This is a genomic window from Bacillus cereus group sp. Bc031 (genome assembly GCF_027716265.1).
GTDB classification, from domain to species: domain Bacteria; phylum Bacillota; class Bacilli; order Bacillales; family Bacillaceae_G; genus Bacillus_A; species Bacillus_A paranthracis.
On the sequence record NZ_JAQFUL010000003.1, the window covers coordinates 1 to 57,671 of the forward strand.

The following is a 57,671-nucleotide window of genomic DNA, read 5'->3' on the forward strand; positions in this document are numbered from 1 at the left end:
AGCTAGCTTTTTAGAAAGAATAACGTTTTTTGTCACTTGGGGGTAGTGAAAATTCTTAAGTTGATGGGCATGTGTTGCCTCCCCTAATTGCACTTCCTGTACCCTCACTTGTAAAAAAGTAGAATTGAAAGAATAATCTCCAAGTTTCTACAATTTTCATTATACATATAATATAACAATTGTGAATATAGTTTTTTGTTTTTTTGTTAAAATTTTTAATAAAATGTTTATTTTTTTATTTTTTTGTAAAGGGATACGTTAACATTGCTACCATCATCTTGCAATCAGACCTTTAATTGCGTATAATTTTCAAAAAATTAGTTCTAGTACATATTATAGCTTTTATAGTATAATAATTCTAGTAATATTTTGACGGAGGGGAACATTTTGAATAAATTTTTTTTTCATACTTGTATACTAATTTTCATAGCGATAATTGCTTCTAGTATTGGCGCATTCCTTGTTTCATCGCAGTTTTTGTTGAATTTTGTCAACATCTCGTTCTATATCGCACTATTTTTTATTCTTATAGGCGGTTTTTTATTCATATTTCAAAATGGATTTTTTAATGTAACAATTTACGCCTTCCAAAGAGTATTTTGTACGAACAAAAAAATCGACTCTTTAATTGAAGAAGTAGAGGAACCTGTCGATAAGAAAGAACGTATTTATAAAACATATTCATTCAAATGGACGTATCCAATTTGCATTACCGGTATCGTTCTTGGGTTGTTCTCGACCTTCATTAGCTTTACTATTTTGATGTAGTTTGCAAACACTATCCCATATGATATAATAATCTGCAAAACATTTTGTTATAAAACTTTAGTTCTTTCATAAAAGAGCTCAAGTAACAATAAATAAATTTATATGTATGCGATGATAAAGAAGAGTACATATTGAGGCAATTTCAGAGAGCTTGTGGCTGGTGTGAACAAGTAATTGTACAGTATGGAATGGGCTTTTGAGCTCCAAACCGAACCGAAAGTAGTAGGCTTTGGCGTTATATCCAAACGTTATTATGGATTAGAGAGATTTCACAGTAGTGAAATAATTAGGGTGGTACCGCGGTCCATTCGTCCCTATAGTTTTTTGGGATGAATGGGCTTTTTTGTTTGCCTTCTCTTCCCTATCACGCATTCAAATTTAGGAGGAATTACTTATGTCAGTTATCTTTTCTGGTATTCAGCCGAGTGGAACGATTACACTTGGAAACTATTTAGGGGCTATGAAGCAATTTACAGAGCTTCAAAACGAACACGACTGTTATTTCTGTATTGTAAATCAACATGCGATTACAGTGCCTCAAGATCCCGTCGGGCTTCGTAAAAACATCCGCAGTCTTGCTGCACTTTATGTAGCATGCGGTATCGATCCTGAAAAAGCTACGTTATTTGTACAATCAGAAGTACCGGCACACGCTCAACTAGGATGGATTATGCAATCAGTTGCTTACGTTGGAGAATTAGAGCGTATGACGCAATATAAAGATAAAGCGTCAGGTAGAGATTCAGTACCAGCTGGATTACTAACGTATCCACCATTAATGGCTGCTGATATTTTACTTTACAACACTGAAATCGTGCCTGTTGGTGATGACCAAAAGCAACATATGGAATTAACACGTGACCTAGCAGAGCGTTTCAACAAACGCTTCCGTGAAGTATTCACAATTCCTGAAATTCGCATTCCAAAAGTAGGAGCTCGCGTTATGTCACTAACAGAGCCTACGAAAAAAATGAGTAAATCTGATCCGAATCCAAAATCAATGATCAGCATGCTTGATGAACCAAAAACAATTGAAAAGAAAATTAAAAGTGCTGTAACTGATTCTGAAGGTATCGTGAAATTTGATAAAGAAAACAAACCTGGCATCTCTAACTTATTAACAATCTACTCTTCATTCTCTGGAAAAACAGTTGAAGAAATTGAAGCAATGTACGAAGGAAAAGGATATGGCGACTTCAAAGGCGACTTAGCGCAAGTAGTCGTAGAGGCAATTCGTCCAATCCAAGACAAATATAACGAACTAATCAACTCACCAGAACTAGACGAAATTCTAGACAAAGGTGCCGAAAAAGCAAACCGCGTCGCATTCAAACAACTACGCAAAGTAGAAAACGCAATGGGACTAAGCAGAAAACGTAGGTAACATATAAAGCGGAGGCGACTGCTTAGCCCTGACGGCTAAGGTTCTTTCCCACAGAAGGTGCTTTTTACCTTCTTGTGGGGAAGGTTCTTAGACGCGAAGGGTTAGGAGCCGGAGCTAGATTACATATAAAGCGGAGGCGGCTCGTTCAGCTCTGACTGGCTAAGGTTCTTTCGCATAAAAGGCGCTTTTTGCCTTCTTATGCGGAAGGTTCTTAGACACGAAGAGCTTGCCGCTGGAGCTGGATTTCATATAAAGCAGAAGCGGCTCGCTTAGAATGTGAGGGGGATGGAGCTCCTGACGTAGAGGCGTTTTTTGCCTCGCAGGAAGGCGCGAAGCCACCGAACATTCTTGCCGCTGGAGCTAGACTACAACAAATAAAAAAAAACGCCAATCGGCGGTTTTTTAATTTACCTTTTGCTCGTTTTCCATTTCCCATAACTTTTCAAAAAATGGCTGTCCTTTTACGAGACGCTCGCATAATTGTTCGTGCTTCTCAGACCAACCTGCTTTCGCTTCATCATACAGCTTAGCCCAAATATCTTCAAATTCCATATGTTGAACCATTCCGTATGCTGATGGATCCCACTCTGTGAACCAATAGCGAATTTCTGCTGTGTTTTTCGTTGTATGTAATTGATCTAACGCCATAAATAATAATTGTTTAAGCTGTCTTTCTTTACGAGTTAAGCCATTCATAATGAAAGGTGATGGTGATAAAATATGATGTTCTTTTTCCATTTCTTCTACTTGGAACTCATACTTTTCTGCTTGTACGTTTTCTACCATCTCATATACCATCTGCTCTTGGCGCGGTATAAGTCTGCTCTTTCGAATTGGCACATTGTAACCAATTGTATCGATTGCAATAATTCCTTTTCCATCTGTAACTACAAAGCAATACTCTTGCTGCAAACGTTCATGATTTTTACGAATATAAGCCTTATGATGTACGTCTTCCAACATTTTTTGCGGAAGCTCTAACAATTCGTTCTCGATGTAATGATATAATGTGGAATCTACTTTTAATAATGGCACTTGATCTAATAGCTCAATCGTATCATCTTTCCGCCATTCGTAAAAATGACAAACGTTATACCCATTTTCTTCACCTTCAAACCAATTTACCCATACATCATGTAGATATAACATTCACTACCCCTCACTTCACTACTGTTTGTATCCATCATTATGTTCAATTTTTCTTTACTTTATTCCACCTAAGGAAATATATTCTAATTATTATTTTTTCTTCTATTAATACTAAAAAAACAGGAAAGAGAGCTCCTGTTTTTTTATATATGAAATGTTTTTGCTTTATTCAATATTTCTTTTGCATCTATAGGTAATAAAGAAAGTGTATCTTCTCCTTCCAAAGTTACACAATCTTTGACAATATGAAATCCAAGCGCATAGCCAAGCATCTTCGGATAAGAGTGAAATCCATTTAATAAGATGTCGTGCTCCCTTGTTCCTCGCTTTATACTTATTCTTTCATATACAACGTTTTTCCAATAATATATAGCCTCTTCTTTTGAAAGATACGTCGTCCACGGTGCATTGTTTTTTTCTGAATATCTTTCCGTTACCGCTTGCTCAGCTAACCCTTCCATAATCATCGTATCAAGTAATGTATATTCCGTTTCTTTCGTCTCAATTTGATGCAACCTGCATATATGATGATATTCATGCGCCAATAGCACTTTTAATTCTTCCACCGAATTCCGTCCACATACGAATAAGAAAATAACGTGACGCATAGATAATCCAGCCCTGCCGTTATACTCTTCTTGTACAGTTCGATTATAGGAATCTGATAATAGAATAAAGACAGGGACATCTGGACCTTTTAACCAATTTTTCAGTTTCTCATACTCTGCACGTAACTCTTTCCAAACTTCCTTTTTCTCTAACTCTTTAATTTCTCGTTCTCCTCGCATAACAGGGCGATACATACCTTTAGAAATTAAAAAGCGATACAACCTTTCTTTTGGCAGCGGGATATACTTCGTAAACTTCTCACACAGCTTTTCTGGCCGTCCATAATATAGATGTAACCACTCAGCAGTTTCAACAACCCCCATCTTTATCCCTCCTTTTTCTTATGTATATGCAAAAAGAGAAAAAGACGTAAAAATAAATAAGGAGTTTTTTCGCAATATATCGCGAAAAAACTCCTTATCTCATCTATTATTTATACGCTTTAAATACTAATACTGCGTTATGACCACCGAATCCTAATGAATTACTTAACACCGCGTTTACTTCTTGATGTCTCGCATTATTCGGTACGTAATCTAAGTCACATTCTGGATCTGGTGTCTCATAGTTAATTGTTGGAGGAATTACTCCGTCTGTAATTGATTTAATAGAGAAGATCGCTTCAACAGCACCAGCTGCTCCTAATAAGTGACCTGTCATTGATTTCGTTGAGCTGATTGCTACTTTATACGCATGCTCTCCGAACGTTTCTTTAATTGCCATCGTTTCATACTTTTCATTCGCATCCGTACTTGTACCATGCGCATTAATGTAATCAATATCTTCTGGCTGTAGACCTGCATCCGCTAAAGCTTGACGCATTGCGCGCACGCCGCCTTCACCGCCAGGAGCTGGCATTGTAATATGGAATGCATCACCAGTTGCACCGTAACCAGCGATTTCCGCATAAATGTGAGCACCACGAGCTAATGCGTGCTCTAATTCTTCAAGAATTAAAATACCTGAACCTTCACCCATTACGAAACCACTACGGTTTTTATCGAATGGACGGCAAGCTGTTGCTGGATCTTCATTGAATGTTAATGCTTTCGCTGAGCTAAATCCTGCGAATGCCATACTTGTTAACGGCGCCTCTGCCCCGCCCGTAATCATTGCATCAGCATCACCACGCTGAATTGCTTTAAACGCATCACCAATTGAGTTTGCACCAGATGCACAAGCCGTTACAGAACAAGTGTTAATTCCTTTTGCTCCTGTTGCGATTGATACTTGGCCTGCTGCCATATCTGGAATCATCATCGGTACGAAGAATGGGCTCACGCGGCGCGGGCCTTTCTCAGTAAAAATCTTAAATTGTTCTTCGTATGTTTCCATACCACCAATACCAGAACCAATCCATACACCAATTCGAGGTCCATTTTCTTCTGTAATCTCAAGCTTTGCATCTGCAACTGCCATTTTCGCTGCTGCTACTGCATATTGTGTAAAGCGATCCATACGACGCGCTTCTTTTTTATCAATATATTTCTCGACTTCAAAATCGTTAATTTCTGCTGCTACTTTTGCTGGAAATAGTTCCGGATCAATTCTTGTAAGTCGTCCGATTCCAGATACACCTTTTTTAATGTTTTCCCACGCTGTTTCAACATCTGTACCGACCGGTGTAACAGCTCCTAATCCTGTAATTACGACCCTCTTTTTTTCCATACAAAATACACTCCTTTTTTTCTCTCAGTCCTTATTTACCCCAACGAAGAGCGACTGCTCCCCATGTTAATCCGCCACCAAAACCAACAAGTATAATTAAATCACCATCTTGAATACGTCCGTTTTGCAATTCCTCTACCATTGCAATCGGAATGGAAGAAGCTGATGTATTACCGAACTTCTCAATTGTCATACTCATTTTTTCTTGTGGTAAATTTAATCTCTCTCTTGCAGATTCCATAATACGAATATTCGCTTGATGCGGTACTAAGAAATCCACATCTTCTTTCGTAAGACCAGCTTTATCTAGAACGCGAAGACAAGAATCCCCAAGTTGACGAACAGCAAATTTAAAGACTTCTCTGCCATTCATCATAACATACTCATCTTGATAAAGATGCTTACCGCCACTTCCGTCCGCTCCTAATTCGAAAGATAGAACGCCTTTACCTTCTGAAACAGCTCCCATTACGATCGCACCGGCTCCGTCTCCAAATAGTACTGCTGTATTTCGATCGTTCCAATCTACAATTTTAGATAGTTTATCACTACCAACTACTAGTATATTTTTATAAGTTCCCGTTTGAATAAATTGCTGCGCTGTAATCATTCCGTACATAAAACCAGCACATGCTGCACTTAAATCCATTGCAGCTGCATGTTTTGCGCCAATCGCTTCTTGAATAACACAAGCTACTGCTGGAAAAGCACGATCTGGCGTTACTGTTGCTACTAAAATAAGATCGATATCCTCTCCGCTAATCCCTGCATCTTCAAGTGCTTTTTTAGAAGCCTCTACGGCCATATATGAAGTATCTATTGTATCATCGGCAATGCGTCTTTCCGCAATACCTGTTCTCGTACGAATCCATTCATCGGATGTATCCATTATTTTCTCTAAATCGTGATTTGTGACTACTTTTTCCGGCACATATCTTCCGATCCCTAAAATGCCCACGTTCACATCGCAGCCCTCCGTTTTATATCAATTATTATGACTTGGTACTAATTTTAAAACATAAATGTATTTTTGTCTAGAATATATTTCTGCTAAAACATAAAGCGAACGCATTATTCACCTTATTGTTTATGAAAAGAAACGGAAACATACCTTTACCTGTTCTTTCGAAATATAAAAAGGCCCTGACCGCTTCTATCCACGGTTCGGGCCTCTCTTCCATCTCAAAAGATGCTTTTTATTCTTTTTATGCTTTTTATTCTTGATCTGCTTTCCCAAGCTCATATGCTTCGTTCATAACTTTCATCAATAACTCTAATACTGGTTGAGCTTTCTCCATATCAAGCGCAATTCCATTATCATCTAAAATGGCCTTTGCTTCTGGTAAATGCTTCATTGCGATTTGTAAAAATTGCATGCTTTTCTCATTCATATTATGTTCTTCCTCTCCATTAAAACTTTCACATACATAGTGTAACACGCTCTCTATCCTTCGTATAACTCTTTATATTTTTTCATATGTGCCAATTGTTTATTTAAACCGTATTCTAACGGAGTATTTCTTTTTATCGAAATAACCTCTACTGTTCCATCTCTTTCTTCCAGATTCTCTTTTTTCACTTTATCCTCTGTACGTAAAAGGTTCATACCTTTTTTCCATAATGATTTTTTACCACTAAGTAAATTATATATACCGAGATATTCCTCGTTCATGCCATTTTCCCATAAGTATTCACATACATCTTCAACGTACAGTAGATCACTGGCGTTTTCCTCACTTGTATAATGGTACTCTTTCTCACCCAGTTCTGATAACATGAGCTGATGATACATCATAAAAGATGGTTGCCATGGCCCATATAATGTAGGAACTCGAAATACACTATATTGTACCTCTCCTTTTTTCAATCCTTCTTCCACTTTCGCAAATAGACGTTTATTTTCGGACTCATCTACGTTTCCTACTTCAATAGAAGAAATTAGATTTAACTTCACTTTATGTTCTTCACACAGTCTTATCATTCGCTTTAAATACTGTAATATAACTCTTTCATTTCGAAAGCCACTTTGTTGGTTAGGCTCATACAGACAAAAGTAAACGGCATCAAATTTCTCTTCCTCTACGGATCTCCATCCGTCTTCATCTCTTATCGAATAATACGTAAATAACGCATTTCGCCCAATTAACAATAACTTCTCTTCATTAATTTTTGTCATACTATCGAATTCATCAAAATCAAGACCATATACTTCTACTTCTTCTGCAATCATTTTATTCACAAGGTGATAACCTACAAACGTAAGTGCACCTATAATTAGCACGCGTTCCATACCACCCACCCTTTCTCCTTGAAACAAATAGCTCCTCATTTATGTATATGGGAGCTTCACAATTCTTCTTCATATTTTTTAAAGAAATCAGTCGTTTGCCTAACCATTTTATATTTCACATCTTGCAGATGGAATAAGACAGAAGTATCGCATTGGTTCAATTGCCTCATTTTCTCGTATTTACGTAGCAACTGTTTTCTTCCTCTTTTTTCTTGTGTTGATACAAAAATTTTAACAGGTACACAAGACGGAAGAAGCGTAAATGATTTCTTATTTATTTTCGATTCTAATTCTTCTTCTTTAGCATCATACGCTAAACTTAATTCCTTCAAGAGTCTCTTGTAAAAAAATTTATGCTCTTTCTCAAACTCCACATATTCTGGTAAATCTAAACACGGATTTAACATAATGACAGAACGTATACATTCAGGGTATTTGTTCATCATTTCAAGTGCTACAAGTGCCCCCATACCATCTGCCATAATGTGCATTTTCGCATTCAATGTCTCTTTTCTCAGAACAACGTCATATAGGCGTTTTGCTAGACGAACAGATTGATCGTTTCCCCAATGTCTTCCGTATAAATTAGAAGAAAAGACCGTATAGCCTTCCTCAATAAGGCCATGTAAAAAATAAGATCTACCCGCATGCTGTGTCCATAAACTTGTACCATTCTCAATAAAGTAGTTGTAATCACCTAGAAGCATGACAGAAAATCCATTTGGCTTCTCCGGTAAATAAATGACACATGGTTCTTTTTCTAAGTAAAAAAAACGTTCCGTAATACTCATTTTTCCCCCGCCTTATTTTCTAAACGTATAAAAGTACTCTTTTATAATGTATGAACGGAATGCAAATTTGCGTTGAAAAATCTACAAATATTTTTCTATATTCATTTTTCAATTGTGTTACAATAAGGACAGATTGAACGAATAGAGGTGTAAAATATGCGTTTCATTTGGGCATTAATTTGGTCGTTCTTGCTTGTACATATGATGAGCTACGTAATCGGCTCTATAACTGGCGGTACATACGATTTTAACCAAGCGTCTATTTTCTCAGTTGTTCTTGCGGTATTCGTACTAGCAATTGCAGCTGCAATTCCAAACGAGCCAGTAGAACAACACTAAAAAAAGAGTCCGGATTTTATCCGAACTCTTTTTTGTTTTACTTCACATGAACGACTAATTCGTTATTTTCTACATCAACAACTACATGACTATTGTCAGTAATCGTTCCTGCAATTAATTCTCTCGCTAATTTCGTCTCAACTTGACGCTGTACATATCGTTTTAATGGACGAGCTCCGTACATCGGATCGAAGCCAGCTTCGACAACAAACTCTTTCGCTGCGTCTGTTAATTGTACCGTAATATGACGGTCAGCTAAACGGCCTTGTAATTCTTTTACAATTTTATCAACAATACCTTTAATTTCATTCGTTGTAAGAGGTTTGAATAAAATAATTTCGTCGACACGATTTAAAAACTCTGGTCGGAAATGTCCTCTTAATTGCCCCATGACAAGTTCTCTTGATTCCTCTTTAATTGAGCCATCTTCTTCTAATCCATCTAATAAATGAGCAGATCCAATATTTGACGTCATAATAATAACTGTGTTTTTAAAGTCTACTGTACGTCCTTGCGAATCTGTAACGCGTCCGTCATCTAACATTTGTAATAAAATATTGAATACTTCTGGATGTGCTTTTTCGATTTCATCTAACAAAATAACAGAATACGGTTTACGTCTTACTGCTTCTGTTAATTGACCGCCCTCTTCATATCCAACATATCCAGGAGGTGCACCAATTAAGCGTGACACAGCGTGTTTCTCCATGTACTCAGACATATCAATACGAATCATTTGCTCTTCACTATCAAATAAAGACTGCGCTAACGTTTTTGCAAGTTCTGTTTTACCAACACCAGTCGGTCCTAAGAAGATGAAGGAACCAATTGGACGGTTCGGGTCTTTAATACCAGCACGAGCACGAAGAACTGCGTCTGATACTAGGCTTACCGCTTCTTCTTGTCCGATAACACGCTCTGATAAAATTTGCTCTAATCGTAATAATTTCTCACGTTCACCTTCAACGAGTTTTGCGACAGGAATACCAGTCCAGCGTGAAACAATATCAGCAATCTCTTCTTCACTTACTTCCTCACGTAATAAACGATTTTCTTGTTTATTATTCGCGCCCATTTCTTCTGCTTCTTTTAACTCTTTTTCAATTGCAGGAATTTTTCCGTGGCGAAGTTCCGCTGCTCTATTTAAGTCGTAATTACCTTCTGCTTCTTCTAATTCACGGCGCAGACGCTCTAAATGTTCACGTAAGTCACGAACTTTGTGAATATCTTCTTTTTCTTTCTCCCATTTGGCTCTCATGCCACTTGCCACTTCTTTTAAATCCGATAATTCACGTTGCAATGTTTTTAGACGTTCTTGGCTACCAAAGTCTTTCTCTTTTCCAAGAGCTGCTTCTTCAATTTCCAGCTGCATAATGCGACGCGTTACTTCATCTAATTCTGTTGGCATAGAATCAATTTCTGTACGAATTGTTGCGCACGCTTCGTCAACAAGATCAATTGCTTTATCCGGTAAGAAACGATCCGAAATATATCGATCTGATAAAACTGATGCTGCTACAATTGCGCGGTCATGAATATTTACACCATGATAAATTTCAAAGCGCTCTTTTAAACCACGTAAAATGGAAATTGTATCTTCAACAGTTGGTTCTTCTGCTAATACTTGTTGGAAACGTCTTTCTAGCGCTGGATCTTTCTCAATATATTTACGATATTCATCTAACGTCGTCGCCCCGATACAATGCAGTTCACCACGCGCAAGCATCGGTTTTAACATATTTCCTGCATCCATTGCACCTTCTGTTTTACCAGCGCCGACGATTGTGTGAAGTTCATCAATGAATAATAAAATGCGTCCTTCACTCTTTTTAATTTCATTTAATACAGCTTGGAGACGCTCTTCAAATTCACCGCGGAATTTCGCTCCAGCTACAAGCGCACTCATATCTAATGCAAAGATTGTTCTATCTTTTAAGCCTTCTGGTACATCTTTTTTCACAATACGCTGTGCTAACCCTTCAACGATTGCTGTTTTACCAACACCTGGTTCACCAATTAAAACTGGGTTGTTTTTCGTTTTACGTGAAAGAATGCGGATTACGCGGCGAATTTCACTATCGCGGCCGATAACAGGGTCAATTTTCCCCGCTCTTACTTCCGCTACTAAATCACGACCATATTTTTCTAACGCTTCATAAGTTGCTTCTGGATTTTGACTAGTCACTCTTTGATTCCCCCGAACTGTCATTAAAGACTGTAATAAGTTATCTTTCGTAATATGAAATCTTGTAAATAATTGGTTTATATCGCCTTTTTCTTCAGTAAAAGCAAGTAATACATGTTCCACTGAAATGTAATCATCTTGCAATTTCTCTGCTTCTTTTCCTGCTCTTACAAGTAGTTGTTGCAGAGCACCTGTTATATATAATTTACCTGCTTCTGCACCGCTCCCCGTTACGGAAGGCTTTTTCTTAATTAAATTTTCGGCGCCTTGTTTTAATGCTTCTATATCGACGTTCATTTTTTGAAAAATACGTACTGCTAACCCATCTTGCTCTTCTAATAATGTAAACAAGAGATGAACAGTATCTACTTCTTGATGGTGATGAGATACCGCTAAAGATTGGGCACTCATAATCGCCTCTTGTGTTTTTGTTGTCATTTGATTTAAGTCCATCTTTACAGTCCTCCAAATGTTTGACTTTCTTTGACCTTTGATTTGATTATACGCCAACTGACTTTTTTATACAATAATTTTGCTTATGTATTTTCAAACTTATTATTTGAAAAAGAAAAAAGGAGCATGCATGATACAACTGAAAAATATACAGTAAATGAAATTAAAATGTGTAACGACAAAAAAGCCGCAATAATGATTGCGGCTTCTGTTACGGTTTTCTTTTATATGTCCACTGGCGGTTATGATTTGTGTTATCTGGAAACTTTTCACCAGCAGTTAGTTTCACCATTTGCGGGTCTTTTACCATACTTCCCGTTTCACCAATTTCTACGTAAATGCCATCATTCGGCGCTTTTTGTCCAGAACGAAACCTGCGATTTTGTCCCATTTCCATTCTCCTTCCATGACGTCTTTGCCTCATTAGTATATCCATTTTAAAAGAAAGCTTTTCTGTCATGTTTAGGAAACAGGTACTACATTTCGTTCTTGTACATATACATGAATGACACAAGCTTAAAGCAGGGATTTCTTTCCTATTTGTAGAAAAAAAAGAAACCAACCTACTATAGGCCAGTTTCAAAGGAGAGTCAAACATATACGAGAAGATTACATGTTCATTATAAGCCTCACCATACGATCAATGTAACCCTTTTCACAATTTGTCCATAATGAAAGAAACATTGTTTGAACTTTCTAAAAAGATGTTGACTTTTCTTAATTTCCAACGAGAAATAGTAGACACCGCAGCACTTTGCGACGTAAGATGGATATATAGTGAACTTTCCATCTTTGGTGGTCTCACCCAGTCTAACCTCTTATTTCTGCAGATTAAAAAACGGAAATACAGATAAAAACAAAAAAATATTATAAGAGGTGAAATTATGAACAAACAACATTTAATCGCACTAGACTTAGACGGCACTTTATTAACAGACAACAAAATAATTTCCACTCGAACGAAACATACAATTGCAAAAGCAAAGGAACAAGGACATATTGTTGTTATCTCAACAGGACGTCCATTCCGCGCTAGTTATGATTACTATAAAGAACTTGGTCTAAATACACCAATCGTAAACTTTAATGGCGCTTACGTACATCACCCTCTTGATTCAAAGTGGGGCACACATCACTCTCCTCTTGAGCTAGCAACAGCGCAAGAAATTGTCCGGGCTTGCTTTGATTTTGGCGTAAAAAACATATACGCTGAAGTAATGGACGATGTGTATGTACGTGAAATTGATGAAGATAAAAAACATATTTTCGAATTCGGTTCTCCAAACATTTTTACAGGAGACTTATTAAATATTTTAAATGATCATCCAACTTGCTTATTAATTGACGCACATGACGAGCATTCCAGTGCAATTCGTCAACATTTAACTGATATGCACGCTGAGGTAATCGACCATAGAAAGTGGGGCGCACCTTGGCCGATTATTGAAATTGTAAAAAGCGGATTAAATAAAGCTGTTGGACTACAAAAAATTTCTAGTCATTATAACATTCCACAAGAGCGAATCATCGCTTTCGGTGATGAAGATAACGACTTTGAAATGATTGAATTTGCTGGTCACGGCATCGCAATGGGAAATGCCATCCCTGAATTAAAATCACTCGCAAACCATACGACGCTAACGAACGAAGAAGATGGTATTGCACTATATTTAGAAGAGGTTCTTGGGTTGTAATCTAAAAATTCCCTGCTTATAGTTTCTCGCCAAACGCTCATACTATCATTAGACGCACAAGTCAGCGCGTCGATTGTTTTCAGCTAAATAAAGGGGGTTTTTCGAATGGGTAAAAAGAACAAATCAAAACGTTTTATCCAACAAGGAGCCGATGCTGTTATGAAGCATGATGCAAGATTCCCGTACCGAGGTACATTAGCTGAGGCAGAAAAAGCGAGAAGTAACTCTTCTTTTGGAGGGGTCTAAATGGGGAACTTACTATTTCAACAAGCTAGAGATGCTGTTGCAAATGCTGTATCTTGTTCAAGCGGCGTCGAGCAACAAGATCTCGTATATAGAGCAAAAAATGCTTTGCAATCCGCTTACGCAAATTCTTCAACTGCTGAAAAAGTTCAGCTACGTGAAATGCAAGAGCAGTTGCAAAACATTACGAATGCACATTAAAAAAGAGGACCAGCTTTGGTCCTCTTTAATCTTTTCGAAACAATCCGAACACCCCAACTGTTTGCAGTACGTTTGTAAATGCACCTGGGTCCACTTGTTTAATAACCCTCTCCAATTCGTACAGTTCGTAACGGGTAATAACAATCATTAACATTTCCTTATTTTCATTCGTATAAGCACCAGTTGCTGGTATAGTTGTAATCCCCCTCACTAAGCGTGAGTGAATCGCCTTTCGTACATCCGCCCCATTCTTCGTAACGATTAATGCCGTAATCTTCACATGACGCGTATGAATTGCATCGATGATTCGCGTTGACACATACAAAGTCACTAAAGTATATAATGCTTTTTCCCATCCATACACATAGCCGGCAGCGATAATGATCAGTGCATTAAAGAAGAAAAAATACGTACCGACAGGCTTGTCTTTAATCTTTGATAAAATCATGGCGATTATATCTAAACCACCTGTAGAAGCCCCCCACTTCAACGCAATCCCTACCCCGATTGCTGAAATAAGCCCACCAAAAATCGCATTTAATATGATGTCGTTTGAAACTGCTCTAACTGGAATAATTTCTAAAAACATAGTCATAAAGATAACGCAAAGAAAACTAAAGAAAGTAAAGGCCTTTCCAACCTTTTTCCATGCTAAAATAACGACTGGAATGTTAAACAAGCTAAATAATACCCCGGTTGATATGTGAATAGATAAAAAATCACCTAATATTTGTGATAGCAATTGAGACAATCCAGCAAAGCCACTTGCATACACTTTCGCTGGCGTTAAAAATAAATTCATTCCAATCGCATTTAACAAACCTGCGACGATTACAACGATTAACTTCTTTATAAGTTCGGTATAATTCAACTTCAAATCCATTTCCAATCCACCTTCATTATTCATGAATACACTGCTATACATAGTCTTTACGAAAAAGGAAATGATAAACGTACAACGTTTAGAAATGGAGTTGATACATATGCCACATACGAGTGATAACGACAAAAAAGCACGCGATAATAATGCAAAACGCGCGCAAAAAAATGAGCAAGAACAAAAGAATATAGAGCAAGGTAAGCGTGCTTATTCCAAAAAGACCGATCACCTTTGATTCCATCGTACATCAACAATATTGTTGATGTACTTTTTTTACATTTCACAGGAAAAAACATTAAAAATTCACTTCATGTTCACTTCTATATTCTACAATAGCGATAACATATTCGGATGAGGTGTTAGCATGAGAGGAAAACACATTTTCATTATTACTGCACTACTAAGTATATTAATGCTATCTGCTTGTGGACAAAAAAACGACTCAGATACAGTCGCTACAGCAACAGACTCAACCATTACGAAGAGCGACTTCGAAAAACAGTTGAAAGATCGTTACGGAAAAGACATGCTGTACGAAATGATGGCGCAAGACGTTATCACGAAAAAATATAAAGTATCTGACGATGATGTAGATAAAGAATTACAAAAAGCAAAAAATCAATACGGAGACCAATTTAAAAACGTATTGAAAAACAATGGTTTAAAAGATGAAGCTGATTTCAAAAATCAAATTAAGTTCAAACTTGCTATGAATAAAGCGATTAAGAAAAGTATTACAGAGAAAGACGTGAAAGACCACTATAAACCAGAAATTAAAGCAAGCCATATTTTAGTAAGTGACGAAAATGAAGCGAAAGAAATAAAGAAAAAATTAGATGCTGGTGCTTCATTTGAAGAACTAGCAAAACAAGAATCGCAAGACCTACTATCAAAAGAAAAAGGCGGAGACCTCGGATATTTCAATTCAGGTAGAATGGCACCTGAATTTGAAACTGCTGCCTATAGACTAAAGGTCGGACAAATTAGCAATCCCGTTACATCACCAAACGGTTATCATATTATTAAATTAACTGATAAAAAAGAATTAAAACCCTATGATGAAGTGAAAGACTCTATTCGCAAAAACTTAGAAGAAGAACGTATCTCTGACCCTATATTCGGTAAAAAACTATTGCAAGACGAATTGAAAAAAGCAAATATTAAAATAAATGATAGTGAGTTGAAAGATACGTTTACTCTTGTACATGAGCAAGGGAATTAAAAAAGCACCACCTTATAGGTAAAATATAAGGTGGTGCTTTTTATTTCCTTTATTTCTTAAAGTACGTCCAACCTTCTTCTTGGTAAACCTTTTCTTCTTTCATCAACTTACCAAGTGCACGCTTAAATGCAGCTTTACTCATATTGAAACGTTCTTTAATGTCTTCTGGATAACTCTTATCCCAAAACGGTATTGCTCCGCCTCGTTCTTCCATATATGCATAAATCACTGCAGCATCATCTTCCATTCCTTCTTCTTTACGAGGAAGAAGTGAAATGTTAATTGTACCGTCATCTTTTACATCAATAATTCGTCCCGTTACACGTTGACCGATGCGAACTTGTTCTTTTCTTTCTGTATGATGTAAAAATGCACGGAAATGCTCATCTGTTAATACGAACGAACCAACTTGAAGTGAACGATACACACGTCCGTTTACGTTTTTATTACGCATAGATGGTGTCGCATCTACAACGATTTCTTGCATATCACTATCTCTTGCCGGAAGAGCAATTAAACGATCACGATTCGTTAATTTTAACGTACAATATAATTCATCTCCAACTTCAGGCCATACTGGCATATAAATTGGGAATTCATCAGCTGGAATTAGTATATCTTTTGATACACCAATATCAACAAACACACCTAAACTAGGAATAACTTCTACAACCTTTACCCAGTTCCAATCATATGTTGTAATAATTGGCTCCTTCATTGTTGCCGAAATACGATTTTGGTGGTCAAGGTATAAGAATACATCAATCGTATCGCCTTCTTCAATTTCTCCAGCTACTTCATTTTTATGTAGGAAAATTTCTTCTTCTTCATTTCCAACCATATATCCAATTTCCGTTTCGCGTAAAACAGTTACCTGTTTAATCGATCCTATTTGTAAATACATATTTTTTTAATTCCCTTCTATATATATAAAATGAACTTTTTAACTTTTTATATTTTTATCATTCCAAACAAAAGTTAATTATAACACGATTTTCTCTTTATTTGTCCAACTGCCCAAAATTCACTATAATAAAATGAGGTTACATCATTATAAGTATGAAAACACTTAAGTCTAAGCTCGTTTTCAGCTATACTTTAGTATGTACAGTACATAAAAAGAGTAGAAATTTATTTGGAGGTGCTAACTATGGCAAAAGATAGTTCTTTTGACATCGTTTCGAAAGTAGAATTACCTGAAGTAACAAACGCAATTAACACTGCATTAAAAGAAATCCAAAACCGATATGACTTTAAAGGAAGTAAAAGTGATATTAAACTTGAAAAAGAAGTACTTGTTTTAACTTCTGACGACGAGTTCAAATTAGAGCAAGTAAAAGACGTTCTTATTTCTAAACTCGTAAAACGTAACGTTCCAATTAAGAACTTAGATTACGGAAAAGTTGAAGCGGCAGCTGGTAACACTGTTCGCCAACGTGCAACACTTCAACAAGGTATCGATAAAGATAACGCGAAAAAAATTAACAACATCATTAAAGAAATGAAATTAAAAGTAAAAACACAAGTACAAGATGATCAAGTACGTGTTACAGCGAAAAGCCGTGATGACTTACAAGCAGTTATCGCAGCAGTTCGTAGCGCTGATTTACCAATTGACGTACAATTTATTAACTACCGCTAAAAAGAAAAACATCCTCTATGTAGAGGATGTTTTTCTTTTTAGCGGGTAGAAACAATATGACGAGGCCAAGAAGGTATTTGCAGTGAAAATTGCTGAGCGAACAGTGTTTATTCATGCGAATATCTTACAGGTGACCGCGTCGTTAGACTAGGTACTAGGTCTCATTGTAGAATTTTTTTATACATGGAATTGAGCATGTCCTTTTAAAAATAAGGAAAAGACACCTTAGAACATTTCCCTTCAACTTAAAGCACTTTCTTTATCAATTGAATCCCAAACCAAAATCCCTCTCCTACTCAAGCGTAACAATTTATGAGTATAAGAATATTTTCCACCCTTCAATGTAATGTAAAATTAATAAGGAATCTTATTCCATGAAAAAAGTTAATTATAAAAGAGTTAGAAGTGGTTATTTGAAGAAGTTAATATTATGTTTTTTATTGGCTATACTCTCTCTAAATATTACAGGATGTTCTAATAATATAACTACACTAAAGGATAAATCTAATTGCATTCACAAAGCTTGGTACAAAAAAACTACGTTATGTACTAATTTAAAGAAACACTAAATAGTTGATGATAAAGCTCATAAAAAAACACTTTAAGTTGCATTCCTCTTACTTGAACCATCTTAATTTTAATATGGAAGGAAGAGAAGTATAAAGTGTTAATAAGAATGCAAATTTCAAAATAGAAAGTACGTTAAGTAAACTTTCATTAAAAAATTCATATTAAGTAATAATATTTTAGAATCAAGTTTATAAAAAATATTAAGAGGTTTATAAGTGTAAAACCTACAGGAACTTTTCCTGTGGGTTTTATTGTACTATAAGTAGTTATTTAGCAATTATGTTTTTTGAAATATTCTTCTTTAATTATTTGTAATTTTTTTCGTTTTTTGTTAATTCAAATATAAATAAAGCTGTTTTCATGTTATCAGCAACTTCTTCTTTATTAGATTGTTCAAGCTTTAGTAAATTCGAACCTTTTTCATAGTATAGTTCACCCAATAAGTATAAAGTATTTAGATTAATAGCTAATTTGATACCCTTATCAATGTATTTTTTTGCTTCTTCGTATTGATATGTGTAATTTAAACATTTTGCTAAATTATAAATGATTTTTAATTTAATTTCTTTATCTCTAGGAAAATCTAACTTATCAAAATTACTTAAACATCTTTTTAATATATTAATGCTCTCTTTATATTCTTTATTTTCTGCATGAAATATAGCCATTGTCTGCATAATATCTATTTCTCTCTCTGTTAAAAAATCAATATTCGTTACAGTTATTTTTAATGCATTATTCAAAAGAGTTAAAGCTGTTTTTATTGAGTTATTCACACGATATATAGCAATTGCTTCATGCCATATTAGAAATTGTTTATCTTCTTTCATTCGAAAATTATTTAAGTTTTTTTCTTTTGTTACTATTTCATAAAGCTCTTTATATTGATGTTGTCTTATGCAGTCTTTCATTACACATTTTACATTTTCTATATATTTTAATTTTTTGTTTTGGGTTAGTGCAAATATATTATTTGGATCAATACCAAGCCTTTCTGATAATTGATATAACAATATGCTAGATGGATAAATCACACCTTTTTCAATCTTGCTAATTTGACTTTGTGAACATATTCCATGACATAATTCGGATTGTGATATATTTTTTTCATTCTAAGTTCTTTAATGGTAATACCCAAATCGTAAAATTCCATTTTTCCTCCTCAAATATAGCCCTCAATGAGTAACAAAATACTTTTCACCCTTTAATGTAATGTAAAATTAGTATATTTTCAATTATTGTTTCTTCTATCGATTTTTTTACTTCTTTGCTCGGTTGCATTTCGAGGTGAGAGTCTTACTTCAAAGAAAAACAGACTAGGGAGAAAGTTTTCTCCTTAGCCTGTCCCACCGAACAAATTCCCCATCGTCACTATTATCCCCAAAATACAGAATTACGAATACGATAAGAAGACTTAAACATCTCACCTCATCACGCACTTTTAATTGAACACAAAAGAGAATATCCCCTTATTTCCGCTTCTTTTTAACCACAATTAAAAAAGTAATAAACAATACGTTCACACCGACGATTAAAGAAATAAATAGCCAATTCACACCTGTTTCCCCGTTAACTTTATACACATTTGATTCTTCACGCTTTAAAACGAGATAAAATTTTCCGTTTTCTTCTCTTATAATTTCATCTTCTAACAATCCCCTTAGCTCTTGTTTTTCACCAATCGCACTTGCAGGTAAAGCAACTTTTTGTGTTTCTTTCGTATTATTAATCGCTACTACTGTCACTTCATCTTTATACTTTCTCTTTAGTACACTCATTCCATCTTTATCGTATAGAAGCTCAAACGTACCGCGGCGTAAAGATGGCCTCGCTTGTCTAAGCTCACCGAGTTTCGTTATATGTTGCATAAACTTTTCATCTGATTTGAAGTCCATTAATCGTCTATTATCTGGCGTACCTCCTCCATCCAATGCAATTTCAGTTCCGTAATAAAAATTCGGAATACCTGGTGTTGTTAATAAATATGTAAGAGCTAGTTTCAAACGAGATGGTGGATAATTCATATTCTCTTTTGCAATACGAGCAAATCTTTTTGTATCTTGATTATCTAAAAATGTAGCGGCTGCTCCGTCTTTTTTACTTACATCATATAAAGGTTTCACCGATACGTCCGCTTTGGAAAACGCATCTACTATTTTTTCGTTGTATTCACTATCTTCTTTTGTCATAACTCGAAAATCTTTCTTTATCACTTGCATATCTTTTTGCACATCATCCCAAAAAGCAGGCGATTTTTTTTCACTATGTATTACATAACTTGCATCTAAATCAACTTCTTTGATCCACCATTTCATCGAGTCGATTACTTGTTGTTCGTTTTCTCCAAGCGGAAATTGAAATACAACTTTCATTCCTTTTGCATGAGCTTCTTGCACAAGTTCTTTCACATCATTTTCTGTTCCGAAATGTTCATTTACCTTCTGAAAATTGCGCACGTCTAACCCATCGTATTTTACACTTTCAAAAAGCGGCGAAAGCATAACAGTAGTAAATCCCATTTTTTTTATGTAATCCATTCTTTTTATAATACCTCTTATATCTCCGCCCTGATATCCTTCTAAATTGCCAACTTCTAACTGTTTGTCATTTTTCGGTTCCCCATTATTAAAACGATCAATCATAATGGAATATATAACTTCGTCTCGCCACTCTCTTTTTTCGTCTGCAAATGTATGTATTGGTACAAACAAAACGACAGCTAAACAAAAACAAATGAATAGTTTCCTAGTATGTATTTTCCCCACACGCATCCCCCATGTATTTTAATTGTAAGAATATTATACCAATTATCCAAACGAATCGCATACGTTGATTTCATTCTTATCAAATTAATACATGTTAGGTTTTCTAACATTACACATAAAATTTTCTTAATTTTTAGTTGATTTTTCTTTTTATTTCGAATATGATATGAAACATAACAAATTGATGTTATTTTTTCTAACATTATAGGAGGAGAGAGAATGAATACAGGAGATACAGTTTTTATGTTTGTAGCGACAGTAATGGTCATGTTAATGACACCAGGATTAGCACTTTTTTATGGAGGTATGGTTCGCAGTAAAAACGTACTCAGTACAACAATGCATAGTTATAGCGCAATGGCTATCGTTTCGATTCAATGGATTGTAATTGGTTATTCTTTATCATTCGGACCAGATTGGCACGGACTTATCGGCACATTCGATTGGTTCGGTTTAAACGGAGTTAGCTACGCACCAAATCCAGACTACTCATCTACTATTCCTCACAATTTATTTATGATGTTTCAACTCATGTTTGCTATTCTAACCCCCGCTCTAATTTCAGGAGCATTTGCCGAAAGAATGCGATTTTCAGCTTTCCTTATTTTCATCCTTCTATGGACAACAATCGTTTACAATCCTGTCGCTCATTGGGTATGGGGCGTTGGTGGATGGCTAAGAGAACTTGGCGCATTAGACTTCGCTGGCGGTAATGTCGTTCATATTACATCTGGCGTGGCTGGCCTCGTATTAGCTATTTTCCTTGGAAAACGCAAAAACATAAACGGTTCGTCTCCTCATCATTTACCATTTACGATGTTAGGCGCTGGGCTGCTATGGTTCGGCTGGTTCGGTTTTAACGTCGGAAGCGCATTATCTTTAAACGACGTAGCTTTAACTGCATTTATTAATACAAATATAGCCGCCGCTGCCTCTGCATTAACTTGGATGCTTTCAGAATGGTTCTTCCAATCAAAACCGACTGCGATGGGAGCTGCTTGCGGCGTTGTTTCCGGTCTAGTCGCTATTACACCAGCTTGCGGGTTCGTTACACCTTTCTCAGCTCTTCTTATCGGAGCAATTGGCGGCGTATTATGCTTCGGAGCGGTCTTTTTCTTAAAAACAAAATTCGGATACGACGATACACTCGATGCATTTGGATGTCACGGCATCGGCGGAACTTGGGGCGGCATTGCGACAGGGCTATTTGCAACTACCACCATAAACAGTGATGGCGCTAACGGATTATTTTACGGGAACGCCGCGCTGCTGTTGAAACAACTTGTAGCAATCGGCGCAACATATGCATTCACAATTATAATGACGTACGCCATTATTAAAGCAATTAACTTCTTCCTCCCTGTCCGGGTAGATGAGCACGAGGAACATATGGGACTTGATATTTCAATGCATGGAGAGAAAGCTTATGAATATACTGAGCGAGTGAACTAAAAAAGAGATGCAATCTATTGATAGTAGATTGCATCTCTTTTTTGCATTTATCGGCATTGCATACCCCAGCTAGTATTCCTGTAAATATATCAGCGATTCTTCGGATATATCGACGATTTTTCAAATATATCAGCGATTATTTCAATATATCGACGTTTCGACACGATATATCGATTTACCAACAAATTCCGACATAACGAAACTGAAGAATACCCGCGTGTAACTTTACATAAACAAAAAAGACGACCGTTTCATAACAGTCGTCTTTTCCAATTTATTTCGGAGCATTTCCTACATATTGCGTAATATCAACGTTTAATGCTTGCGCTAAACGCATACCGTACTGTTGATCTGCACGGAAGAAGTTACAAATAGCTAATAATTTCGTACGTTCATTTACGTCTTTTAAGTCATTTGTTAAGTTTGCAATTAAGTTGTCTTGCTCTTCTTTAGAGAATGAACGGTAACGTTCACCCGCTTGTTTGAAATCATTTGGTTTGTCAATTTTCTCACGAGATACATAGCCTTCTACTTTCATAGTTGAATCGCGGTAAGCTGGGTCTTCAACTGGATTTTCAGCATGACGGCTCGGTTCATAGTTAATTGTAGATGGGTTTTGATTGATTTGCATCGCACCATCACGTTGTTGATTATGAACAGCTGCGTATGGGCAGTTTACAGGAATTTGTAAGTAGTTTGCACCAAGGCGGTAACGCTGTGTATCTGGATAAGAGAATAAACGACCTTGTAATAATTTATCTTCAGATGGTTCAATACCATTTACAGTTGCACTTGGAGAGAACGCTACTTGTTCTACTTCCGCGAAGAAGTTTTTCGGGTTACGATTTAACGTCATTGTCCCTACTTCCATTAATGGGAAACGATCTTCTGGCCATACTTTCGTTGGGTCCAGTGGATCAAAGTCTAAAGAATCCATTTCATCTAGTTGCATCACTTGTACGTGTAAATCCCATTTCGGGTAATTTCCTTTTTCGATTGCATCGAATAAGTCACGAGTTGCATGGTTGAAGTCTTTTCCTTGTACTTCTTGCACTTCTTTTGCACTTAAGTTACGTACACCTTGCTGTGGCTTCCAATGATATTTAATGTAGACGATTTTACCTTCCGCATTAATCCATTTGAATGAATGTACACCGAAACCTTCCATTTCACGATAGCTTGCTGGTGTACCGTAATCAGAAAATACCCATGTCATCATATGTGTAGATTCTGGACTTAACGTCATGAAATCCCAGTAACGATCTGGTGTTTGAATATTTGTATCAGGTGCTGGTTTTAAAGAATGCACCATATCAGGGAATTTAATTGCATCACGAATGAAGAAGACTGGTAAATGGTTACCTACAATATCGTAATTTCCTTCTTCTGTATAAAATTTAACAGCGAAACCGCGTGGATCACGTGCTGTTTCAGGAGAACCTTGACCATGAATAACCGTTGAAAAACGAACAAATACAGGCGTTTCAGTTCCTTCATTTTGTAAAAATGCTGCTTTCGTATATTGCTTCATGCTATTTTTCGTAACGAATACACCATGAGCACCTGCACCACGTGCGTGCACAACACGCTCTGGAATACGTTCACGATCAAAGTGAGCCAATTTTTCTACTAAATGATAGTCTTCTAATAATACCGGTCCACGGCGACCAGCTGTACGAGAATTTTGGTTATCTCCGACCGGAGCACCTTGGTTTGTTGTTAAGCGATTATTTGGATTCATCTAGGGGGATCCTCCTCTTTATTTCATAGTAATTATTATTTATTTAAAATTATTATAAATTAATTATTATTCAAAATTAGTTCTTTGTCAACTATTTCTTTCATTTTTCTGGAAACAATTGTAGCTAAACAATCAATAAATGTAGATTGTGAATTCGGCATATTTGGTCTAAAATACGCAGCATTTAATTCATCCGTCACAACTTTACACTCGTAATCGTTGTCATATAAAACTTCTAAATGCTCTGCCACAAAACCAACTGGGCAATATATGAAAGATTTATATCTATGCTCTTCAAATAAATCTCTCGTTAAATCTTGCACATCCGGTCCAATCCATGGATCAGGTGTATTTCCGGCACTTTGCCAACCTATTGTATAATTTTGAATGTTTGCAGCTGCTGCGATTAAATCCGCCGTATGCTGCAATTGCTTCACATAAGGATCACCCGCTGCAATAATTTTCTCTGGTAAACTATGCGCAGAAAAAATTACAACTGCTTTCTCTTTATCTTCAATCTTTGTAAATGTTTCTTTTATTTGATCTGCCCAATACGAAATAAATTTCGGTTCATCATACCATTGTTCAATTGGTTCAATAACAGGACCACCTATTTCCTCCGAGAGACGAATTGCACGCTCGTTATATGCCTTAATGCTAAAGGTAGAATAATGCGGCGCTAATACGATACTAATTGCTTGCTCAATTCCATCGCGCTTCATCTCTTCTACTGCATCTTCTATAAACGGAGCAGTATGTTTTAAGCCTAAGTAACAATTAAATTCATACTCTGTAAACATATTATTCATTGAGTCTGTTAATTTATGCGCTTGCTCTTTCGTAATTTTTGCAAGCGGTGAAATTCCACCAATCGCTTTATAGCGTCCAATTAAATCTTGGAGTGCTTCTTCTGATGGCTTACGCCCATGACGAATATGTGTATAATATGCCTCTACTTCATCTAATGAATCCGGCGTTCCATACGCCATTACGAGTAAACCTATTTTTTTCTTTTTCATCTATATAACACCTCAATTTTATAAATGAGAATCTTTTTCAAAAACATTTGTTTCCAATTATAACAACTAATAATAAGTACGTAAAGATAATTATTCTAAATAAGTATTTTTTCTAATATAATTTTGAATTTTATATGACAATTTATTTAATAAAAAGCGACTTACTTATAAAGTAAGTCGCTTTTCTCCTATTCTTTAATATTTACTCCATATTCTTTAAACCAAACGTGAATTTGTGCTAAATGAGCTAAAAGTTGTGGCCCAGTCATTAATTGACCATACCATGGCGTTTGGAATGCACTGCCGCCTGACTCAATTAATCCGCTCAGCTGTTCTTTATCAAATAGTTCGTGTAAAATCGATCCTTTATCTGTTAATAAATCTTGTAGCCATACTGTTACTGCTTTCGTATAGTGCGGATTATGTGTTTTCGGATACGGGCTCTTCTTTCTATATAAGATGTCATTTGGAAGTAATCCTTCTAACGCTTTACGTAATAGACCTTTTTCGCGATTTTTATACATTTTCATTTCCCAAGGAATATTCCAAGCATATTCGACAAGTCGGTGATCCGCAAATGGAACGCGTACTTCTAAGCTTGCACCCATACTCATACGGTCTTTTCTGTCTAATAATGTTGTCATAAACCATACCATATTTAAATAAAATAATTGTCGTCTCTTTGCTTCAATTGGGCTTTCTCCCTCTAAAATAGGAACTTCTTGAATGGACTCTTCATAGCGCTGTTGTACATATTGTTGTAAGTTTAATTTATTTCTCCATTCTTTCTTTAGCAGTTGTTCACGCGCTTCTGTAGAGCGCATCCACGGAAATGCACTCGATTGTAAATCATCCTCTCTATAAAACCACGGATAACCACCAAATATTTCATCTGCACATTCCCCAGATAGACCGACGACAAAATCTTGTTTAATCTCACGACAAAACCATAATAATGACGAATCAATATCTGCCATACCAGGTAAATCGCGAACGAGTACTGCTTCTGTTAAATACTGCGCTAATTGTTCATTTGAAATGACGCAGCGATGATGGATTGTTTGAAACGTTTCCGTCATCAAATGAATAAATGGTGCATCTGAATTTGGCTGAAACGCATTTGCTTTAAAGTATTTGTCATTATCTTCGTAATCAATCGAATATGTGTGTAATTGCCCTTTTCCTGATCTTTCGTATTCTTTCGCAGCAATTGCTGTTATAGCGCTTGAATCTACACCGCCTGATAAAAAAGTACATAATGGTACATCAGAAACGAGCTGCCTTGTAATCGCATCTTGTAATAAAAAGCGTGTTTTTTCTACTGTTTCTTCAAAGGAATCTTCATGCTTTTTACTTTCTACATTCCAATATCTCCATATGCATAAACCGTTCTTTGAAAATGTCATCGCATGACCTGGACGTAATTCTTTTATACCAGCATAAATGCCGTGGCCAGGCGTTCTAGATGGTCCAAGGCCAAATATTTCAGATAATCCTTCTAACGTCACTTCCGCCTTCACATCTGGATGCGCCAATATCGCTTTTAACTCTGAGCCAAATAGTAATCGCCCACTGTCATATTTATAAAATAGTGGTTTTACCCCTAATCGATCGCGCGCAATAAACACTTGTTCTTTCTGTTCATCCCATACAGCAAACGCATATATACCGTTTAAATGATCGACACATTCTTCTTTCCATTCGATATAAGAAGCTAACAATACTTCCGTATCAGAGTGACCTTTGAACGTATATCCTCTTCTTAATAGTTCCTTTCGAATGTCTTCCGTGTTATACAGTTCGCCGTTATAGCAAATTGCATAATTTGCTTCATCTTTTAAACAAGTCATCGGCTGTTTACCACCTTCAGGATCAACAACGATTAACCGTTTATGCCCAAATGCGACATTGCCTTTAATCCAAACTTTATTATCATCTGGGCCACGCTTCGCTAACGTCTCAGCCATCTTCGTAACGACATCCCGTTCTCCTTCTAATGAGCGTTTATAATCCACCCATCCTGTAATCCCGCACATATAAATCATCCTTCCATCTTATTTCTTTTCTTGAACGTGCAGTAATCCCCACCCTAAGAGGTGCGGATTACAAAATGAAAAACTTGACGATAACCTACTATCCATATACGGAATAGCATTTTCACTCAGTAAAACGTGTTTTATTGTATGCCCACCTATGTGTAGATGTGTCTAGTTATAAAGAATGCACGAACTGTCTATAACAGGAATAACTACTTTTCAAAAGGAGAAATCGTGTATGATACAACGTAACCATATTTTATATAACCAGCCTCGCGCTCATACGGTCGGTAATGTAGAATATATAAACAATGAATGGGTATTCTTTGATGATGAAAATGAGGAAGCATTTTTATTAGAAGATATTGCCGAAGATGGATTTGAAATTTTATATAACAACAACTGGCTACCGGCTCGTTTCTATGAACAAGATATATTACAAATTGCCAACGAACAGCACCATTTGCAAAATGGGGAAATGATACGCATTCGTAAAAAATTACTCCTTAGCTATACAGAATGGCTTGAGGAATTACCTGACTCTGTCTTCGCCTTATTAACAGAGGCATTGCAATCACTTCATTACTCTTTATATGATTGCATGTATTGTCATAATTATTTATCCTTTTTATCGAAAGAGGAAGCATGCGAAGGAGTAAATATTCTTTTATTTGATAACGAAGAGATGATTTGTACACTGCAGCACCATTTCGTTCGTCACGCTACGTCAAATAAAAATATGTTTCGTTTTACGAAAGTAAACGGAGAAGAGTTGCATATCGATGCAACATAAAATAAAAAACCACCTTATCTCCCAAACATTTGAGATTATAAGGTGGTTTTATTTTCTTTATTAGAATACTTGCCAACCAATCGGTAATTTCAGTCCTAGATAAAATACCGCTACAAGCGCGATAATAAATAATCCCCAGAATGCCCCCGTTGCCTTGTTCTTGCTCATTTTCACAAGAACCATTTCCATTCCAGCGATAACTAAAATACCAGCTAGCATTTTTAAACCATACCACATGTGCATGTTACTTGTTGCAGTCTTCATAATACCCATGTACAACATGAAACCTGTCACAATAATGATAATGTACATAAGACGAAGCCCCATATGTACACCTTTCCCTTTTCTTCCTGCTGAATAAAGTGAATACGCAACGAAGAATAAAATTAAACCTAACGCCCATGCTGTAATATGCATATGTACCATCGTATCCCTTACCTCCTCTTTTCACACTTTTTCACTCTATATGATAACATGTTCATTTATTTTCAGGAAATGTTTCGCTTTTTTACATTTAAATGCTATAATATTTAGAGTATTTACAAACTTCTTGTAATAACAAAAGGGGGAACAATCATGATTCAAACTAAGGATATTATCGAACTTACAGACACATACGGTGCAAATAACTATCACCCACTTCCAATCGTTATTTCTAAAGCAGAAGGCGTTTGGGTAGAAGATCCTGAAGGAAACCGCTATATGGACTTATTAAGTGCATATTCTGCAGTAAACCAAGGTCATCGTCACCCAAAAATTATTAACGCTTTAATTGACCAAGCTAATCGTGTTACGTTAACTTCTCGTGCTTTCCATAGCGATCAATTAGGTCCTTGGTACGAAAAAGTTGCGAAACTAACTAATAAAGAAATGGTACTTCCAATGAATACAGGTGCAGAAGCTGTTGAAACTGCAATTAAAACAGCTCGCCGCTGGGCTTATGATGTGAAGAAAGTAGAAGCAAACCGTGCTGAAATTATCGTTTGTGAAGATAACTTCCACGGACGTACGATGGGTGCTGTTTCTATGTCTTCAAACGAAGAGTACAAGCGCGGATTCGGTCCAATGCTTCCTGGCATCGTTGTAATTCCTTACGGTGATTTAGAAGCGTTAAAAGCTGCTATTACACCAAACACAGCTGCATTCATTTTAGAGCCAATCCAAGGTGAAGCAGGGATTAACATCCCCCCAGCTGGTTTCTTAAAAGAAGCTCTTGAAGTATGTAAAAAAGAAAACGTTTTATTCGTAGCAGATGAAATCCAAACTGGCTTAGGCCGTACTGGTAAAGTATTTGCTTGTGACTGGGACGGTGTAACTCCTGACATGTACATACTTGGTAAAGCGCTTGGCGGCGGCGTATTCCCAATCTCTTGCGTTGCAGCAAACCGCGACATTTTAGGGGTATTTGAGCCAGGTTCTCACGGTTCTACATTCGGTGGTAATCCACTTGCATGTGCTGTTTCTATCGCAGCTCTTGAAGTGTTAGAAGAAGAAAAATTAACAGAGCGTTCTCTTCAATTAGGTGAAAAATTAGTTGGACAATTAAAAGAAATCGATAACCCAATGATTACTGAAGTTCGCGGTAAAGGTTTATTTATCGGTATCGAATTAAACGAGCCAGCTCGCCCTTACTGTGAACAACTAAAAGCAGCTGGACTGTTATGTAAAGAAACACACGAAAACGTAATTCGTATCGCACCACCTCTAGTAATCTCTGAAGAAGATTTAGAGTGGGCATTCCAAAAAATTAAAGCTGTATTATCGTAATAATAGAGAGGTTGTCCTACATGTTGGGACAACCTCTTTCATTTTATATTGATTTATACTAAAATAAAATTGTAATTTTCTGTATTTTAAATTCATAAAGGAGGTGCGATATGTTATTAAGATACGGCAAACATATTAACTATTTAGCTACAACTTTTCTTTTAGTTACATTCTTTGGCTTCCTACTTTCCGTAACATCGCTTAGTCACTACTCAACTCCCACTACATTCACACTACTGAAAGCATCATTTTGGACTACTGTTATTCTTACTATCATTGGTTTTGGACGCGAAAAATGCGCACTTACGGTTATACTATTTGGCATTTGTACACTTGCAGTCATTGGTCTTTACACTTTTTCCGTTATCGATTACCTCTATCACCCAAGACCATAGAAAAGAGCTATCTTATTAATAAGATAGCTCTTTTCTTCACTTCACTACATTTCGCAAAGTACCAATTCCTTCTACTGTAACAACTACTTCATCACCGGCATGCAAAAACTTCGGTGGTGTGAAACCTTTTCCAACACCAGCCGGGGTTCCTGTTGCGATAATATCTCCTGGTTCTAATGTCATTCCTTTACTTATCGTTGAAATGATTTCTTCTATTGAAAAAATCATTTTATTTGTATTTGAAGTTTGTCTTACTTCTCCATTTACTACCGTTTCAATGTGTAACGCATTTGGCGCACTAACCATCGATTTATGAATTAAATACGGTCCCATCGGACAAAATGTATCGAAACTTTTTCCAAGGAAAAATTGCTTATGCTTCCTTTGAATATCGCGAGCAGTTATATCATTTATAATGGTATAACCAAAAACATGCTCAAGCGCTTTTTCTTTTTTTATTTGTTTCCCTCGCTTACCAATGACGATAGCTAGTTCCCCTTCATAGTCTAATTCATTTGTTGCGTGGGGATGACTATTAATTTTTTCATCCATTCCAATCACTGTCGTTGGTGCTTTCGTAAAGATCATTATATTTTCTGGAATTGACTCTACGCCGCCCATTTCCATCGCATGCTCACGATAATTTTTTCCAACGCACAAAATATTCTTCCTTGGCCTTGGAATTGGTGCTAATATTTTCACCTCAGTTAACGGGTAATACACCGTTCCTTCATTTTCCTTCGCCCAATTGACAATTTCACACATTTTTTCAACACATTCGGTTCCTCTTTCAATACATTCTAACATTGTAATAGGGATTGTAACCTTTTCTCCCTTTTGCCTTTGCGCTTCTCTTAAGTGCAATACCTTTTCTTCTTCTTCATCCACAATACCTACAAATACCTTTTCTTCTTTTTTCGCCGTTACCAAACGCAACATTTCCACTCTCCATCCTAAAACTCATACCTTTTAATTGTATTCGCATCCGTAAGAAAAAAACCTTCTCATACACGCTAATTTTTACAATATTCTTCTCATACCCTATTCGTTACTCCTTTATTATTTGGCATAAAATGTAGAAATTTTACTTTTTTTAACGAACATATTTCTTTTTTATGGAATTTCCGTATAATATGTACTACATATATACTAAAAATTTCATTTAGAGATGGAGCCGATTTCAATGTTTGAGCAAGCGATTGAAAAAAAACGTGAAAAAATGATTTATTTTGCTGAACGCTATGGAATGACTTCTCAAAAAACAGTGGACTGCAGCCAAGAACTGGACAAACTCTTAAATGTAATTTGGCATGTACATACGGATGTTCACCCTAACCAAACACTCGACACGCACACACAATAACGTGTGTGTTTCTTTTATTTCAAAAAAACACACATTTTATTGAAAACGCCCATACAATAATAGAAAAGAAAATTTTAAAAACGAAAGGTGTTTTGTATGCCAGCTATGGTCGGACATATTCGTATCGTCAATATTGGATCAAGTGGTATTTTTCATATTGGAGATGTATTTGCGATTAGGCCTATTAGTTATTCACGCGCTTTCGCTGGGGCCGGCTCTTTTAACGTTGGAGATAACGTTTCTGTCTACAATTATCAAAGCGCAACGACTGTTAATGATTCAGATGTCGTTGATCAAGCGATAATTGGTTCAACTTAAAGGGGGCGATTGTATTGAATTTTTATGTAAACCAAAGCATCATCATTAACAGTATTAAAATTGATAGCATTACAACCTCTTCTGTATTCCAAATTGGTACTGCCGGAAGTATTAAAGCCCTATCTAAATTCTCAAATACTGGCGGATTTACAGAACCCCTTCGCCCATTACAGGCAAAAGGACAAATTATTTCTATCAAACCATCAACTAGTTCTTCTTAAGACATCCTTGTCATAAATATATAGTAGGAATATATTTACCCTCCCTATTGAAAAGGAGGTTTCACAAATGAATCAAGATATATATACTTACTTACACCAACTTCAACAAGCTCTTCAAGCACAACAAGCGACCATTCTTAACTTAGAAGATCAAGTTCGTCAATTACAAGAAGAGCTTAATGAATTAAAAAGTCGCCCCTCCTCTTCTATAGGAAAAGTGGAATATAAATTCGATCAATTAAAAGTAGAAAATTTAAATGGCACTTTAAATATTGGATTAAATCCATTTTCAACAAAAGGACAACAAATTGAGGATTTTCAAGTTGACACGGAAACTTTGAAGGTCAATCCTGAAACAGATACAAACCCAGACTTTTACCAAGGTATCCTTCAGGAAATGCATCGTTACTTAGATGAAGAAGCATATAATCGAATTCTCCATTTTGAACAAGAAGAGAGAACGCCGCTCGATGAAATGTATCGACAAATGATGGTTGACGACATAAAGAAACAGATGGAGCATAGACTTCCTTATTATTTATCACAAGCACAATCACATGAAGGGATTTCAACAGATCCAGATTATTTACGAGATATCATTATCCAAGCTATGAAACATGATATCGACAAAGCCTTCCTCTCTTTTATTCAACACATACCGGGCAATTTCCGAAAGGAGTAAGTATGTATGAACCTTAACGTTGTAAACCGCGAGTTCAAAGTCGGACAGATTAAAATGAACGGTGTATCGTCGTCCGCACTCTTTTTAATTGGGGATGCAAATTTCCTCATTCTATCTTCTATTCTTGATACGCCGTTTGAAACTGTTACAGAGGGTCCATTTGTGCCATTAGTAACAGATGTCCCTCCTACTCCAGGTTAAGGAGACTGAGAAATTATGTTACATCACGTGTCTATTGTCCAAAATGTTTCTATTGTTTCGTTAGGGATTGCTGCCGTATTTCAAGTTGGAGATGCCAATCAAATGGAATTAAAAAGTAGAGCTCTTGCCGTTCACCGGGAATTCCCTTGTTATATAAAAGACGAAGGTCGCTTAGATGCATTTGAAATCTTTACAGATGAACACATCACAATCCCAAAACGAACGACAAATGTAAATTTAAACATTGTAAATGAATGTCCTTTTATTGAAGTAAATAATGTTGAATTGCGCACACTTTTAAACTCTGGTGGATTTCAAATTGGAAATGTTGATTATGTTTTTAATAACTCTCGTATTATGCAAATTCGCCAATATATTACAGATGAACCTTCCGCACAATAATTCATATAGTAATTACAAAGTTTAGTAAAGTAGGTGGATGGTATGCCTTCTGTTGTTGGAAATCTCGTCGTGCAAAACAGTAATGGTTCTTTCAATTTAGGGGATTTTTATAACGTTTCTCCGAAAGAAAATACGAAAGCTTATAATGGATCTGGAGCTTCCAATGTTGGATTTGTCGTGAATACTTTTAACGGTGTTAGTGCAACAAATACGTTTGATTCTGATGTGGCGGATCAAGACCAGATTGGAACAGCTTAATCAAACAGTTACCCTGTAATTACTCTTTATAGGTAGATAGTAAAAGAGTCCATCTAACGTGATGGACTCTTTTCTATTTCTTCTAGAAGAGCATAGCACTCTTTTTATTTAAATGATAATCCTTGTTCCTCCAAAGCCTTTCTAAGCTTCGGCATCGACGCAGGTCCCATACCATGTAGTTTTAAAATTTCTTTCTCGCTATACTTTGAGAGTTCTTCTACAGTATGAATTCCATGATGCTCTAGCGCCCTTCTTGCTGGCGCTGAAAGAAGGGAAAGAAACCCTTCTTTTGGCGTTCTCTCTTTCTCACAGGTTGGGCAAGTTGGACAATCGCTACTTTTATAGTACTCATGTCCTTTTTCACACGTTCTTAACGTTTTTTCCGTTACCATTTGCAAGCCCCTCTATTCCTCAACTTTTATAACATGATTACCATCAAAGAAGTATAAACATTTCTCTTTCACAGGGTGTTGTAAGCTTTTCTCAAGTGCCTTTGCATATAACGAAAGCTGGACTTTATATCGCTCTTCTAAAATTGGTTTCGCTTGATCAAATCCACCTGGGAACTTCCCTTCAATCGTATCCGTTTTAAAGTCGATTAAAGTAATACCATCTTCCTCTTCAATCATGCAGTCAATAACCCCTTGGACAAGAATGGATTCCCCGCTCTGCCCTTGCCAATCTTGATACGCTTCTTCTGCTGCAAGCATCATCGTAAATGGTACTTCACGCTCAACACTTTTCGCCGCTAATACCCTTTTACCTAGGTCACTATCAAAGAATGAAATTACTTTTTCAATCGCAATTTCTTCCGCCTGCTCGAATGTTAATAATTCTTTATTTACCATTCCAGCAATTTGCTCCCGAATCACTTCTTCTGTAATCGGCTTCTTCAAATCAACATGCTGCATAACGGCATGTACTGCTGTTCCGCGCTCTGCATATGTTAATCCCTTTTTCTCCATAAAACGAGGACCTGTCCTAATTGGTGCACGTATTTTTTTAATAAAGGCATTATCGCTACCTTCTTCAGATTGATAATTTCTCTTTATTTCTGTAACAGATTGCTTCGCACGATGAGATGTCGCTTCCTCATATCCGTACTTCCACATTAATCTATCGTACACCTCTTCTTTCCGTTCACTTTGCAGGGGAACGGCCTTTTTCTCACGAAGTGCTTCTAACAATTCTTGTTTCTCTTCTTGAACCGGTTCTGGCGCGAGTAACGTGTTACCGTCAACAACTTCTACTTTCCAGCTAGTGTCATACCCATAAATTTCATCTGGAACACTTCCTTGTCCTAATTCAAGAAGTATTTCACTATCACGGTGCCTATATAATGAAGGTGCAATCCAGTCTAAGTAGCAAGACGCTCCGGCACGTATATGATCTGGTAATAACCATTCACTATGCTCTCTCGCATCCAGCCATTTTTCCATTTCCTTAGTTGCATCCTTAACCGTTCCAATTAAAATTAACTTCTCTTTTGCACGTGTTAACGCTACGTATAAGACGCGCATTTCTTCCGCGATTAATTCCATTTTCATTTTACGCTTAATTGCAAGTTGTGATAATGTCGTATATTTAATTCGTTTACGAGGATCGATAAATTGCGAACCAAAACCGAAGTCTTTATGCAGTAAGAAACGCTTCATTAAGTCTTGTGTATTAAAGCGACGACCAAGTCCAGCGACAAATACGACTGGAAACTCAAGTCCTTTACTTTTATGAATTGTCATAATGCTAACGACATCTTCTTGTTCACCTAAAGTTCTCGCCGTACCCATATCATCACCGCGTTCTAAAATACGCTCAATAAAGCGTAAGAAGCGGAATAGTCCTCTAAACGATGTTGCTTCATATTGTCTTGCGCGGTCATATAGTACACGCAAGTTTGCTTGCCTTTGCTTTCCAGCTGGTAAACCACCGACAAAGTCATAATAACCTGTCTCACCGTACACTTTCCAAATTAAATCAGAAAGAGACTGTTGGCGCGCAAATTCACGCCATCCTTGTAATAAGTTATAGAACCACTCTAATTTATCATGTAGTTCTTTTTCTTCTTCAAGCGGTGCCCCTTTTAAGAATGAGCTCATTACTTCATAAAACGATCCTTTCTTCCCATGAGCACGAAGCGTTGCAAGTTCTTCATCATTTAATCCAACGATTGGGGAACGAAGTACTGCTGCAAGCGGAATATCTTGCATCGGATTATCAATAACGCGGAATACGTTCATCATAATATTTACTTCTGTCGCTTCAAAGTAACCAGTCGCAAGATCAGCGTATACTGGAATTCCTTGCAATTTTAACTCTTCCATAATTTGCGGTGCCCACGGCATGGAGCGAAGTAAAATAACGAAGTCGCGGTATTGTACAGGGCGCATACTATCCGTTTTACGATCATACACTTCATAACCTGAATCAACCATCGCTTTAATGCGCTGCGCCATAAGACGTGCTTCAAGCTGTGCTTTTTCTACTTCCGCACCTTCTTCACCGTCTATTACTTCTTCTTCTGTTTGCTGAATGCACAATAGTTCAGCTGCTACATCTTCACCTTCTGGATAACTAGCACCTAGCTTTAATTCAGCGTCAGCATCGTAATCGATTTCCCCAACTTCTTCGCCCATAATTTGTTTGAAAATAAAGTTTGTACCTGCTAACACTTCATGACGACTACGGAAGTTTTTCGCTAAGTCAATCTTCATTCCGCCACCTAATCCTTCTTGCGTGAAACGTTTATACTTCCCTAAGAATAATCCTGGTTCTGCTAGTCGGAAACGATAAATCGACTGCTTCACGTCACCAACCATGAATAAGTTTCCTTCACTCTCAGAATCTTTCGTTACGAATTTAATAATTGATTCTTGTACGAAGTTCGTATCTTGATATTCATCGACTAATACTTCAGCAAATTTATTACGATATTGAAGCGCTACAGCTGATGGCTTCATTTCACCGTCTTCACTTTGTTCGCTTAAAATTTGTAAACAGAAATGCTCTAAATCTGTGAAATCGACCATTCCTTTATCTCGCTTCATCGCTTGGAAACGCTCTGTAAATACTTTTACAAGCTGTACGAGTTTTTCTAATACAGGATGCATATCTTGAAAATCTCGTAAGAAACTTTCAGGTTTGCGACTAAATAGCTCTTCTTGTAATTTCTTTACTTCATCTTTCGCTTTATTACGAAGAGAGTCTACTTGTTTCACAACATCCTCGTTATAATCGCTTTTCTTAATACGCTTTAACGTTTGCCACGATACGTTTTGCATCGCTTCATATACGCTTGTCCATGACTCACGAGCAGCTGATGATAACGTTCCAAGTAAAACTAAATCTGCTTGCAGGGTTTCAACACGGGGCGCTGGACCGTCAGGAAGCATTGCGAGTTCCGTTGCTTTACGAATATGCTGTTCCGCTGTTTCAAGCTGGAATTTCACATCTTCTAATAAGTAAGAGGCGTACACTAAATCTTCAATTGTCTTTCCTTCGACGTCATATGCTTCTACTAATTTATCGAGCCATTTTTCCGGATTTGGATGTGCTCTTGATTCTGTATGAAGCGCTAAAATCATACGTTGTAAATCATCGTCACTGCGGTCACTCGTATAACGATCAACGAGTTCAAAGAATATCGTATTATCTTCTATCCCATACTCTTCTTCTAATATGTCATCTAACACTTCTTCTTTTAACAATTCATTTTCTGTTTGATTCGCAATGCGGAAACGAGGATCAACATCAAGCATGTAATAGTATCCTCTAATAACTTGTAAACAAAATGAATGGATCGTTGAAATGGAAGCTTTATTTAATAAGCTCAGCTGCTTTCGGATGTGCTGAGAGCCAGGCTCATCAATTAATACTTTTTCTAATGCTTCCCCAATTCTGTTTTTCATCTCTTGCGCCGCTGCATTCGTAAATGTTACAACGAGCAGGCGGTCGACATCGACTGGATTCGCTTCATTAATAATCTTTTTAATAATACGTTCAACTAATACTGCTGTCTTACCTGATCCTGCTGCAGCCGCAACTAAAATATCACGCCCGTTCGCTACAACGGCTTTCCACTGGTCATCTGTCCACTGACTACCTTCTGGTTTTTTAGGCCAATTTTCTATCATTCTCCGCCAACCTCCTCTCTAATTTTCTCCATCGCTTCGCTATCTTTCATATCTTTTAGCGTACGGAATTGGTTATCTTCAAGTGATTCATCAAACTGACAAACAGATTTGAAGTTACAGAACGTACATGCCGCTTTATTCCCCTTTTTGTAAGGAGCAATATCAATAACGCCTTCTGTAATGTCTTTCCCGATATTTTCAAACGTATGGTGTACGTATTTTTGCAGGACGTTAAACTCTTGTTCACTGGCAATACTTGAACGCGCACTAAAACTACCGTCTTTTTTCAGACCAGCAGAAATAATATCAGAGCTTCCTGTTGAAAGTTTGTTATCCATTAAACGAACAACGTCAGCATCTCCTAGTACGAGACCTTTCATTTTGAATTTCTTTAAAATTTCTTTTTCAATTTCTGCTTCAGATGCGTCACCTTTTACCTCCACAATTGGGTTATGAATGTGGAAATACAATACACCAGCTGGTGATGCCGTGCCGCCTTTTTTCATCCACGTATGCGCATTTGAAGTAACAACATCTAAATACGTTAACATTTGAAGTGCTAATCCGTAATACACTTCCGTTAAGTCTAACGCTTTTGAGCTTGATTTATAGTCAATAATACGTAGGAATGTTCCCTTTTCATCTTCTGCCTTATCAACACGGTCAATACGGCCAACTACTTCCATCTTCACACCATTAGGTAAGGAGAATTCCATTGGCGGAAGTGATCCTGTACCGCCCATACCAAATGGCACTTCTAGATCAACTGGTACGAAACCGCTAGACTTCGCATGTTCACGAAGAATGATTGACGTACGGAAAATGATTTGTTGTAGTTTTTGTTTTAAATAGAAGTGACGGTTTGAACTTAATAAAATTTGTCTTTGTAATAACGGTGCAATCTCTTCTATTACTACAGCAGAAAGATGCTCACACTCTTTTATTGATAAATCCGCCCAAGTACGGTTTTCACGTAATAGCCTATCTGCAATTCTCTTCAGCGCTGCATGGAAGAGCTCTCCGATATCTGGCGCATCAAGTTTGAAAATATCACGCTCTCTTAACGATAAACCGTGCTGCGCAAAATGAGCGTACGCACAACGGTTAAATAATTCCATACGAGAAACGCTTCCTTTTATTTTATCTCCGTATAAATCTCTACTTACAGCTGTACTTAGCTTTTGCGCACGATTTCGGTAGAATAAGCTTGATAATACGCGGCTACTTTTTTGCTTCCATTCATCTGAAGTAACGTAGAAATTATATACATCCCACCAAAAGTCTAAGTTGCCTTCAAATCCATATCGCTTCCACGTTTGAAGTTGCTGCATAACATATGACAACGTTACTTCTGGTGTTGCTACATATGAAATTTGTTCCGAACGTGATAAATCATTTACGTCGTTCGTAATAAATGTATCTTTCACATCAGGGAACATTCTTTTTATTTTCTTAATAAAGCTAGAAGCAAGTAACGTCTTTCCTTCCTCATCTGCAAGCGGGCATGAAATGTATAATTTCTCAGTTGCTCTCGTTACCATTTGGTACATAACAAACTGTTCTTCTAATAAAGTTTGTCTCGTCGTTGGTGCGAGTTCAATACCTGCAGCGCTAAGAACATCTCTTTCTTCATCAGAAAGCATACCTTCATCCATCGGTGCTGCTGGAATCACACCTTCATTCACTCCAATGACGAATGTTGCTTTCACATTTGATAATCTAGAACGATCAATATTCGCAATTAACACTTGGTCTAATGACGGCGGAATGTTTGCGAATTGAAGCGCCTCAAGACCTGTCGACATAACGTCTGTGAACATAGAAAGTGACATTTTTTCTTCGCCAAGCATCTCAACGAACGTATCAAGAAGACTCATTACTTCTTCCCATACTTGTTCATGATCTGTCGCAAATAAGAAATCTCCGCTCTCTTCTGCACGAATACGTAATGCTTCTAATTTTTTCGGAACGTCAAGCTCTTCTAAAAATAAGTAAACAGCTTCGCACATTTGCATAACCGTTCCCGCACGCTTCAGTCTTTTTTGCATACGAATAACAGGCGTTCTTACAACGTCACGCAATCGATTTATTTTCTCTTCCATTTCACGTTCACTGTCTGTAATCATCCCGTCCGTATCGTCAAGAGAACGATAGCGGCGATACATCCACGGATCTTCAGAAGTCCATCTTTTCCCTTGTACACCGTACGCTAAACAGTAGTTTTCAAACTCATCCATCTCTTCGCGCATCGTTTCTTTTCTTACGTCTAATGGATATAAAAGCTCTGTTTTCACGCAGCGAAATACTGCATCATAACGCCAATTCCCGCTAATAATCTCGAGTGCAGAACGAATGCATTCTACTAACGGATGATGTGACATCGGGCGTTTTTCATCGATAAAGTGCGGGATATTATAATCTGTAAATAGAGTCCGCATTACATCGTAATAACTTTCTCCGTTACGAAGAAGAACTGCAATATCTCGGTAACGATAGTCTTCATCTGCCACAAGTCTACGAATTTCACGAGCAACGCCTTCTACTTCAGCTCGTAAATTCGCGGCTGTATGAATCGTTACACTTGCTTCCCCGTTAAATTTCTCATTCGGACGCGCTTCATAATGAGCTTCTAAATGCGCTAATGCTGGAGAATGAAAACGCGGTTGTTCCATAAGCGGAATCGTTTTTTCAATTTCTATTTTCTCTTCATGCGCTACTTGTTTTATTTTTTCATACGTTAACGTCGTTTCATAAAATAAATCTAGTTCATTTACTGGCTGCGCTAACGTTTTTTCATCTATCGTTAATGTAATTGTCACTCTCGCACCGCAAATCATAAGCTGTCTTACAATTTCTAGTTCTTGCGGTGAAAACGAATGGAAGCCATCTATATAAATTTCAGCTCCCTTTACATATTCAGACTGCGGAAGCTTTTCCACTAGCAATTGCAGATAGTCTTCTGAATCTAAGTACTTTCCGATTAAAGCACGTTCAAAATCATCATATAATAACTGTAAATCATACACTTTATTCGCTAATAGCTTTTGTTCAGCACTGCTACTGTGTGCATCTAATTGTTGCCACATTTCATATACGTTTGATGGCGTCACGTTATATCGTTTAAACTCCGCAATCATACTGCCAAGATGTTCAAAGAAACCATTTTGCTCCGCTGCTTTTTGGAATACCGATAATCCATCTTTACGAGACTCTACAATTTTACGAAGTAACATATGTACGCCCGCTTCATCAATGTGAAGACGACTCGCTCCGCCAACTTCTTGCAATACTTTCCACGCTAATCGTGAAAAACTAAAAACTTGTGCCCGAATAGAACCTCTAACATCCTCACTACCAATTAACGCCTGCTGCGTTTGGAATGTCATCTGTTCTGGCACAAGATATAATATTGTTTCCCCTCTTGGACGCTGCTTTAACTCTTCTTGCACTTCGTGTAAACAAAGTGTACTTTTTCCACTTCCCGCTCTACCAATCACAAATCGAAGTGACATGTAACCCCACCTTTCACTTACATAACGAACGTTAGTTTGCTACTATAATTGTATTATAGGACACGAAAAAAGACAAACGGAGTAGTTTGTCTTTTTCTATACTTCTACCTATTATATCAACCTTTTGAAAAATTCGTTTGCACCTCTTGAATTGGCCAATATCGTAAATCAACTTTACCGACAACTGTATCAGCTTTTACAAAACCAAAATGTCTACTATCCCAGCTCCCGAGGCGGTTATCACCTACTACAAAAATATATCCAGGTGGCACCGTTTTTTCCTTCGTTAACTCTTCTAGCGTAAAGTCACCTGTTAGTTGTCGTCCATTTATCTCTTTCTTATATTTCTCTAGATAAGGTTCATCCACGAATTGTCCGTTTATATATAGTTTATCATGCTTATATTCAATATGATCCCCAGGTAAACCGATAATTCGTTTTACGTAGTCCTCTTTTTTGTTCGCATGAAATACAACAACATCAAACCTATTCAAGTCCCCCACTTGATAACTCACCTTATTTACAACGAGCATATTGCCATCTTGCAATGTCGGCATCATTGATTTCCCCTCTACAACGTACGTTGAAAAGAAAAACGTTCGAAAAAATACAGCTAATAATATACCAATTAAAATTGTTCGTATCCACTCTATGCCTTCTTTTTTCAAAGTTTTCTTCATCCGCTTCTCCCCTTATCCTTTAATAATGAAGCTTTCCTTTACAAAGAAGACTATTCTTAATGTAGTTCTAACTTTACTTCGATTTTCTTACCGACATACCATAAAATAAAAATACCAATTGCTACAATGACTGATTTCACTGGATTATGAATAAATGACATTAAATCATGACCGATATACGTTAAAATAAAAATCATCACAAGCTTTCCGAACGCAAGCGCAAGGCCAAACTGTTTTACACTAATGCGTGATAGACCAGCGACAACATTTATAAGCGCAGACGGTGTAAACGGAAAACAAAAGATGACGAAAATCGGCGCGAACCCTTTCCTTTCAATCCATCCCATTGCCTTTCGTACTTTCTCATGCTTATTCACAAAAGAAAAGAAACGACTTCGGCCAAAATGGCGGATTATGAAAAAAACAAGTAAGGCACCCATTACTGATCCAAGCCAAGAATAAAGAAAACCGAGCCAAAATCCAAATGCAACAGCATTCGCCAGTACAAATACGATAAGTGGCAATGCTGGAATTAGCGCCTCTATCATCGGTAACCCAATACCAAGAAGTGGTCCGAACGCTTTATAGCTTTCAACAATATGATCCATATTTTCTGGTGAAAAATACTCTTTGATTGTCTGAAAATCCATTCTACACTTTACCCCTTTACTCTAAGTACTACCTCTACTGTATCATTGCCTATATGAAAGAGGAAATGGTAGATACGACATATGGAGATGTAATTATTAAGTTTCCATATCTTTCATGAGAATTCCTTCATTATTATGCTATGATAATCTATCAATATTCGACAGGACGTGAAGTTATTTTAAATAACATGCGCCGATTATAGCTTAATGGTTACATTTTATGAGAAAGAAGAAAATGCAAAAAGTAATAATTAGTCTTTTTCATATAGGTAGCGACGGATGATTATTTTACCTTCAAACAATCCTCTAATGGCTAGTTCTTACAAACATTTTTTTTAGCAAGCGTACACTGTCAATCACGATAAGTATTAACATATGTAAGAAAGATAGTATTAATAATGTACTCCGAATAGGTACCATTCGAAATTTGTATAAAAATTTATCAATCATATATATATCTTCTTCATTCGTTATAGTTGCAGGAGTGAAGATAAGATAATCTTTCCAGTTATCTATCCACGTTAAATTAACTGCGGAAAATTCCATCGTTCCTAACCACAAATAAAGAAAAATTGGTATAAGAATCATATATTGCAGGCTATGTAATATCTTTCTTTTCTTCTTACATTCAATAATTTGAAAGACAATAAGTGTCAGTACATACACGATTGACAGAAAACATACTATAGTGACAAACGGTTGAATTGAAAAAGCAAATAGCAATTTATCAATTTCACTAATTTGACTATAATCTGTCGTATTTTGAGGTGTGAAAACAAAATATCGTTTATCAGCGACTATCATCAACTGACTACCAGTGAAACTAGTAAACACAAATGTAAGAAAAAATATAGGCAAAGCAAGAATATATTGCGCCCAAAATAACAGGTTCCTTTTCAACATACCATCTCCTTTTTATACAGGATGAAAAAATATACTGTATGTTCACACTAAAGTGAATATGTATAATTTTCCCATTTTATTGTAATTATATATTATCTTGAACCCTTCGAGAACAAAAGTTTGTACATTCTCTCATTTTGTTTATAAATCTTACAGCGTAAACTGTATATATAATGAAATCAAAAAGGATGAGTCACCTCATCCTTTTCCTCTCATACATCCTCTTCTCTAACAACATACACTCTCTCATAAGCTGGTCTTAATGTTGATTCATCCCTTTGATCAACCTCTTTAAAGCAAGGATTCCCTTGTTTTTTCCTACGATCTTCATACTCCGTTCGCAATTTCGCAGTACGATTTTGTTGATTTTCAAAACTAGTTTTCGATATCTCTAACTTCACAGCAAAGCCATTTATAAATCGGATAATAAGGTTTCCATCTTTTAATTCTTTATTGCTTTCAATATAAAAATGAGATAACCACGCGCACTCTTTTCTAGAATACGAATAGGTAGGGAAAAAATAAAGTTGATCGGTCGGACTAATTGCAATTGGTGCTTTATGTGTAATGTGAGTTAACTCTTTCGTTCCTTCTTTTCTGCCTAAGAAACTAGAACCATGCTTGCGACAACTTCTTTCTATAATATCTAGAGGTTTTTGAAATACGAAAAAAGAGTCTTGCACTTCAACAACTCGCGTAACAATTTTCTTTTCACTGAGAATTACAGGAAGTAAGGCCATTGTATTTTTATTTACAACATAGTTTTCGACGTAGCGTTCTACTTTACTTTCCATATTCCACTATCTCCTTTTTTCTATTTATATTAGCAGCTGCATGTATAATTTTAGCATCTATGAAAAGGAAATGGCTTACAGATTCCGCTTTTTTACAATACTTTATTATTTGTCAAACACCTTTTAAATTATAAAATAAAAATATATTATTTTTATAATAATAAACCTATACAAAATCTATTTATACTACCTATAAATATTTACAACTACTTCCTCATTTCGCATCATTAAGACAATTAACTTTGCTATAATTAAAATAAAAATCCAATATATGGAGGTCCACTATGAAAGAAAAAGAAATGCAACCAACGATTCACATGAAAAATAGCAGCATTGTGATCGTGAACAACTCAGCTAGCATTATATTCGCTTTATTTTTCATTCTATTATTTTTTGCAAAGCCTTTTCGTAAATCGAAATGCTCTGAATGTAAGAAAAGCGCGAAGAAAAAAGTTGAAAAAGAAGAGTAAAAGGCTTTCTATTTTGGAAAGCCTTTTACTCTTCTTCATATTCATATTTTCTTCCGAGTGTCCCTGTATCCCCTTTATTTTCTAATATTATTACATATAAAAAATTATCCACTACGTTAAAAAGTACTTGTACATGTTACCCATTTTTATTAAGAACTTCACCTTTATAAATCACTAGCAACTTTTTAACTCGTTAAATCTGCAATATAAGTTTTGTATATAATTCCACTTCAAAACACAAAATATGTAAGTGATTATTTATGATTACATTCATTTTTTATCTAATTCCAAAAAGGAGCTGTATAATATGGAGAAAAAAAGTCTATTAAGCCAACAGATTAATAGCGTCCCATCAGATGCTCTGAATACCCCTAGTAAGGAGCAAGAACAAATGTTAGAAACATTATCTCAAGACGAACAAAATTCTAACAACAATGCTAACAAAAAAGATGATACTCAAGGTCTATCTGGAAAAGATTTCCCCATTTCAACAGAGAATACAAATTTATAGTTATTTACTATCATACGCAGCAAATGCTCTTGCTGAACTAATTCTTCTACAGAAACTAATACGCATTCCAGATAATTTTTCACCCGTTGTAACATAGAAAAAGAGATTTAGATATAAAAACAGGCTCTGGGAAAACTTTCTCCACAACCTAAAAAAAAGGATGGCATTAGCCATCCTTTTTTCCATCATCAACTATAAAATTATAGTTTGATTACGTTTTTAGCTTGAGGTCCACGGTTACCTTCTTCGATTTCGAAGCTAACTTTTTGACCTTCTTCTAGAGATTTGAAACCTTCAGTTTCGATTGCAGAGAAGTGTACGAATACGTCGTTTTCGCCTGGAACTTCGATGAAACCGAAGCCTTTTTCGTTGTTAAACCATTTTACTTGTCCTGTTACTGCCATAATTATTTCCTCCTAAGAAAATACATTTTTTTAAATTTTTAGTTTTCCTATCTAAAAAAAGAATCCACACATTATCAAATACGAAACATAAACTAGTTCTCACATACTTTTTCTCGTTCGTTTTCAGCACTTGATAATATATGGATTGCTTAATTTAACTATTCAACTGACATTATCATAGCACATTAAAATAAAATGTACAATCTTTTTTGAAAATAACTGACAAATTAAATCACGTATGCAATTATCAATATCTTATTTGAATAAAAATAAACAAATCTTTCGAATGCCACTATATTCCTTTTTCTAAGTGTTAAAATGTAATCTGACAGTACTTACTGGAGGGGATGAAATGTCAAACTACACAAACGAAGAAAAGCTTACAGGGGGAAACGTCTCAAACGTATATCGTTCTAAAAATACTGTTCGGCGAGAATTGAAGCCAGACAGTGTAAAAATTCATAAGTTATTACAGCATTTAGAAAACAAAGGTTTTCATTACGCACCAAAATTTTTAGGTATAGATGAGAAAAATAGAGAGATTTTATCTTTTATTGAAGGAGAGGCTGGGAATTATCCTTTAAAAGAATATATGCGATCTAATGATGTGTTAAAAGAAATAGCAAAGATGCTTCGCCTTTATCATGATGCTGTAAGTGACTTTCCGTTATTAGATGATTGGAAACCTATGGACCATACCCCAAATAATATTGAGGTTTTATGCCACAATGATTTTGCTATATATAACATTATATTTAATAACGAGAAGCCAGTAGGAATTATTGATTTCGATGTTGCTGCCCCTGGACCAAGAAGTTGGGATATCGCTTATACACTGTATACTTGCGTGCCTTTAAGTAGAGTGTATTATACGGAATCAGACGAGACAATTCATTATGAATCGGCACAACATGCTGGCCGTATGAAAGAAAGAATAAAATTATTCGTCCAGTCCTACGGTAAAAGTATGGATGAAGATTACTTAGGTATGGTACTACTACGTCTAGAAGCATTATGTACATATATGAAAAGAAAAGCAAACGAAGGCGACGTAAATTTCCAAAGAATGATTGACGAAGGACATTTAGAACATTATGAAAAAGATATGAAGTTTATTCGTGATCATGGAGCTGAGTGGATTTGATCATATTGTCTTTTTTTGTCGGTAAGTCGATATCCTTTGTCGAATCGTCGATATATTAGAAAAATCGTTGATATATTTTAATTTATGATAGATATATCGAGAAAATCGTCGATATATTTTTATTTACTCTCGAATCGTGCGAAAAATAATAAGGGGCACCCTTCAAAAAGGGGCCCCTTCCTTTTATTTCGTAAACTGCGCCTCTTCCGTAGATCCTTTTAATGCTGTCGTTGATGAAGTACCACCTGTAATAACTTGTGCTACTTCATCAAAGTAACCTGTTCCTACTTCTCGTTGGTGACGAGTTGCAGAGTAGCCATGTTTTTCTGCTGCGATTTCTGCTTGTTGTAGTTCAGAGTACGCTGCCATGCCGCGCTCTTTATAGCCGCGTGCTAATTCGAACATGCCGTAGTTTAATGAGTGGAATCCAGCAAGTGTTACGAACTGGAACTTATAACCGTAAGATGCGATTTCTTTTTGGAAGCTCGCAATTGTTTTCTCATCTAGTTTTTGTTTCCAGTTAAATGAAGGTGAACAATTGTATGCAAGCAATTTCCCTGGATGCTCTTTATGAATTGCGTCCGCAAATCGTTTTGCATCTTCTAAATTTGGTTCAGATGTTTCACACCAAACGAGGTCTGCATAAGGAGCGTATGCTAAACCACGTGCAATCGCTTGGTCAAGACCTGCTTTCGTACGGTAAAATCCTTCTGGTGTTCTTTCTCCTGTAATAAACGCCTTATCAACCGGATCAATATCGCTCGTAATTAAATCAGCTGCATCCGCATCAGTTCTTGCAACGATAATTGTCGGTACACCCATTACATCTGCAGCAAGGCGTGCCGAAATTAAATTACGTACCGCTGTTTGCGTTGGTAGTAATACTTTTCCCCCTAAATGACCGCATTTTTTCTCTGAAGATAATTGATCTTCAAAGTGCACACCTGATGCACCCGCTTCAATCATACCTTTCATCAGTTCAAATACGTTTAATTGTCCGCCAAATCCAGCTTCTGCATCTGCTACAATTGGTACGAAATAATCTGTATCACCGCTTCCTTCCATATGCTGAATTTGATCCGCACGTTGAAGCGTTTGATTAATTCGTTTTACGACAGCAGGTACGCTGTTTGCTGGATATAAACTTTGGTCTGGATACATATGTCCAGACAGGTTTGCATCTGCTGCTACTTGCCATCCACTTAAATAAATTGCTTTTAACCCAGCTTTTACTTGTTGCATCGCTTGGTTTCCTGTTAATGCGCCAAGTGCGTTAATGTAATCTTCTGTATGAAGCGACGCCCAAAGCTTTTCAGCACCGCGGCGCGCTAATGTATGCTCGATATCAATTGACCCGCGCAGGCGAATTACATCTTCTGCCGAATATGGACGTGTGATCCCTTTCCAGCGCGTATCTAGTTCCCAGCTTTCTTGTAATTTCTCGATTCTTTCGTTTTTCATTTGTTCCATCCCCTTTTCACTTTTTATAAAATTTCATAACCCGGTAATGTTAAAAATGGTACGAATTCATCACTCCGAACAAGATTTGTAAATAACGTTGTCGCCTCTTGGAATCTCCCTTTCTTAAAGGCTTCTTTACCAATCTCTCTTTCTATTTTTGCTAACTCTTCTTCTTTTAGCTCTTCCATTAATTCAAATGTAATATTACGGCCATCATTTAATTTTCCACCTTCATGGCGAATCCATTGCCATACTTGTGCCCTAGAAATTTCCGCTGTTGCCGCATCTTCCATTAAGTTATAAATTGGTGCTGCTCCCCGTCCGCTTAACCAAGATGCGATATATTGAATGCCTACGCTAATATTCATACGAAGACCCTCTTCTGTAATCGTTCCCACTGGTACTTCTAATAAATCCTTTTCTGTAACATGTATTTCTTCACGTTTTCTAAAAATTTGATTCGGCGTTTTCATAATGTGATTAAATACTTCCATCGCGACTGGCACAAGTCCCGGGTGGGCAACCCAAGTCCCGTCATGACCGTCTAAAGCTTCGCGCTCCTTATCCGCACGTACTTTTTCAAAAGCTGCTTCATTCGCTTTTGGGTTGTTTTTAATTGGAATTTGTGCTGCCATTCCTCCAATAGCTGGTGCATTACGACGGTGACACGTTTGAATGACTTTCAAAGAATACGCGCGCATAAACGGCGCCGTCATCGTGACTTGCGCTCTATCTGGAAGTAAAAATTCATTATGATTACGGAAACCCTTTAGAAAACTAAAAATATAATCCCATCTTCCGCAATTTAATCCAGCAGAATGATCTTTAAGCTCATACAAAATTTCATCCATTTCAAACGAAGCATGTATCGTTTCCAGTAACACCGTGGCTTTGATCGTTCCGTTTGGAATACCGATATATTTTTGAGCAAATACGAAAACATCATTCCATAACCTTGCTTCTAAATGGCTTTCCATTTTCGGTAAGTAAAAGTATGGACCGCTTCCTTTTGCTAAAAGAGCTTTCGCATTATGGAAAAAATAAAGTCCAAAATCTACTAAGCTACCAGACATATTCTTTCCGTCAACTTGCATATGTTTTTCTTCTAAATGCCATCCTCTTGGACGCACAATTAATACTGCTGTTTTACTATTTAAACGATATTCTTTTCCGTTTTCATTTTTATGTGAAATCGTTCCCTTTACTGCATCTCGTAAGTTTATTTGACCTTCAATCGCATTTTCCCAAGTTGGTGAATTCGAATCTTCAAAATCCGCCATAAAAAGATGTGCTCCTGAATTTAAAGCGTTAATAACCATCTTTCTATCTACTGGGCCAGTAATCTCTACGCGGCGATCCTCTAAATCTTTTGGCAATTTAGCAATTGTCCAATCCGCTTCACGTATGTGCTTCGTTTCTTCTAAAAACTTCGGAAACTCCCCTGCATCAATCCTCTTTTGTTTCTCCGCACGCTTTTGTAAAAGTTCTATGCGGCGCTCATTGAAATTTCCATGTAGTTCCTTCAAAAAACTAAGCGCCTCAGGTGTCAATATTTCGTTGTACGCTGGCAACATTTCTCCGGGCAATGTAACCCGTGAAGTTTGCGTCGACATATTAGCATCCCCTTCTTAAACTGTTTTATAACAGATTTGATTTTATGTTTTATATTATATAACAAATCTTCAGAAAAGGAAGTTTTTTTTGAAAATTCATTTCATTTTTTTTCAAAATGCCTTTCTTTCGCGCTTTATTCCATACAAAAAAGGCCACTGTTATACAACAATGACCTTTTTATACATTCTATTTTACTTATTTAATTATTGCTGTTCTTCTTTAGCACCATGCAACATTGCTTTGTATAAAAACTGTGCGTATTGTTCTCTTGTTACTTTCATAGATGGGCCAAATTTATTATCGCCAATTCCCGCTGTAATACCATTTGTTTGTATTGCACTAATTGCATTCTTTGCCCATGAATTTGCTGGAACATCATTAAACGTATGCGATCCCTTCGCCTGTAAATCAAAAGCATTCGTAAGAACTTGCGCCATTTCTGCACGAGTTAACGTTGCTTTCGGTCTAAAGTTTCCATGCTCGTCTCCCATGAAAATTTCTAGTTCCGTTAAAGCTAATATCTCTTCAATAAAGTTTGTTGAATTTTCATCAATATCTCCATATGGGTTTTCATATTCATCTTGTTCTTCTATATCAAACACACGATAAATTAGAGCTGCAACTTGTTCACGTGTTACGTCATCTCCAAAACCGAAAATTCCATCCCCATATCCAAATATAATTTCGTTTGCCGCTAAATTATGAATTGCTTCTTCTGACCAATGTCCTTTTGGTACATCTTTAAATACAATTGTATTTGTATTTTGTAGCGGTGCACTTTCCGCTTTTACATAATTACTCTCTGCTGAGAATAACACTCCACCCATAATTGTTAATGCCGTAGCTGTTTTTAATAATTTTTTACTCATCAAATTATCTCCCCAATATGTATATGTTTTTTTAAAATATACATAACAAATGATATAGTGACAATAGATCTTTCGACAAATTTCGTGACATTTCTGTGAATCATATTACACATCATGTCTTTTTTACGGAGTTGATTATAAAGCTTATGCACAAAAATAAAAATACATAAAAACGAATAATAATTCTGATACGAACAAACAAAAAAGCACAAATAGTTCTATTTGTGCTTTTTTGTTTCACTCTATTTCCAATCCTCTTTCAAATGATAATTAATAATCGCATTGTTTATAAACTGAGCATATTGTTCTCTCGGTACAGGGCGATTTAAGTCATACATATCTTTTCCAGTTCCTGTCACAACTCGATTGGATTGCAGTGCACTAATTGCTTCTTCTGCCCAATGTCCTTTTGGTACATCTTTAAATGTATGCTTTTGTTTTGCTTTGAAAGTATATGCCTTTTGAAGTACTACTGCCATTTCAGCTCGAGTAATTGGCGCTTTCGGTCTAAAGTTTCCATTTGTATCACCTTTAAAAACACCACGTTTTGTTAACGCTAAAATTTCCTTTTGAAAATCAGTTGAACTGCCAGAAATATCTTTGTATGGATTCGTTGTTGCCCCTTCGCCTTTCATTTCAAGTGTTTTGTAAATAACCCCAGCTACTTGTTCACGTGTTGTAAGGTCTCCAACACCATACTTTCCATTTCCGTATCCAACTATAATTTTATTATAAGCTAAATCTAAAATAGCATCATATGCCCAAAATCCGTATGGAACATCATCAAATACAATCATTTCCGGATATTCTTCCGCTTTTACAGGGGCCACATTCGTCCCTGCAAATATACCACCTGCCATTGTCGCAATCATCATTACACCCAATATTTTTTTCTTCATTGTCCTCTCTCCCTATTTCTATTTTATGTTAAATAGAAAAATAATAGATAATACGAAGTTATCCATACTACATATGTAGTATTTTCAAATAAAATGAACTTCATTATTTCAGGAGTATTAATTTGCTGGTGAATGTAAGATAAAATGAAACTTTAATCAGTGGGGGTCTTACTGCCCATTAAAGTCGGATAAAATGCACATCTTCTAGAAGGAACATTTCGATTACCTTTCTGCTTTATACCTCCTTCTTTCTTATTTCAAAAAGGAAGCTGTCACATCTAAGGTGTTATATATTAAAAATTCTACAATCTCTTTGTGAACTCCTTTACATTTTTAAATTTCACTTTATTGACACAAAAAGACGCAAATCGTATATAGTTGCGTCTTTTCAAAATTATAAAGTAGCACTTTCCTTCAGCGATAATTCCTTCTCTGTTCCCTTGCGAAAAGTAAATGCCATTCCTACAAATATAAGAACAATTCCTACTATTTGCATACTAGTCGGTCTAAACCCGGTAAAGACTGTATCTAATAGTATTGCAACCGCAGGATCTAAGAACACTAATACAGAAATTAATCTCGTCGATAAATCTCTTAAACTGTCAAAAAATAAGTAATATACAAATCCCGTATGTATAAGACCTGTCGCTGTAATCATCATCCAATTCATCTCTGTTAACCCTTGAAACTTGCCAAAGTCTACGAATGGTAGCAATAAAAATATACCTAAAAATGTTTGTAAAAATGTCATCGCATATGCGCTCGTATGCTGAATTCCTTTTCCTAATAAAGTGGTAAAAGCATAAAATAGTGCCGCAAGTAGTGCCCATACCATGCCAGATGACATCAGTTTTTCAAGTGATAGACTTCCATCTACTCCAGCCACTAACACTGTACCGATAAAACAAATGACAATGGACAAAACAGCAAACATTGTAAGTCTCTCTTTAAATACAATACTACCAATCATTAATACGATAATGGGTGCTAGATGATAAACTGAAATCGCAATTGTAATCGACATAACTTCAAATGCTTTAAATAGAAATACCCAGTTAAAAACGAGAAATACACCGCATGCTAATATTTGCATGACTTCTTTTTTATTCCATTGCTCACTTTTATATTGTCCTGTTACGAGCCAACATAATGCTAAAAATATAGTCGCACAAATACAACGAACGAATACTAATTCAAAAGACGGTAAACCTGTTTGAACAGAGAAAAATCCAATTGATCCGAAAATAGACATCGAAAGGATCATTTTTATAGCCGGCATTGATTTTGAATGAAACAAAATATTAACCTCCTAAACATTTCACTGAATATTCCATATATTATACACTATAATTTTCCAAAACTCGAATAACGCATAAAAAAAGAAGCAGTACACTACCGCTTCTTTTCCTTTTCATATTGTTCAAACGTATGAATTCTTTCAAAAATTGGTGGGTGTGTATATAAGAAAAACTTTACTAACGCAGGCGGATTTACTTGGCTTAAGCTCGTTTTTGATAAATATTGAAACGTTTTTACACCAGATTTCCCGTCCTTCGTCATATCTAGAGCGTATTGATCTGCCGCTCGTTCTTCTATACGAGAAACATAGTTTGTTGCTGGCTGTGATGCAAAAGAGAGGACAGAAGAAATTAAGAAAAATAAAGGTAAAATTGAGAAACATGCTGCTTTTGAAATTTGCAGCGTATCCCCCCATTTTCGAATACACATATTGATAATACGACTAATGAGGTACATCCCTATAAACGATAGCAACACATAACTCGCAACGCCCCAATATATATGTTTCATAACATAATGCCCCATTTCATGAGCCATTATAAATAAAATTTCTTTATCTTTTAATTGCTTAAGCGTCGTATCCCACATTACAATACGTGAATTAGGTCCTATTCCTGTTACATATGCATTTAACGCATTCGTTTTTTCCGACATATTGACTTCATATACATGTTTTGCTGGAATATCGGCTTTGTCTGCCATCGCTAAAATTTTCGTTTCTAACTCTTTATTTTTTAGCGTCGAAAAGTCGTCATACAGTGGATCAATCACGACAGGCTGTATGAATGTTAAAAAGATTGTAAACGGAACAGAGAGTGCCCATCCTGCTAACCACCATCTCTTCGGGAATTTGCGAATAAGCCATAGAAGAACCGTAACTACAATTAACATAGTTGCATAACTTTCCCAAAAACCGATAACGTGATCTTTTATCCAGCTTTGTGTACTTTGCGTTGAAATGCCGTAATCAACGGACACTTTTCGGCTAATCCATTGCATCGGCAGGGCAAGAACTGTTGTAAGTAGTGATAAATAAAAGAAATAAATCGCAACTTGCAGGACACTTATTTTCGTCGTTTCCTTCGACCATTTCTCAAACTTTTTTGAAATACCGAGCACAAGTACAAATAATAATATAATCCATTCAAGAGGCGCCGCTAAAAAATACAGTAAATTTTTCACGCGCGAATAATCTTGGCTTAGCGTAAGCTCTCTTGCATTCATAAACGTTTCTGGATCTGCACTGGTTCCTTTGTACATGTCAGGAATTAGTTCATGATTCCATCCAAATAAATACCAATATATAAATAACGCAAACCCAACGTACAAAAAAAGCGACCACCCGATAACCTTCCTCACGCTATTCCCTCCTCTATGCTGCCTGTCTATTATTATTGTAAGTTCGTACATGCTAAATTAGAACAAGCTTATTACGCGAATTGCTCGAGATCCTTTTATTTATATAAAAAAACTCTTCTACAAATAGAAGAGTTTTACCTACCTTTAGACGCTTTCTTCGGTTCATACTCTGGGATAAGAAACGTACTTACAACCCAGCATATTATACCAGCGCCTTTTATATAGCGTATATATTCATAGTCCTGAAAAAATAACGTCGTTACAATAAGCGTAAAAAATCCAATTAAAACTAGTACATATCCTATTTGCTTCTTAGATAACATAATGTACCTCCTTAAGGAAGTACATCCATTAATAAGCTAAAATCTTGCAGAGAAAAAGAACTATATTTCATAATCCCTTGTACAGCTAAAAGTAAAATAAGGCCGGTCACACACATATAATTAATGCTTTCTTCACTCTTTTTTTCAGCAACTACACCGCCACTGATACAGAGAATTCCTAACAAATGAAGCGCTAAATACATAAAGAAATAAGCTTCCTCCCAGCGAAGAATAACGTTGACTGTCGTTATTAGCACTATACTAAGCACAATCAAATAAAAAAACTTATTTGATGATATTGTTTCATTCATATAATTTTATACATCCCTTTCAAATTTAGAATGAATGATGTTTCAAAGCTATAAAGTAAATGATTGTTTTCATACTATAAAACAAAAGGAAAGCCACTATTACTTTCTCGAATACGTTATGAACCCACATATACTTCTCTTCATTTTTTCTGAAGATGCGCTTCATCATTTCTTCTACAATTAGACCAAATAGTAGTAAAACTCCTAACACAATGAGAAGAGAAATAATATTTTCTTTTACATGCGTACTAGAAAATAAGTAATACTCCGGAAACACAATCGTATCTACTACAGGTTGCAGCCAATGACAAACGCTTTTATCACATATATCTGTAATAGACGTAGCATCTATAATGTCTTTCAATATTTTTTCAATCGTCTTCTTCATCTCATTTACTCCCCACTACGTCTGAAAAGCTTTTTTCCTGCTCTACATATATAGCGGGCATTTCTTTACTCCAATATTTGGGGTTAACAAATAAAAAGATGAGTACTAAGTTTAATCCTGTTATAAAAATAATAAGTCCTGGAAAGAACGTCGTATAATTTGAGAAATCTGTAAAACTCATTATCTCTTCTTTATTTATTAAAAAAGAAGCACCGATTACAAATGCATTGTTTAACATGTGAATAGCGATTGGCATGAGTAAACTATTCGTACGAATATATACGATTGATAGTACAACGCTAAATACAATTGCACCTAGGAAATCAACATGTAACAATGCAAACAATATTGCTACAACAATGATTGCTATACTCGTTCCCCATTTTGCTGCGAAGCGTTGCAGTAAAAATCCGCGAAAAACAAATTCCCCAATAATTGGTGCGATGAATACGACCATAATAACTTGATAAACGTATCCTCCAGTGCTATCCATAATCGGTTCGCGTAATGCGTTCATAATAAATGTCGGTGTAATCCATGCAAAGCTATACATGTACAAAATAAGATATCCATAACTAAACACGCATAACATGATCGTAATGTATAAAACTTGCACCAGGTTAAATGTTTCATTTCTATTAATAAATAATGAAAATGAAACACGGTGTTTTTTATACTCAAAATAAATCCACGTAATCGGCAGGATATAGAATATAAGAATATTTATAAAAGTAGAATTTTGCATATGAAATGTATTTTCTATCAATTCATTACTGGCTCTTGCAACTACAGTTAATAGTGCAAATACAATTAAAAAATATCTAGCTCGCATCGTTTGAAACGGATTCACACTCATCTCCTCCCCTATGTTACTTTTATCATATCATTTGATTCTTAATTTTTTGAGAAAGAAAACCTTAAAATTTCCTTAAAAATTCCATAAGTTACCGAAAGATGATATGATATTCGAGGAAATTAGGAGGGATTTTTTATGTATGAAGCAACTATTTTGCTCGTTGATGATGAAACAGCAATTTTACAATTACTAACTACCATTCTTGAAAAAGAAGGTTTTTCTCATATTACAACTGCAACATCCGCTGAAATAGCTTTATCTCTCACTCAGCAAAACGATTACGATTTAATTATTTTAGATGTCATGCTTCCTGGACAATCTGGTTTTGATATTTGTCCAATCATTCGTCAAAAAACAGATTGTCCTATCTTCTTCCTCACAGCTAAAACATCTGATTTAGATAAAATATCTGGATTTTCACACGGTGCAGATGATTATATTACGAAGCCATTTAATCCACTTGAAGTGGTAGCTCGTATGAAAGCACAACTCCGAAGACATATGAAGCAAGTTATGCCACACGAACAAAAAGCACAATCCAGTTCATTTGGTAGATTTGAAATTGATCGATATTCCGCAGAGCTTACAGTAAATGGGCGTGTTGTCGAATGTTCCGCCCAGCTATTTCAGCTATTACTCTTCTTTTGCGAGAATCCGAACTACGTATTTTCAAAAGAAGAAATATACGAGAAAGTTTGGGGAGCACCTGCCTATAATGGCGATGACAATACCGTTATGGTCCACATTCGAAAACTACGTGAAAAAATCGAACAAGACCCAAGTAAACCAGAATATATAAAAACCGTTCGCGGGCTTGGCTATAAGTTCATTACAAAGTAGGGTGACGATATGAACTTTAATAAACGACTTATTATCCAGTTTATCATGCAACACGTATTTGTTTTAGTTACATTACTGATTGCTGTAGTAGCTGCATTCACGTATTTAATTTTTCTTGTTACGAGTACTTCATACGAACCGAACATTCCAGATGCTGAAAATTTTATGATTGCAAGATACATCTCTTCAGAAGATGGCAATATTTCGTTAAAAGCTGAAGTAAAAGACTTAATTAAAGAGAAAAATGATTGGATTCAAGTTGTAGAGGAAAACGGAAAAGTTCTCTATCACTTTAATACACCTAGTGACGTACCGACATCTTATACGAAAACATCTTTATTCTCGTATATACAGAATCACATAGAAAGTCCTTATACATTTACATATTGGGAAATTGAATTAGAAGAAAAAAACGTACTTGTTATTTACGGCGGTATGTTAAAAAGCAATGTATTACTGAAAACGATACAGAAAGAGCACCCTTCTGTATCTACAGATTCATTCGCATTAACAGAAGAAGAAAAACAGTTACTTTCTAAAGAAAAGGCTACTCTTCAAATCTTTAATAGTGGCGGCGAAGAAGTATTCTCCTATCCAAATGGAAAGAAAAAAACATTTTCTGTTATACAAGCCGCTCTTAGCGAAAAGGAACCGTGGAATCATAAAGAAAACACGTCTAGCTTTTACGACACAAATAGCAATCATCTTCTCGTTGTAACTGCCAAAAATGAGTACTACTACCCAGATGATGAA

General features: G+C 36.2%; 59 protein-coding genes, 2 pseudogenes and 1 other annotated feature (1 of these 62 running past the window's edge). Of the genes and pseudogenes, 25 read left to right on the plus strand and 36 right to left on the minus strand.

From position 1 onward, the window contains the following. Positions 1 to 387 precede the first annotated feature (387 nt). Positions 388 to 768 carry a DUF3899 domain-containing protein gene (locus PDQ33_RS02035; protein ID WP_270754570.1) on the plus strand — a complete coding sequence of 127 codons (381 nt, stop codon included), beginning with the start codon at positions 388 to 390 and terminating at the stop codon, positions 766 to 768. Between the two features lie 102 nt (positions 769 to 870). Then, positions 871 to 1,087: a binding site (T-box leader), on the plus strand. Between the two features lie 75 nt (positions 1,088 to 1,162). Next, positions 1,163 to 2,152 (plus strand): tryptophan--tRNA ligase, encoded by a 990-nt coding sequence (gene trpS / locus PDQ33_RS02040; protein ID WP_000110985.1) that lies wholly within the window; start codon positions 1,163 to 1,165, stop codon positions 2,150 to 2,152. A gap of 402 nt (positions 2,153 to 2,554) precedes the next feature. On the opposite strand, the gene PDQ33_RS02050 is transcribed toward trpS, so the two are convergent. The 7 genes from PDQ33_RS02050 to PDQ33_RS02080 form a co-directional block, all read right to left on the minus strand. Beyond that, positions 2,555 to 3,301, minus strand: a complete 747-nt coding sequence (locus PDQ33_RS02050) for a YjbA family protein (protein ID WP_061131542.1) — start codon at positions 3,299 to 3,301, stop codon at positions 2,555 to 2,557. Between the two features lie 143 nt (positions 3,302 to 3,444). Continuing rightward, a complete protein-coding gene (locus PDQ33_RS02055; protein ID WP_000539323.1) occupies positions 3,445 to 4,233 on the minus strand; it encodes a DUF2268 domain-containing protein in 789 nt (262 codons plus the stop codon). 106 nt (positions 4,234 to 4,339) lie between these two features. Next, the gene (gene fabF, locus PDQ33_RS02060; RefSeq protein WP_000412651.1) at positions 4,340 to 5,578 is read right to left on the minus strand and encodes a beta-ketoacyl-ACP synthase II; all 1,239 of its coding nucleotides are present in this window, start codon (positions 5,576 to 5,578) and stop codon (positions 4,340 to 4,342) included. A gap of 31 nt (positions 5,579 to 5,609) precedes the next feature. Further along, positions 5,610 to 6,542, minus strand: a complete 933-nt coding sequence (fabH, locus tag PDQ33_RS02065) for a beta-ketoacyl-ACP synthase III (RefSeq protein ID WP_001100536.1) — start codon at positions 6,540 to 6,542, stop codon at positions 5,610 to 5,612. Between the two features lie 250 nt (positions 6,543 to 6,792). Next, positions 6,793 to 6,969 (minus strand): ComZ family protein, encoded by a 177-nt coding sequence (locus PDQ33_RS02070; RefSeq protein WP_009879752.1) that lies wholly within the window; start codon positions 6,967 to 6,969, stop codon positions 6,793 to 6,795. 53 nt (positions 6,970 to 7,022) lie between these two features. After that, complete coding sequence (locus tag PDQ33_RS02075; RefSeq protein ID WP_270754574.1) at positions 7,023 to 7,895, minus strand: NAD-dependent epimerase/dehydratase family protein; 873 nt, start codon at positions 7,893 to 7,895, stop codon at positions 7,023 to 7,025. 29 nt (positions 7,896 to 7,924) lie between these two features. Next, positions 7,925 to 8,659, minus strand: coding sequence for a hydrolase (locus tag PDQ33_RS02080; protein WP_000028699.1), 735 nt, complete (start codon positions 8,657 to 8,659; stop codon positions 7,925 to 7,927). Between the two features lie 156 nt (positions 8,660 to 8,815). On the opposite strand from PDQ33_RS02080, the gene PDQ33_RS02085 reads away from it, so the two are divergent. Continuing rightward, entirely contained in the window at positions 8,816 to 8,998 is a 183-nt protein-coding gene (locus PDQ33_RS02085) for a YjzD family protein (RefSeq protein WP_270754576.1), read from the plus strand. Between the two features lie 37 nt (positions 8,999 to 9,035). Here PDQ33_RS02085 and clpB read toward each other — a convergent pair whose 3' ends face one another. Next, positions 9,036 to 11,636 carry an ATP-dependent chaperone ClpB gene (clpB, locus tag PDQ33_RS02090; protein ID WP_061131539.1) on the minus strand — a complete coding sequence of 867 codons (2,601 nt, stop codon included), beginning with the start codon at positions 11,634 to 11,636 and terminating at the stop codon, positions 9,036 to 9,038. A gap of 211 nt (positions 11,637 to 11,847) precedes the next feature. Next, positions 11,848 to 12,027 carry a YjzC family protein gene (locus PDQ33_RS02095; RefSeq protein WP_000531421.1) on the minus strand — a complete coding sequence of 60 codons (180 nt, stop codon included), beginning with the start codon at positions 12,025 to 12,027 and terminating at the stop codon, positions 11,848 to 11,850. A 493-nt stretch (positions 12,028 to 12,520) separates the two neighbouring features. On the opposite strand from PDQ33_RS02095, the gene PDQ33_RS02100 reads away from it, so the two are divergent. From PDQ33_RS02100 to PDQ33_RS02110, 3 genes are all read left to right on the plus strand, one after another. Next, positions 12,521 to 13,330 carry a Cof-type HAD-IIB family hydrolase gene (locus PDQ33_RS02100; RefSeq protein ID WP_001041235.1) on the plus strand — a complete coding sequence of 270 codons (810 nt, stop codon included), beginning with the start codon at positions 12,521 to 12,523 and terminating at the stop codon, positions 13,328 to 13,330. Positions 13,331 to 13,435: 105 nt separating this feature from the next. Beyond that, positions 13,436 to 13,576 (plus strand): hypothetical protein, encoded by a 141-nt coding sequence (locus PDQ33_RS02105; RefSeq protein WP_000516816.1) that lies wholly within the window; start codon positions 13,436 to 13,438, stop codon positions 13,574 to 13,576. Then, complete coding sequence (locus tag PDQ33_RS02110; RefSeq protein WP_000527400.1) at positions 13,577 to 13,774, plus strand: DUF3813 domain-containing protein; 198 nt, start codon at positions 13,577 to 13,579, stop codon at positions 13,772 to 13,774. It begins immediately after the preceding gene. 25 nt (positions 13,775 to 13,799) lie between these two features. Here PDQ33_RS02110 and PDQ33_RS02115 read toward each other — a convergent pair whose 3' ends face one another. Then, on the minus strand, positions 13,800 to 14,657 hold the full coding sequence (locus tag PDQ33_RS02115; protein WP_000364453.1) for a YitT family protein: 858 nt from the start codon (positions 14,655 to 14,657) through the stop codon (positions 13,800 to 13,802). A gap of 100 nt (positions 14,658 to 14,757) precedes the next feature. On the opposite strand from PDQ33_RS02115, the gene PDQ33_RS02120 reads away from it, so the two are divergent. Together PDQ33_RS02120 and prsA are read left to right on the plus strand one after the other, a co-directional pair. After that, the gene (locus PDQ33_RS02120) at positions 14,758 to 14,889 is read left to right on the plus strand and encodes a DUF3941 domain-containing protein (protein ID WP_001120845.1); all 132 of its coding nucleotides are present in this window, start codon (positions 14,758 to 14,760) and stop codon (positions 14,887 to 14,889) included. Positions 14,890 to 15,018: 129 nt separating this feature from the next. Further along, the gene (gene prsA / locus PDQ33_RS02125; protein ID WP_270392835.1) at positions 15,019 to 15,876 is read left to right on the plus strand and encodes a peptidylprolyl isomerase PrsA; all 858 of its coding nucleotides are present in this window, start codon (positions 15,019 to 15,021) and stop codon (positions 15,874 to 15,876) included. Between the two features lie 49 nt (positions 15,877 to 15,925). Here the strand turns inward: prsA and PDQ33_RS02130 are convergent, their stop codons facing one another. Then, positions 15,926 to 16,780, minus strand: a complete 855-nt coding sequence (locus PDQ33_RS02130; RefSeq protein ID WP_270754578.1) for a CvfB family protein — start codon at positions 16,778 to 16,780, stop codon at positions 15,926 to 15,928. Positions 16,781 to 17,026: 246 nt separating this feature from the next. On the opposite strand from PDQ33_RS02130, the gene PDQ33_RS02135 reads away from it, so the two are divergent. After that, positions 17,027 to 17,518, plus strand: coding sequence for a YajQ family cyclic di-GMP-binding protein (locus PDQ33_RS02135; protein WP_001040153.1), 492 nt, complete (start codon positions 17,027 to 17,029; stop codon positions 17,516 to 17,518). An 840-nt stretch (positions 17,519 to 18,358) separates the two neighbouring features. Here the strand turns inward: PDQ33_RS02135 and PDQ33_RS02140 are convergent. Together PDQ33_RS02140 and PDQ33_RS02145 are read right to left on the minus strand one after the other, a co-directional pair. Further along, positions 18,359 to 19,241, minus strand: a pseudogene (locus PDQ33_RS02140) (helix-turn-helix domain-containing protein). 316 nt (positions 19,242 to 19,557) lie between these two features. Next, positions 19,558 to 20,859, minus strand: coding sequence for an alpha-amylase family glycosyl hydrolase (locus tag PDQ33_RS02145; protein ID WP_270754579.1), 1,302 nt, complete (start codon positions 20,857 to 20,859; stop codon positions 19,558 to 19,560). A 213-nt stretch (positions 20,860 to 21,072) separates the two neighbouring features. Here PDQ33_RS02145 and PDQ33_RS02150 point away from each other — a divergent pair, with 213 nt between their 5' ends. Continuing rightward, positions 21,073 to 22,305 carry an ammonium transporter gene (locus PDQ33_RS02150; protein ID WP_061131536.1) on the plus strand — a complete coding sequence of 411 codons (1,233 nt, stop codon included), beginning with the start codon at positions 21,073 to 21,075 and terminating at the stop codon, positions 22,303 to 22,305. Positions 22,306 to 22,579: 274 nt separating this feature from the next. On the opposite strand, the gene katB is transcribed toward PDQ33_RS02150, so the two are convergent. The 3 genes from katB to asnB form a co-directional block, all read right to left on the minus strand. Next, positions 22,580 to 24,046 (minus strand): catalase KatB, encoded by a 1,467-nt coding sequence (katB, locus tag PDQ33_RS02155; RefSeq protein WP_061131535.1) that lies wholly within the window; start codon positions 24,044 to 24,046, stop codon positions 22,580 to 22,582. A 59-nt stretch (positions 24,047 to 24,105) separates the two neighbouring features. Beyond that, on the minus strand, positions 24,106 to 25,065 hold the full coding sequence (gene hemH, locus PDQ33_RS02160; protein ID WP_061131534.1) for a ferrochelatase: 960 nt from the start codon (positions 25,063 to 25,065) through the stop codon (positions 24,106 to 24,108). A 188-nt stretch (positions 25,066 to 25,253) separates the two neighbouring features. Then, positions 25,254 to 27,101 carry an asparagine synthase (glutamine-hydrolyzing) gene (gene asnB, locus PDQ33_RS02165; RefSeq protein WP_061131533.1) on the minus strand — a complete coding sequence of 616 codons (1,848 nt, stop codon included), beginning with the start codon at positions 27,099 to 27,101 and terminating at the stop codon, positions 25,254 to 25,256. 238 nt (positions 27,102 to 27,339) lie between these two features. On the opposite strand from asnB, the gene PDQ33_RS02170 reads away from it, so the two are divergent. Beyond that, a complete protein-coding gene (locus PDQ33_RS02170) occupies positions 27,340 to 27,894 on the plus strand; it encodes a DUF2777 domain-containing protein (RefSeq protein WP_061131532.1) in 555 nt (184 codons plus the stop codon). A gap of 60 nt (positions 27,895 to 27,954) precedes the next feature. Here the strand turns inward: PDQ33_RS02170 and PDQ33_RS02175 are convergent, their stop codons facing one another. Next, positions 27,955 to 28,320 carry a YisL family protein gene (locus PDQ33_RS02175; protein ID WP_000233491.1) on the minus strand — a complete coding sequence of 122 codons (366 nt, stop codon included), beginning with the start codon at positions 28,318 to 28,320 and terminating at the stop codon, positions 27,955 to 27,957. A 150-nt stretch (positions 28,321 to 28,470) separates the two neighbouring features. Between PDQ33_RS02175 and rocD the strand changes: the two genes are divergently transcribed. After that, positions 28,471 to 29,661 carry an ornithine aminotransferase gene (gene rocD / locus PDQ33_RS02180; protein WP_000616655.1) on the plus strand — a complete coding sequence of 397 codons (1,191 nt, stop codon included), beginning with the start codon at positions 28,471 to 28,473 and terminating at the stop codon, positions 29,659 to 29,661. Positions 29,662 to 29,771: 110 nt separating this feature from the next. Beyond that, positions 29,772 to 30,056: a hypothetical protein gene (locus PDQ33_RS02185; RefSeq protein ID WP_270394137.1), complete on the plus strand. Its 285-nt coding sequence runs from the start codon at positions 29,772 to 29,774 to the stop codon at positions 30,054 to 30,056. A 36-nt stretch (positions 30,057 to 30,092) separates the two neighbouring features. Here PDQ33_RS02185 and PDQ33_RS02190 read toward each other — a convergent pair whose 3' ends face one another. Then, entirely contained in the window at positions 30,093 to 30,995 is a 903-nt protein-coding gene (locus tag PDQ33_RS02190) for a fumarylacetoacetate hydrolase family protein (RefSeq protein ID WP_270754582.1), read from the minus strand. A 244-nt stretch (positions 30,996 to 31,239) separates the two neighbouring features. On the opposite strand from PDQ33_RS02190, the gene PDQ33_RS02195 reads away from it, so the two are divergent. From PDQ33_RS02195 to gerPF, 7 genes are all read left to right on the plus strand, one after another. After that, positions 31,240 to 31,419 carry an aspartyl-phosphate phosphatase Spo0E family protein gene (locus tag PDQ33_RS02195; RefSeq protein WP_071729538.1) on the plus strand — a complete coding sequence of 60 codons (180 nt, stop codon included), beginning with the start codon at positions 31,240 to 31,242 and terminating at the stop codon, positions 31,417 to 31,419. Between the two features lie 96 nt (positions 31,420 to 31,515). Beyond that, the gene (gene gerPA, locus PDQ33_RS02200) at positions 31,516 to 31,737 is read left to right on the plus strand and encodes a spore germination protein GerPA (protein WP_001111188.1); all 222 of its coding nucleotides are present in this window, start codon (positions 31,516 to 31,518) and stop codon (positions 31,735 to 31,737) included. Between the two features lie 14 nt (positions 31,738 to 31,751). Beyond that, positions 31,752 to 31,958 carry a spore germination protein GerPB gene (gerPB, locus tag PDQ33_RS02205; RefSeq protein WP_001012508.1) on the plus strand — a complete coding sequence of 69 codons (207 nt, stop codon included), beginning with the start codon at positions 31,752 to 31,754 and terminating at the stop codon, positions 31,956 to 31,958. 67 nt (positions 31,959 to 32,025) lie between these two features. Further along, positions 32,026 to 32,640, plus strand: a complete 615-nt coding sequence (gerPC, locus tag PDQ33_RS02210; protein WP_001070747.1) for a spore germination protein GerPC — start codon at positions 32,026 to 32,028, stop codon at positions 32,638 to 32,640. Between the two features lie 6 nt (positions 32,641 to 32,646). After that, the gene (gene gerPD, locus PDQ33_RS02215; RefSeq protein ID WP_001052802.1) at positions 32,647 to 32,841 is read left to right on the plus strand and encodes a spore germination protein GerPD; all 195 of its coding nucleotides are present in this window, start codon (positions 32,647 to 32,649) and stop codon (positions 32,839 to 32,841) included. A gap of 15 nt (positions 32,842 to 32,856) precedes the next feature. Next, a complete protein-coding gene (locus tag PDQ33_RS02220) occupies positions 32,857 to 33,243 on the plus strand; it encodes a spore germination protein GerPE (RefSeq protein WP_270754586.1) in 387 nt (128 codons plus the stop codon). A gap of 42 nt (positions 33,244 to 33,285) precedes the next feature. After that, positions 33,286 to 33,501, plus strand: a complete 216-nt coding sequence (gene gerPF, locus PDQ33_RS02225) for a spore germination protein GerPF (RefSeq protein ID WP_001141566.1) — start codon at positions 33,286 to 33,288, stop codon at positions 33,499 to 33,501. A 104-nt stretch (positions 33,502 to 33,605) separates the two neighbouring features. Here gerPF and PDQ33_RS02230 read toward each other — a convergent pair whose 3' ends face one another. The 7 genes from PDQ33_RS02230 to PDQ33_RS02260 form a co-directional block, all read right to left on the minus strand. Next, the gene (locus tag PDQ33_RS02230) at positions 33,606 to 33,893 is read right to left on the minus strand and encodes an RNA polymerase alpha subunit C-terminal domain-containing protein (RefSeq protein ID WP_061131529.1); all 288 of its coding nucleotides are present in this window, start codon (positions 33,891 to 33,893) and stop codon (positions 33,606 to 33,608) included. A gap of 12 nt (positions 33,894 to 33,905) precedes the next feature. After that, the gene (gene addA / locus PDQ33_RS02235) at positions 33,906 to 37,631 is read right to left on the minus strand and encodes a helicase-exonuclease AddAB subunit AddA (RefSeq protein ID WP_270754587.1); all 3,726 of its coding nucleotides are present in this window, start codon (positions 37,629 to 37,631) and stop codon (positions 33,906 to 33,908) included. Then, a complete protein-coding gene (addB, locus tag PDQ33_RS02240) occupies positions 37,628 to 41,143 on the minus strand; it encodes a helicase-exonuclease AddAB subunit AddB (protein ID WP_270754588.1) in 3,516 nt (1,171 codons plus the stop codon). The genes addA and addB overlap by 4 nt, the downstream gene beginning before the upstream one ends. A 116-nt stretch (positions 41,144 to 41,259) precedes the next feature. Continuing rightward, complete coding sequence (gene lepB / locus PDQ33_RS02245; RefSeq protein ID WP_061131527.1) at positions 41,260 to 41,823, minus strand: signal peptidase I; 564 nt, start codon at positions 41,821 to 41,823, stop codon at positions 41,260 to 41,262. Positions 41,824 to 41,879: 56 nt separating this feature from the next. After that, positions 41,880 to 42,473 carry a TVP38/TMEM64 family protein gene (locus tag PDQ33_RS02250; RefSeq protein ID WP_000347516.1) on the minus strand — a complete coding sequence of 198 codons (594 nt, stop codon included), beginning with the start codon at positions 42,471 to 42,473 and terminating at the stop codon, positions 41,880 to 41,882. A 306-nt stretch (positions 42,474 to 42,779) separates the two neighbouring features. Next, positions 42,780 to 43,376, minus strand: coding sequence for a DUF4306 domain-containing protein (locus PDQ33_RS02255; RefSeq protein ID WP_061131526.1), 597 nt, complete (start codon positions 43,374 to 43,376; stop codon positions 42,780 to 42,782). A 212-nt stretch (positions 43,377 to 43,588) separates the two neighbouring features. Next, complete coding sequence (locus PDQ33_RS02260) at positions 43,589 to 44,170, minus strand: competence protein ComK (protein WP_000444431.1); 582 nt, start codon at positions 44,168 to 44,170, stop codon at positions 43,589 to 43,591. 284 nt (positions 44,171 to 44,454) lie between these two features. Here PDQ33_RS02260 and PDQ33_RS02265 point away from each other — a divergent pair, with 284 nt between their 5' ends. Together PDQ33_RS02265 and PDQ33_RS02270 are read left to right on the plus strand one after the other, a co-directional pair. Beyond that, on the plus strand, positions 44,455 to 44,640 hold the full coding sequence (locus PDQ33_RS02265; protein ID WP_000659565.1) for a hypothetical protein: 186 nt from the start codon (positions 44,455 to 44,457) through the stop codon (positions 44,638 to 44,640). A gap of 307 nt (positions 44,641 to 44,947) precedes the next feature. Next, positions 44,948 to 45,151, plus strand: coding sequence for a hypothetical protein (locus PDQ33_RS02270; RefSeq protein WP_000412673.1), 204 nt, complete (start codon positions 44,948 to 44,950; stop codon positions 45,149 to 45,151). Positions 45,152 to 45,351: 200 nt separating this feature from the next. Here the strand turns inward: PDQ33_RS02270 and cspA are convergent, their stop codons facing one another. Further along, entirely contained in the window at positions 45,352 to 45,555 is a 204-nt protein-coding gene (gene cspA / locus PDQ33_RS02275) for an RNA chaperone/antiterminator CspA (protein WP_000301522.1), read from the minus strand. A 352-nt stretch (positions 45,556 to 45,907) separates the two neighbouring features. Here cspA and PDQ33_RS02280 point away from each other — a divergent pair, with 352 nt between their 5' ends. Further along, positions 45,908 to 46,699 (plus strand): phosphotransferase, encoded by a 792-nt coding sequence (locus PDQ33_RS02280; RefSeq protein ID WP_061131524.1) that lies wholly within the window; start codon positions 45,908 to 45,910, stop codon positions 46,697 to 46,699. A 183-nt stretch (positions 46,700 to 46,882) separates the two neighbouring features. Here PDQ33_RS02280 and aceA read toward each other — a convergent pair whose 3' ends face one another. The 10 genes and pseudogenes from aceA to PDQ33_RS02330 all read right to left on the minus strand — a co-directional run bounded on the left by aceA (position 46,883) and on the right by PDQ33_RS02330 (position 56,072). Beyond that, positions 46,883 to 48,160 (minus strand): isocitrate lyase, encoded by a 1,278-nt coding sequence (aceA, locus tag PDQ33_RS02285; protein ID WP_061131523.1) that lies wholly within the window; start codon positions 48,158 to 48,160, stop codon positions 46,883 to 46,885. A gap of 23 nt (positions 48,161 to 48,183) precedes the next feature. Continuing rightward, positions 48,184 to 49,773 carry a malate synthase A gene (gene aceB, locus PDQ33_RS02290; RefSeq protein WP_048557247.1) on the minus strand — a complete coding sequence of 530 codons (1,590 nt, stop codon included), beginning with the start codon at positions 49,771 to 49,773 and terminating at the stop codon, positions 48,184 to 48,186. 204 nt (positions 49,774 to 49,977) lie between these two features. Further along, positions 49,978 to 50,756, minus strand: a pseudogene (locus PDQ33_RS02295) (S-layer homology domain-containing protein). Positions 50,757 to 50,885: 129 nt separating this feature from the next. After that, positions 50,886 to 51,542, minus strand: coding sequence for an S-layer homology domain-containing protein (locus PDQ33_RS02300; protein ID WP_061131522.1), 657 nt, complete (start codon positions 51,540 to 51,542; stop codon positions 50,886 to 50,888). Positions 51,543 to 51,936: 394 nt separating this feature from the next. After that, entirely contained in the window at positions 51,937 to 52,839 is a 903-nt protein-coding gene (locus PDQ33_RS02305) for a DMT family transporter (RefSeq protein WP_076872518.1), read from the minus strand. Positions 52,840 to 52,934: 95 nt separating this feature from the next. After that, complete coding sequence (locus PDQ33_RS02310; protein WP_061131521.1) at positions 52,935 to 54,200, minus strand: M48 family metallopeptidase; 1,266 nt, start codon at positions 54,198 to 54,200, stop codon at positions 52,935 to 52,937. A gap of 134 nt (positions 54,201 to 54,334) precedes the next feature. Next, the gene (locus tag PDQ33_RS02315) at positions 54,335 to 54,523 is read right to left on the minus strand and encodes a hypothetical protein (protein WP_270754593.1); all 189 of its coding nucleotides are present in this window, start codon (positions 54,521 to 54,523) and stop codon (positions 54,335 to 54,337) included. Positions 54,524 to 54,534: 11 nt separating this feature from the next. Continuing rightward, positions 54,535 to 54,834 carry a hypothetical protein gene (locus tag PDQ33_RS02320; RefSeq protein WP_001006052.1) on the minus strand — a complete coding sequence of 100 codons (300 nt, stop codon included), beginning with the start codon at positions 54,832 to 54,834 and terminating at the stop codon, positions 54,535 to 54,537. Positions 54,835 to 54,859: 25 nt separating this feature from the next. After that, entirely contained in the window at positions 54,860 to 55,222 is a 363-nt protein-coding gene (locus tag PDQ33_RS02325; RefSeq protein ID WP_048557251.1) for a hypothetical protein, read from the minus strand. Position 55,223: 1 nt separating this feature from the next. Then, on the minus strand, positions 55,224 to 56,072 hold the full coding sequence (locus tag PDQ33_RS02330; protein ID WP_270392922.1) for a CPBP family intramembrane glutamic endopeptidase: 849 nt from the start codon (positions 56,070 to 56,072) through the stop codon (positions 55,224 to 55,226). Between the two features lie 141 nt (positions 56,073 to 56,213). On the opposite strand from PDQ33_RS02330, the gene PDQ33_RS02335 reads away from it, so the two are divergent. Then, positions 56,214 to 56,918 carry a response regulator transcription factor gene (locus tag PDQ33_RS02335; RefSeq protein WP_270754594.1) on the plus strand — a complete coding sequence of 235 codons (705 nt, stop codon included), beginning with the start codon at positions 56,214 to 56,216 and terminating at the stop codon, positions 56,916 to 56,918. Between the two features lie 9 nt (positions 56,919 to 56,927). Beyond that, positions 56,928 to 57,671 carry the 5' end (the start) of a sensor histidine kinase gene (locus PDQ33_RS02340; protein ID WP_061131519.1) on the plus strand. Its footprint extends 999 nt past the window's final position, so only the first 744 of its 1,743 coding nucleotides appear in the window; it begins with the start codon at positions 56,928 to 56,930; its stop codon lies beyond the right edge, outside the window.

What these genes read in the sequence shown, in the direction of transcription:
- PDQ33_RS02280 (WP_061131524.1), top strand. Translation starts at nt 45,908, where the DNA reads ATGTCAAACTACACAAACGAAGAAAAGCTTACAGGGGGAAACGTCTCA.
- PDQ33_RS02080 (WP_000028699.1), bottom strand. Translation starts at nt 8,659, where the DNA reads ATGAGTATTACGGAACGTTTTTTTTACTTAGAAAAAGAACCATGTGTC.
- trpS (WP_000110985.1), top strand. Translation starts at nt 1,163, where the DNA reads ATGTCAGTTATCTTTTCTGGTATTCAGCCGAGTGGAACGATTACACTT.
- PDQ33_RS02070 (WP_009879752.1), bottom strand. Translation starts at nt 6,969, where the DNA reads ATGAATGAGAAAAGCATGCAATTTTTACAAATCGCAATGAAGCATTTA.
- addA (WP_270754587.1), bottom strand. Translation starts at nt 37,631, where the DNA reads ATGATAGAAAATTGGCCTAAAAAACCAGAAGGTAGTCAGTGGACAGAT.
- katB (WP_061131535.1), bottom strand. Translation starts at nt 24,046, where the DNA reads ATGAATCCAAATAATCGCTTAACAACAAACCAAGGTGCTCCGGTCGGA.
- PDQ33_RS02195 (WP_071729538.1), top strand. Translation starts at nt 31,240, where the DNA reads ATGTTTGAGCAAGCGATTGAAAAAAAACGTGAAAAAATGATTTATTTT.
- gerPA (WP_001111188.1), top strand. Translation starts at nt 31,516, where the DNA reads ATGCCAGCTATGGTCGGACATATTCGTATCGTCAATATTGGATCAAGT.
- PDQ33_RS02130 (WP_270754578.1), bottom strand. Translation starts at nt 16,780, where the DNA reads ATGTATTTACAAATAGGATCGATTAAACAGGTAACTGTTTTACGCGAA.
- PDQ33_RS02190 (WP_270754582.1), bottom strand. Translation starts at nt 30,995, where the DNA reads ATGTTGCGTTTGGTAACGGCGAAAAAAGAAGAAAAGGTATTTGTAGGT.
- PDQ33_RS02115 (WP_000364453.1), bottom strand. Translation starts at nt 14,657, where the DNA reads ATGGATTTGAAGTTGAATTATACCGAACTTATAAAGAAGTTAATCGTT.
- PDQ33_RS02055 (WP_000539323.1), bottom strand. Translation starts at nt 4,233, where the DNA reads ATGGGGGTTGTTGAAACTGCTGAGTGGTTACATCTATATTATGGACGG.
- PDQ33_RS02260 (WP_000444431.1), bottom strand. Translation starts at nt 44,170, where the DNA reads ATGGAAAGTAAAGTAGAACGCTACGTCGAAAACTATGTTGTAAATAAA.
- addB (WP_270754588.1), bottom strand. Translation starts at nt 41,143, where the DNA reads ATGTCACTTCGATTTGTGATTGGTAGAGCGGGAAGTGGAAAAAGTACA.
- PDQ33_RS02270 (WP_000412673.1), top strand. Translation starts at nt 44,948, where the DNA reads ATGGAGAAAAAAAGTCTATTAAGCCAACAGATTAATAGCGTCCCATCA.
- PDQ33_RS02325 (WP_048557251.1), bottom strand. Translation starts at nt 55,222, where the DNA reads ATGAAGAAGACGATTGAAAAAATATTGAAAGACATTATAGATGCTACG.
- gerPC (WP_001070747.1), top strand. Translation starts at nt 32,026, where the DNA reads ATGAATCAAGATATATATACTTACTTACACCAACTTCAACAAGCTCTT.
- PDQ33_RS02105 (WP_000516816.1), top strand. Translation starts at nt 13,436, where the DNA reads ATGGGTAAAAAGAACAAATCAAAACGTTTTATCCAACAAGGAGCCGAT.
- PDQ33_RS02095 (WP_000531421.1), bottom strand. Translation starts at nt 12,027, where the DNA reads ATGGGACAAAATCGCAGGTTTCGTTCTGGACAAAAAGCGCCGAATGAT.
- cspA (WP_000301522.1), bottom strand. Translation starts at nt 45,555, where the DNA reads ATGGCAGTAACAGGACAAGTAAAATGGTTTAACAACGAAAAAGGCTTC.
- PDQ33_RS02315 (WP_270754593.1), bottom strand. Translation starts at nt 54,523, where the DNA reads ATGTTATCTAAGAAGCAAATAGGATATGTACTAGTTTTAATTGGATTT.
- lepB (WP_061131527.1), bottom strand. Translation starts at nt 41,823, where the DNA reads ATGAAGAAAACTTTGAAAAAAGAAGGCATAGAGTGGATACGAACAATT.
- PDQ33_RS02175 (WP_000233491.1), bottom strand. Translation starts at nt 28,320, where the DNA reads ATGGTACATATGCATATTACAGCATGGGCGTTAGGTTTAATTTTATTC.
- asnB (WP_061131533.1), bottom strand. Translation starts at nt 27,101, where the DNA reads ATGTGCGGGATTACAGGATGGGTGGATTATAAACGCTCATTAGAAGGA.
- PDQ33_RS02185 (WP_270394137.1), top strand. Translation starts at nt 29,772, where the DNA reads ATGTTATTAAGATACGGCAAACATATTAACTATTTAGCTACAACTTTT.
- gerPF (WP_001141566.1), top strand. Translation starts at nt 33,286, where the DNA reads ATGCCTTCTGTTGTTGGAAATCTCGTCGTGCAAAACAGTAATGGTTCT.
- PDQ33_RS02085 (WP_270754576.1), top strand. Translation starts at nt 8,816, where the DNA reads ATGCGTTTCATTTGGGCATTAATTTGGTCGTTCTTGCTTGTACATATG.
- PDQ33_RS02300 (WP_061131522.1), bottom strand. Translation starts at nt 51,542, where the DNA reads ATGAAGAAAAAAATATTGGGTGTAATGATGATTGCGACAATGGCAGGT.
- PDQ33_RS02120 (WP_001120845.1), top strand. Translation starts at nt 14,758, where the DNA reads ATGCCACATACGAGTGATAACGACAAAAAAGCACGCGATAATAATGCA.
- PDQ33_RS02265 (WP_000659565.1), top strand. Translation starts at nt 44,455, where the DNA reads ATGAAAGAAAAAGAAATGCAACCAACGATTCACATGAAAAATAGCAGC.
- PDQ33_RS02255 (WP_061131526.1), bottom strand. Translation starts at nt 43,376, where the DNA reads ATGTTGAAAAGGAACCTGTTATTTTGGGCGCAATATATTCTTGCTTTG.
- PDQ33_RS02100 (WP_001041235.1), top strand. Translation starts at nt 12,521, where the DNA reads ATGAACAAACAACATTTAATCGCACTAGACTTAGACGGCACTTTATTA.
- PDQ33_RS02335 (WP_270754594.1), top strand. Translation starts at nt 56,214, where the DNA reads ATGTATGAAGCAACTATTTTGCTCGTTGATGATGAAACAGCAATTTTA.
- PDQ33_RS02050 (WP_061131542.1), bottom strand. Translation starts at nt 3,301, where the DNA reads ATGTTATATCTACATGATGTATGGGTAAATTGGTTTGAAGGTGAAGAA.
- clpB (WP_061131539.1), bottom strand. Translation starts at nt 11,636, where the DNA reads ATGGACTTAAATCAAATGACAACAAAAACACAAGAGGCGATTATGAGT.
- fabF (WP_000412651.1), bottom strand. Translation starts at nt 5,578, where the DNA reads ATGGAAAAAAAGAGGGTCGTAATTACAGGATTAGGAGCTGTTACACCG.
- PDQ33_RS02170 (WP_061131532.1), top strand. Translation starts at nt 27,340, where the DNA reads ATGATACAACGTAACCATATTTTATATAACCAGCCTCGCGCTCATACG.
- gerPD (WP_001052802.1), top strand. Translation starts at nt 32,647, where the DNA reads ATGAACCTTAACGTTGTAAACCGCGAGTTCAAAGTCGGACAGATTAAA.
- hemH (WP_061131534.1), bottom strand. Translation starts at nt 25,065, where the DNA reads ATGAAAAAGAAAAAAATAGGTTTACTCGTAATGGCGTATGGAACGCCG.
- PDQ33_RS02230 (WP_061131529.1), bottom strand. Translation starts at nt 33,893, where the DNA reads ATGGTAACGGAAAAAACGTTAAGAACGTGTGAAAAAGGACATGAGTAC.
- PDQ33_RS02220 (WP_270754586.1), top strand. Translation starts at nt 32,857, where the DNA reads ATGTTACATCACGTGTCTATTGTCCAAAATGTTTCTATTGTTTCGTTA.
- PDQ33_RS02145 (WP_270754579.1), bottom strand. Translation starts at nt 20,859, where the DNA reads ATGCGTGTGGGGAAAATACATACTAGGAAACTATTCATTTGTTTTTGT.
- aceB (WP_048557247.1), bottom strand. Translation starts at nt 49,773, where the DNA reads ATGTCGACGCAAACTTCACGGGTTACATTGCCCGGAGAAATGTTGCCA.
- PDQ33_RS02135 (WP_001040153.1), top strand. Translation starts at nt 17,027, where the DNA reads ATGGCAAAAGATAGTTCTTTTGACATCGTTTCGAAAGTAGAATTACCT.
- aceA (WP_061131523.1), bottom strand. Translation starts at nt 48,160, where the DNA reads ATGAAAAACGAAAGAATCGAGAAATTACAAGAAAGCTGGGAACTAGAT.
- rocD (WP_000616655.1), top strand. Translation starts at nt 28,471, where the DNA reads ATGATTCAAACTAAGGATATTATCGAACTTACAGACACATACGGTGCA.
- PDQ33_RS02250 (WP_000347516.1), bottom strand. Translation starts at nt 42,473, where the DNA reads ATGGATTTTCAGACAATCAAAGAGTATTTTTCACCAGAAAATATGGAT.
- PDQ33_RS02150 (WP_061131536.1), top strand. Translation starts at nt 21,073, where the DNA reads ATGAATACAGGAGATACAGTTTTTATGTTTGTAGCGACAGTAATGGTC.
- prsA (WP_270392835.1), top strand. Translation starts at nt 15,019, where the DNA reads ATGAGAGGAAAACACATTTTCATTATTACTGCACTACTAAGTATATTA.
- PDQ33_RS02110 (WP_000527400.1), top strand. Translation starts at nt 13,577, where the DNA reads ATGGGGAACTTACTATTTCAACAAGCTAGAGATGCTGTTGCAAATGCT.
- PDQ33_RS02320 (WP_001006052.1), bottom strand. Translation starts at nt 54,834, where the DNA reads ATGAATGAAACAATATCATCAAATAAGTTTTTTTATTTGATTGTGCTT.